Source organism: Aurantiacibacter sediminis (assembly GCF_016019885.1).
GTDB classification, from domain to species: Bacteria; Pseudomonadota; Alphaproteobacteria; order Sphingomonadales; family Sphingomonadaceae; genus Alteraurantiacibacter; species Alteraurantiacibacter sediminis.
Window position 1 is genome coordinate 1 of record NZ_JAEANY010000001.1, and the last position, 55,115, is coordinate 55,115.

A 55,115-nucleotide genomic window follows, 5' to 3' on the forward strand; every position below is an offset into this window, starting at 1 on the left:
TGCGGATCTTGTCTTCAGCAAAGAAGTGCCGGCGGGTCTTGCGGCGGATGTCCTTTACCACCTGCTCGGCAGGCTTTTTGGAGCTTGAGGATTTGGGCCTCATCTTCGTTTCTTCGTCACTACGACGAAGCCCAAATCCTCCTTAAATCACAACCTCAAATCTGTGCCATAGGTGCTGACGGGGGACACACCGGTCGGCCAAGGTTCTCGCAGCGCCCGTTCACTGGCCCGGTCTTTCAACTCGGCTGATGGATTCGACCAGTGGCTTCGATCTATCCGCGTTCAATCATCTGGTAAGTGCGCCGATCGCTATCCGCACGAACGAGCCGCTCGAAATGACTAGCGAGGCAATCGAGACCCTCGATTTCGACTTCGACCGTTCCGATGGAGTGCCTCCCCGCAAGGTGCAATTCGAGGTAACTTCCAAAGGCGGCCCGATAAATGGCGTCCTTCAGTGGATGCGTATTTCACTCGACGGGGACTCAACTTACGACGTGCTGGAGGAGAATAAGGGAAAAGGCGCGTGGACTCCCCAATTCTTTCCCTGCAGCCCGCAGCTTTTCAGCGATCCAGGTGACATTGTGCAAATTTACTCGCTGCATGACGGCTTGAGGGTAAGCAGCTGGGCTCTGAGCGACACGTCGGCTTCCCGTTTATAAGTCGGGAGGCGTGCAAATTCTCCCGACCAATGCATGCGCCGTCGTGGGACTTTGTGCCCAGGGCGATGCCGAGCGCTTCCGCCTCAGCGATCACGCTACAAAGTTGGTAACAGAAGGACCCGGTTGGAAACGCTGGCGCAATTTCCGAAAGCGACCGATTTAAGGCACTTTGGCTCGATCAAAATTCGAGCCTAAGGAAAGTCGAAATCTGGATTTTGTTTGGGTTGTGCCATTTCTACGTTCGCAGGAGCGCACGAATTTCTGGGACATGCTTCTGTCTCGCCCCTCCCGTGGTAGGATCTCGTAGCGATGCGGTCACATGTTCTAGCTATGTAAGCGGCACCACTGCTTTTTTGCACAGCTGGTTCGCCTTCACCCCATCCGCACCGTTTTGCTCGCAAGCCTTGCGACATCGCGTTCGGAATGGCTGACAAGCATCATGGGTATCTCCAGCCTGTCCCTAAGCCGCTCAATAAGGGTTGAGAGCCGTTCAGCGCGCTCTGGATCCAGCGCGGCTAAAGGCTCGTCAAGCAAGAGAAAGTCGGGCGCGCTCAGCAGGGCGCGGGCGATGGCGACGCGCCGGACTTCGCCGCCTGAAAGCGTATCGGGCCAGCGAACCAGAAGGCCGTCGATATCGAGCAAACGGACCACTTCGGCCCGCGCAATGATCGGCTTTCGGCCTTTTGCCAATTTCTCCGCATAGTCGAGATTGGCGGCGACCCGGCGATGCGGAAACAGCCGGGCATCCTGAAAGGCATATCCCGCGTGCCGCTTTTCCGGCGGGATATCGATACCGCGCTCCGCATCGAACAAGACGCGTCCTGCAACGGAAATACTCCCGGATATCGGTCTTAGCAGGCCGGCGATGGCGTTGAGCACACTAGTTTTGCCGATGCCCGAGGCGCCCACGAGAGCAGTCAGTCTCGCGTCCGAGCTGATCCTACCGCTGATCTCGCGCTCACCCGGCTGCACGGTGATCTCGACCTCAAAGGACATGCGCGCGCCCTCCCTGTGCACGCCTGACCAGCCATTCCGATAGCACCAGCGCGCCGAGCGAGAGGATGATCGAAATGATCGCGAGCCGGGTGACGGCGTCCTCCCCACCCGGTGTTTGCAGGCCTGTATAGATGGCGAGCGGGAGGGTGCGCGTCTCACCAGCGATATTGGCCGCAAAAGTAATCGTCGCCCCGAATTCTCCCAGCGAGCGCGCGAAGCCAAGCATTGCGCCAGCGGCGATCCCAGGGATCGAGAGCGGCAAGGTAACTGTCAGAAATGCTTTCCACGACGAAGCGCCGAGCGTGCGGGCAGCGCCAACGAGCCGCCTGTCCACCGCCTCGATCGAAAGCCGCATCGCTCTCACCATCAATGGCAGCGCCATGACAGCTGCCGCCAATGCTGCGCCGGTCCAATTGAATACCAAGGTAATGCCAAAGTTCTCATATAGCCACGCGCCAATCTCTCCGCCGCGGCCGAACGCGATGAGCAGGAGCCAACCTGTTACGACCGGGGGCAGTACAAGCGGCAGATGGACGAGCGCATCGAGAACGATCATGCCGGGGAAGCGGCGCCGCGCGAGCAGCCATGCGAGCGCATATGCAATCGGCAGGCTCACCAGAACGGCCACAAAGCTCACCCGCAAGGACAGCATCACGATGGCCCATTCCGCGCTCGTCACGATGATGGCCCGTTCACGGGATCGCTAAACCCATAAGCCACGAGAATCGCAGCTGCCTCAGGCGATCGCAGGAAGTCAGAAAATCGCTTTGCGTCCGGATGGCTCGAGATCGCGGTCCGCGCGATAGGATAGGTGATCGGCAAATCCGGCGATGCCGGCCAAGTCGAAATGATTACGGCATCGGTCTTCCCCTCGCGCAAATCGCTGCCATAGACGAAAGCGAATTCGACTTCGCCGCGCTCCACCAATGCGAGCGCCGCGCGCACATTCTCTGTCGGCACGATGCGCGGCGCGATCTCGGCCCATTCGCCGGACCGGACCAGCACGGTGCGCGCATAGCGACCGGCAGGCACGCTTTCGGGATCGCCCAGCGCGATACGCGCATCCGGATCGTCCAGCGTGAGCTGCTGTGCCTCGCGTGTCGATGCGACAAGGACCAGACTATTCGACACCAGATCGGCGCGCGTCTGCGCTTGCAGCACATCGCGTTGTTCAAGCCAGTCCATCCATTGCGCATCGGCGGTAATCACGATGTCAGCCGGAGCGCCTTCTACCAGTTGGCGCGCGAGCGCGGGAGTGCCTGCGATGTTCAGCACGGGGCGAGAATTACCCTGTGCTTCCCAGCGAACCACAATGGCTGTCATCGCGTCCTGCATGCTGGCCGGTGCAAACACGACCGGGCCCGTCGCTTTAGAGGGCCCGCAGGCAGACAGCAGCGCCAACAGGCAGCACAGCGCCATAGCAGCGATGATGGGTGAACGCGTCATCAACCCTGCTGTAAGAGGAGGCTGATAAAGCGTCTAGCTGCCGCAAGACTTCAGGTGAGTTTCGTCGCTGCCTCGCGCTGGGCACGCATCTGGAATTCGCTTCGCGTGCGGATCGGAATGGTCAGCAAGCAGCGCACACCTGCCTCTTCGAAATCGAGTTGCACGGGATGGCGCAGCTCATGCGCGACGATCCGCTCGATCAGATCGGTGCCGAAGCCGCGCTTGCGCTTCATCTTTACCGGCGGTCCGCCGCGCTCGAGCCATTCGATCTCAAGCCGCTCTTCCGACACACGCTCCCAGTGGACCGAAACATTGCCGCCCGGCTGGCTCAGCGCGCCATATTTTGCGGCATTGGTTGCAAGCTCATGAACGGCCAAACCGAGAGACAACGCATCATTGGGAGCAAGCTCCACATCCGGCCCCTGCAGATCGACTTGGTGATCTGCGCTATGCGCGTAAGGCAACAATTCGGCATCGATTACGGCGCGCACTGGCGTTGCGCCCCAATCGGATTGGGTGAGCAAATCGTGCGTCGCTGAAAGCGCCCTAATCCGCCCGTCGAGCGCATCGGCAAAATCCTCGACATTATCCGCGCGGCGACGCGTCAGGGTGATGATGGAAAGAACATTGGCGAGCGTGTTCTTAACCCGATGATTGAGCTCACGCGTCAAGGAATTGCGAATACTCGCTTGTTCTTCAAACCAGCGCAGCGAAGCCTCATCCTCTTGCGCCTGCTGCGTCAAGATCCGCATCACCAGCAAGAGTAATCCACCGACAAGCAGCCCAAAAATCATTGTTGCCATGGAAAGCCCTGACAGCACCGGGCGCTGCCTCTCGCTGACGACAAGTGCGAAGGAGTTTTCGGCTATCGAAACATCCTGTTGCACGGTTCGCGCACGCGGCATTTCGCCTTCGAAAGTGCTCGCCATAAGAGAGCCTGAATGGGCATCGGGATCGTCCGAGTAAAGCTGGACTCCGTATACGCCTGCATCCTCCAGCTCGAGCGCGCTTTGCAGGAAATCCTGCGCGCTGAACGGGCTGTAGATAAACCCTTTCAGCCGGCGGCCGGATGGACCTGCCTCGAACACTGGCATGTAAATGAGAAATCCGGGCGCCTCTCCATTGCCCTCCTGTCGCAACACGACTTTTTCGGTCGCCACCGGCCGCGCACTTGCTTCGGCCTCTTGCATGGCGGCGCGGCGGTTCGGCTCTGAATACATGTCGAAGCCCAGCGCGCGGCGATTTCGCTCGGTATCGGGCTGCAGAAACGTCACCGGGACAGCAATCGATTGTGCGCCGTCAAAGACGGGATAAAGCTGCGTCGCGCCAAGTCCCTGTCCTGCCAAAAGAGCGTTGAAAGCTTCGACTTCGTCGGGTCTGACTGCCTGCGCCCAACCGATTCCTTCAGCCCCGCGATAGCCTGAATCCAGGCGCAATTCCGAAACGAAACGGCTGAATTCATCGGCCGGGACCTCATCCATGGTCGAAAGCAAAGCGGCGCCCGCGCGCAGATATGCACTGCTGGCATTGGAGCGGCGTTCCAATGCAGAGGAGATGGCCGTTGCGCGTGCATTGAGCTGCGCAGCGGCGCCCTCGGCCTCACCTCTTTCGATTGCGAACACGCTAAGAACCGTAATTGCAGCGATCAGGCCGAAAATGGCGAGCGGGAGCGCGCGCGGATAGCTTAAAAGCCACCGCTTCGTTCTGCTCCGCTTTTCAACCGTTTGCTGCACAAATATCCCTCAGGTGGTCGCCCCGTTCTGACCGGGCCGAGAAGAAACGTCCTGACCGGGGAACCAGAGGCGGGGCATTCCGTTCCATTTGCACGCAATATCGCTTGATGCGGGGTCACACGGACATTGGCAGTTCTGCCAGGTTGAAAATCAAGCGTCACACTACGGGAAGTAACGCAAACCTCATGGCACCACCCAAAGACGAAAAGAAGCTTGCTTCGTCGTCCGAAAAAGATGATGCTTCCAAGCAAATGGATCCGGAATGGACGTCCGGGCTCAAACGCTTTTATGACAGCGTTCTCGATGAACCGCTGCCGGATAGCTTCAATGATCTTCTCTCCAAGCTGGATGAGAATGACAACGGATGAGCGATAAGAAAAAAAAGCGCGAGCTGCCGAAACGCAGCGCGGACGATAAACGCGCGTTCAAACGCGAGCTGACCGAAGTGGTCCCGCACCTGCGTGCCTTTGCGCGCGGCCTGTGCGGCCGTGCGGATATGGCCGACGATCTCGTTCAGGAAGCCCTGCTCAAGGCTTGGGCTGCGCAAGAGCGTTTCGAGCCCGGCACATCCATGCGCGCATGGACATTCGTCATCCTTCGCAATGCCTATCTGACCGACATGCGCCGCAATCGTTTCCGCGGCGAATATGATGAAGGGGTGGCCGAGCGAATCCTGACTGCGCCTGCCGGCCAGGAAGAGCCGATCCATTTGTCCGATCTCCACCGCGCCTTGCTTACCCTGCCGCCCGAGCGGCGCGAGGCTCTGCTGCTGGTTGGTGCTGGCGGATTTTCTTACGAGGAAGCGGCCAATATCTGCGGCTGCGCTGTCGGCACGATCAAGAGCCGGGTTGGCCGCGCACGTGCTGCACTGTCGAGCATGATCCAGGATGGCGACATCCCCGATCGTTCGCTCGATGATCCAGGCGCGCATCGCGCCATTCTGGAAGAATTGGACGAAGTTGCTGCCGGTCGCGGGGAAACGGCTGCCATTACAAAATAGGTCGCACAGCCAAACCGCTGCGTATGCAAGGGATATCGAAGAAACCGATGGATGCCGAGGGGGATAGCAACGACACGGCGGACATAGGCGCGGCACGGCGGCGCACGCTGGCCTTTGCAGCGCAGGAACTGCGCCTGATTTCCGCGCTTGTCGTCCTTCTAGCCATTGGCCTGTTTTGCGCCCTGCCCTTCGTTTTGTCGATTGGTTCGGTGGTCTTCCTGCCGCTGGTAGCGGCTCTCATCCTCACAATCATCCTCTCTCCCCTTGCGGACAAGCTGGCGAGCTGGGGCATTCCCAATGTGTTGTCTTCGCTGCTGGCGTTGCTTGCATTCTTCGCCATTCTTGCGCTGGCACTCAGCGCCGTCTTCACGCCTGCCATTTCTTTATACGATCAAGTGCCGGCCATGTTCGATCAGGTTGAGGAGCATTTCAGCCAGTTGCGGATCACCTTTGCCTGGATCGGGCAATTGAATGATGAACTCGCTGCGCTGACAGGCGAAGAGGGCTCCCAAGTCGTCCTAGCCAGCCCCACCATGCTCGAACAGGCGGCGCTGGCTACACCTACGGTCCTCCTCGAAACGCTGCTGACTTTCCTTCTCGCTTTTTTCATGATTGAAGCGCGCGTCCGCATGCGTCGCCGCCTTTTGCTGGAGCGCCAGCATGTGGGCGCGAGCCTCAAAGCAGCACGGGCCATGCGCGAAGTGCAAGACAGGGTTGCGGCCTATATCCTGACGGTCGGCCTTATCAATTTCGGCCTCGGCGTGATCGTCGCGCTGGGCGCATGGGCTATCGGATTGGAAGCGCCGATCATGTGGGGCGGGCTTGCCGCGCTCCTCAATTTCGTTCCTTATATCGGTCCGCTGATCATGGTCGTCTTGCTGAGCCTGTTCGGCATCGGTTCGGCTGAATCGCTGTGGGTGGGCATGATCCCGGCCGCCGCCTATCTCGCGGTCAATACCATCGAGGCCAATATCGTTACCCCAAGCGTTCTGGGCGCACGCTTTACGATCAATCCGGTCGCAATCCTTCTGGCGCTTTCCTATTTCGGCTGGATCTGGGGCGTTGCCGGTGCGCTGCTTTCAGTGCCCATCCTGCTGACTTTGACGGCGCTAGTGGATCATTTGGGCAGGCCCAATTTTATCGGCTTCATTTTCGGCGAACCATTGTTCGCCACTAATGTCCTCGACATGCAGCCGGACGATTAACGAAAAAGGCGCGCTCCAGCCGGAACGCGCCTCATCAATTCTTTGTCTTACTGCGCCTGATTAGGATTCAGGATAAGACCATGTGGATCCGCGAGCGAGGTTTTCGGCTGCAAAATCCCAATTCAGGTGATTGTCCACCACCGCATCGAGATAGCTTGGACGCGCGTTCTGGTGATCGAGGTAGTAGGCGTGCTCCCACAAATCGATCACAAGCAGCGGATTATAGTCGCTGTCGACCAGCGTATCGGCATCATGCGTATCTACGACTTCGAGCTTGCCGTCCTTTTCTGCGAGCCATGCCCAGCCGCTGGCAAAGTGGCCGGCGCCCTTGCTTTTCAGCTTGTCCTTCAGATCATTGAGCGAGCCGAAGCTTTCATCGATCTTGTCGGCAAGATCTCCGGACGGTCCGGACGTACTCGGCGTCAGCGAGTGCCAGTAGAAGCCGTGGTTCCAGACCTGCGCTGAATTGTTGAAGAGTCCCTGATCGGAATTGCGCGAGGTGGAAATGATTTCCGCCAGCGACTTGTCGGCGTGGGCCGTGCCTTCGATCGCATCGTTGGTCTTGCTCACATAGGCGTTGTGGTGCTTGCCATGGTGGTAGCTGAAGGTTTCAGCAGAGATCGCAGGCGAAATTGCTTCGCTGTCATAGGGAAGCGGCATGAGGGTGAAAGCCATATTGGTCGATCCTTCTTGGTTTCGTGGAATTGTCGGTTGCCTTTGCAACGCATGAAAGCCTTGCGAGTTGCATAAAGGCCGAGAATTCTCGAACCGCCGCCAATGCGCCGCTTCGCGCGTGACATTCCATGAGCAAATCGGCATTGCTCTTCGCAAGCAAAGACAAGGCAATTCAAGGGTTACGCATGGGACGCACTTTTTTCGGCACCGACGGCATCCGCGGCCGCGCCAATGGCAAAAAACTGAATGCCAGCATCGCGATGAAAGTCGGGCAAGCCGCAGGTCGCCACTTCCAGCGGGGCGATCACAAGCACAGGGTGGTGATCGGGAAGGATACGCGCCTTTCCGGCTATATGATGGAAAACGCGCTGGTCGCAGGCTTCACCAGCGTCGGCATGGATGTGATCATGACCGGGCCCTTGCCGACCCCGGCGGTCGCCATGCTGACCCGCGAAATGCGCGCCGATCTGGGTGTGATGATCAGCGCCAGCCACAACGCTTATCCCGACAACGGCATCAAACTGTTCGGCCCCGATGGCTTCAAGCTTTCGGACGATGATGAGGAAGCGATCGAAGCGGCGATGTCGGCTGAGCCGGTGCTGGCAGAAGGCGATGCGATCGGCCGCGCAAGGCGGATCGAGGACGCGCGCGGTCGCTACATCCACGCGGTGAAGCGCGCCCTGCCTGCTGACCTGCGACTGGACGGGCTCAAGATCGTGGTCGATTGCGCGCATGGTGCGGCGTACAATGTCGCGCCGACGGCTATCTGGGAACTCGGCGCAGAAGTCATTGCCATGGGCGTCACCCCCAATGGCACCAACATAAATGATGGCGTGGGCTCCACTCATCTCGATGCTATCAAAGCGAAAGTCGTTGAGGAAGGCGCGGATATCGGGATTGCTCTCGATGGCGATGCGGACCGGCTGATCGTGATCGACGAGAAGGGTGAGAAGGTCGACGGCGACCAGATCATGGGCCTGATCGGCAGTCGCTGGAAGCTGAAAGGCTTACTTAAAGGAGATGGGATCGTCGCCACCGTCATGTCGAATCTCGGCCTTGAGCGTTTTCTCAATAGCCAGGGGTTGGAGCTTGTGCGTGCCAAGGTTGGCGATCGCTACGTGCTCGAAGAGATGAAGAAGCGCGGCTTCAACGTCGGCGGTGAGCAATCAGGGCATATGATCCTGCTCGACCATGCGACCACCGGCGATGGCACGATTGCTGCAATGCAGGTGCTCGCGGCGATGATCCGCACCGGCAAGCCTGCAAGCGAGTTGTTGCACCAGTTCGATCCCGTTCCGCAACTGCTGACCAATGTGGAATATGAGAACGACAACCCGCTGGATGATGCCAGCGTCAAACAGGCGATTGCCGATGGCGAGGCCGACCTTGGCGAAAGCGGCCGGGTAGTCATTCGCGCATCGGGCACCGAGCCGCTGATCCGCGTCATGGCCGAAGGCGATGACGAAGAGCAGGTGCACCGCGTGGTCGGCAGCATTTGCGATGCGGTGAAAAAGGCCGTCTAGTCCATGCCAGAGATGCGCCCTGACTGCGAACGCTGCGGCACTGATACACCCGCCGATTTGCCCGGTGCCTTCATCTGCAGCTTTGAATGCACCTTTTGTGCAGATTGCGCCGATGCGCTCGACGATGCCTGCCCAAATTGCGGTGGCGAGTTGACGGACCGCCCGACCCGCCATGGGGAAGCGCTGGCGAAACATCCGGCGAGCACCGAGCGCAGGTTCAAAGGCTAACCTGACATGGCCACTCGCCCTCCCCGCATTCTCGCCATTGCCGGATCGGACAGTTCGGGCGGCGCGGGAATTCAGGCGGACATCAAAACCATCACTATGCTCGGCGGTTATGCAATGACCGCGATCACTGCACTGACTGCTCAGAACAGTCGCGGGGTGCGGGCGGTGGAGTCTTGCGATCCCGATTTCGTCGCCGCGCAGATGGATGCGTGTATGGAGGATATCGGCGTCGATGCGGTGAAGATCGGCATGCTCGGCAGTGCGGATATTGCGGAGGTTGTGGCAGACCGGCTGGAGGACCTGCCCTGCCCGATTGTCTTCGATCCGGTGATGGTCGCCACCAGCGGCAGCGTGCTGGCTGACGAGGCGACGGTGGAAGTCTTCGAATGGCTGATGGATCTGGCGACACTGACCACGCCCAACGTGCCCGAACTCGAAGCGCTCGGCGGCGCGGCGGGCATGGCGAAACGCGGTGTCACCTATCTCGCCACGGGTGGCGATGCCGATGGACCGATGGTCGAAGACCGTCTCGTGCGGCCCGACACGGACGATGTGGTGTGGAGCGAGGCGCGCATCGTTACCAAGCACACCCACGGCACTGGTTGCACTCTTTCGAGCGCAATTGCGACCAATCTCGCCAAAGGCCTGCCGCTAGAGGAAGCAGTCGCGCAAAGCCGCCGCTTCGTGCGCGAGGCTCTGATGAATGCGCCGGGTTTCGGCCAGGGGAATGGCCCGCTGGGACATCAGGCGGTTCGGTAGACTTATGTTTGCTGGAATAATTGGCCGTGGAGGTGCACCGGTGCCTGCGCAAAAAGCCTTGGAGCAGACTTTACTCGCCAGACTCCAGCCCCGCCGACCGGCTGATTTAAGCTGGACCTGGCGCAATCAAGGCGCCTTGCTGGTCCAGGCACTGCACCGCAATCTGCCTAATGATCCAAAAGGCAATCGACCTTTCAAATGCCCCGATAGTGGCAGAGTTATTATCGGTTGGATTCGACTGGATAATGGATGTGAACTGCGGACGCGTCTGAATTGCCGCGAAGATCTCCCAGACGCGGAAATTGTCTTGATGGCCTTCGGTGAATGGGGCGATCGCGCATGCGCTTTTTTGCGCGGCGATTTCGCATTCCTCATTTACGATCCGGAGACGAGGATGGCGTTGTGCGCGCGCGACCCATTTGGCGTGCGGCCATTCTATTGGTATGCTGACCAGAACCGCGTTGTCGTATCGAGCACTGCAGCGATCTTTCCCTCGCTCGATCTTAACAACGTGGGTCCGGACGACCGATGGATCGGCGAGTTTTTGATCGGCTATCAGGCGGATGTTCGCAGGAGCGCCTTTACCAATGTTCACAGGCTCGCGCCCGGGCATATGCTCAGCCTCAATGGGGACGGGGAAATTCGAGAGACGCGGTCTCAAAGATTTGAAGACAACGCACCGTTCTCAAAACGACCAAGTAAAGAGGCGGTTGATCGTTACCGCGCAGAATTTACAAATGCCGTCGCGATGCGATGTCGTAGCGCGTATGACATTGGCTCTGAAAATTCAGGGGGTCTCGATTCATCAACGATCACTGCCAGCGCAATATCCGCGCTGAGCAAAAGCGAGCGCGAAGTGTGTGGATTTGGCTTTGCAATCGCGGAGCATGAAAAGCGATTGATCGACGAAAATACACGGCATTGCGGTCTGCAACACAGCATCGTCTACGATGCCATGGCGGATCATACCGATGAACTGTCTAGACTGACAATCGAGTGCCTTGGCTACCCATCGGAGCATGCCAATGCTCAGATGCATTGGGACTTTTATCGAGAATGCGAACGGCGGGAGATACGCACGCTTCTCTCCGGGTTTGGTGGCGATGAGATTGTCACTTCACAAGCATTCCGATTAAACCGTGAATTATGGTCGAAACGCGCATTTATCCCGCTCCTTCGCAACATCAGCTCGCCGCGAGCTGATATCCTCCCTCAGCTTCGCGAACTGACGAGATGGCTGCGAGGGTCGGAGCCGATCGCGCCGCAACTACAACGACTGTTTGAATGGCGGTGGAGTCATTCGGTCCTCGCCAGACACTGGCGAGAGGATGCTGCGCTCAGGGAGTTGAATGAAAGCAGAGCACATTCGGATGTGAGCGATACGGTGAATGGCCAAATCCTCAATTATGGAATGAGGCCCTATGTTCAAAGCCGCCTGGAAGGGTGCAGTCTTATCGCTCAGGCATTTGGCGTCGAGTATCGGTGGCCGCTCCTGGATCAGCAACTGGTGCAGACTTACCTCGACACACCATCGATCGAAAAAAGCACTGGCCTCACCGGACGCTGGCTGCATCGCAGAGCGACAAAGGGACTAGTTCCGGATTCGATCAACCAGCAACGCAGCAAGTCGATGGGATCTGTGCCCTTGCAAGCCATTCCAAGCTATGGGCGCTCCCTTGGTGCATTCATGGAAAAACTAAACCCTGCGACCTTCGACCATGTCGATCGAACCCGGCTGGTCAATCTGGAAAGAGCGCGCTCCTCGGCTCCGCAAAATCAGGAAAGAAGGTTTACGCGCTTTTACATCGACACCCTCAATCGCGTCGCACAGCTCTCACACTGGCTTGACTTCAATCAGAATTAAGACGAGCCTTCGCAGTATGTTTCCAGCCGGGGCGAGAAACCCAAAAAAGACAAGGATCCGACAGTGAAGAACAAGAATAACAACACAGTCGCGGGTGTGAAAAAGACGTACGTAACGCCTTCAATCAAAGATCTGGACAACGCAAAGATCGAAACCGGCCCAGTTTCTTTCACGCAAGAGATCGGGATTTACTATACTAGGTCATCCTGACGCCCTGATAGGCGCGGTTCATCGCTCCAAATCGTAAAACGACGCGATCGCGTCCCAGCCTTCGTCTGCGGTTTCGCACCAGGTGATGAGGTCGAGATCTTTCTTCGAGATCGTGCCCTCTTCGGCGATCGCTTCAAAATTGACGACGCGGGTCCAGAAGTCCTTGCCGAACAGCAAGATCGGGATCGGCTTCATCTTCCCGGTTTGCACCAGCGTCAGCAGCTCGAAGAATTCATCGAATGTGCCAAAGCCGCCGGGGAACACGGCCACCGCCCGCGCGCGCATCAAAAAATGCATTTTGCGCAGCGCGAAGTAGTGGAAATTGAGCGAAAGATAGGGCGTCACATAGGTGTTGGGCGCTTGTTCGTGCGGCAGGATGATATTGAGGCCGATGCTTTCCGCCCCCGCCTCGCTCGCACCGCGATTGGCCGCTTCCATAATTGACGGGCCGCCGCCGGAGCACACAACGAATTGGCGCTTGCCGTCCTCGATGATCGCTTTCTCGCCCGATATCTTCGCAAGATCATGGGCGACCTGATAATATTTCGCTTTCTCCGCTAGCCGTTGCGCGACGGTTTGTTCAAATTCGCTGCTATCCTTCGCCGCCTCGATCTTGGCCTCCGCCTCTTCAGGCGATGGAATGCGCGCCGAGCCGTACATGACCAGCGTGGAGCCTACGCCTGCCTCTTCAAGCAGCATTTCGGGTTTCAGCAATTCCAGCTGGAAGCGCACCGGACGTAGCTCTTCGCGCAGCAGGAAATCCGTATCGCGGAAAGCAAGTTTGTAAGCCGGATGCCGCGTTTGCGGCGTCGATTGCGGGATAGAGTCGGCAAATCCGGCTTCACTATCCGCGTGGTAAAATTTGTGATCTTTCAAGTCGCGCGACTTCTTTTCGTCATCCTTGCTCACGCAATACTCCTTTTCGGACAGAGCTCTGCCCTAGTGACGGCTATCCGAGTTGGAAAGTCTCGAGATGGGAAGATCCGCAGCGAAGCATTGGCCCTAGCAAAGGACGTTTCTCCGATAAGGCCTGATTGCCAGAATTGTCAGGAAGCTGGATGCCCCGCAAGGATTCGAACCTTGATTGACGGAGTCAGAGTCCGCTCTCTTACCGTTAGAGGACGGGGCAACGCTTAGAGCGCGGGCCTCTAGAACGCGCGCCGGATTCGGTCAAGCCTCGGCGATTAACCCGCAGGCGTCCAAGTGACTTCACGGCAGAACAGCGTCACGCAACCTTCGACACGCAGTGTGCCATTGCTGCCTGGACGGACGACCGCACGGTACGTGCCGCCGTCTTCCGGGTTGTAGACCTGCCCGCGCCACGCACCGTCATCCCAGCGCAAATTCTGCAGCACTTCGATGCCAAGGATGGGGCGATCGCGCAGGGCTGGATTGTCATTATGCACATCGCGATTGGGCTCACCCGGCTTGCGGCGCACTATCCGGGTGATTTCCCCGCAGCGCGCGTTGCCGCACGGGCCGACTGTGATTTGGACATAGCCGCCCTGGTCGAGATACACGCCGTCAATACTGCGCTGAGCAGAAGCGGTGCTCGGCATGACCGCGATAGCGGCGGCGGCAGAGATGGCAGTGGCGATGGCTGATTTGATCATGGTAGGACTACGCTTAGCGACTGCGAAAGTGCCCTAGGATGAACAGCTTGCCCCGCCGAGCACGCAAAAGCGTGCGCAGTGCGGGTGATTGAGCGGGACATCGCGGTGGGCTTCTTCCACGGTAGTGCCAAGATCAAATTCGCTATCATATGGCAACAGCGTGCAGGCGACGACGCGCGCTTCCGGCTCACCCTTGCGGTGGACGACCATGCGCTGGCTGGCGCACATTATATCGTCCGGGCTCTTGCCCAAGATGCTCCAGCAATCGGTGGTAATCTCCGGCACGTCGGCACTGGCATCCATTTCCGGAAACAGGACCAGCCGCGCCGGATCGGCGGTGTTCACGGTGATCCCTTCACGCTCGAACAGCAGGCGATAGGCATTGCGCGCCTGTTCCTGCGTTTCACCCGCCAGACTGCGCCCGGCAGCCGCGACGGAAAAGCAGTTGCCAGAGAGCCATTTGAGCCCGTCGATCATCGGCTGCCAGCTGCGGGGGCCACGCTCCGCCTCATGCACCTTTTGCGTATGATGATCGATCGAAACGCGAATGGTCATTTTGTCGCCATAGGCCTCGCGCAGGCGCAGCAGTTCGGCCTCATGCCGACGCATCGGCTTCATCGCATTGGAGAGGACCAGCACGTCATGCCCACGGCTGAGCGCATCCTCCGCCATGGCGATGATTTCAGGATTCATGAACGGCTCGCCGCCCGTAAAGCCGATTTCGCGGACGCCGCGCGGCGCGATTTCATCAAGGAATCGCGCAACTTCCTCAGCGGTGAGATAGACCAACGCATCATTGGTCGGGCTGCTTTCGATGTAGCAATTGGCGCAGGCGAGATTGCACAGCGTGCCTGTGGCAAACCAAAGCGTATCGAGCTGGTTGAGCCTTACAGAAGCGCGCGCCTCACCTTTTGCAGTCCAATGCGGATCACTGAATTTCTCGCGCGAAATTGCCTCCGCGCGGACGGCGAAGGGCGATGCGCCAGCTGGGACGCTGCGGGTTTTTGCGCGACTTGCCATCAGAACATCCGGCGGATTTTGGCGAGGAAAGCAACCCAGCGTTTGGGCCATGCGCCGAATACCGTCGGCTCCCAAGCGGCAAAGGTGGCGGCTTTCGTGATTTCGGACCGTGTGGGGTAGGAAATGATCGCCCCGCCCATATCGAATGTGCCGGATTTGCCGGTGATCATCTGAGTGAAGGGAAGCAGCAGCTCGCCTGCGTTCACGCCGCAAATGCTCGCGCCGACGACTTTCTTGCCTTTCAGCATGACTTTGAGATGCCCTTTGGTCAGGCCCTCGGCAATCGCGCGCTCATTGTGGTCGAAGCCTTCGGTGACGACTGTCAGCTTGTCTCCCAGCTTCTCACGTGCCTCCTGTTCGGTCATGCCGATCTGCGCGACTTCGGGCTCGGTATAGGTGCACCAGGGCAGCGCTTTGAAATCGGCTTTGGCGGGCAGGCCAAGCGCGATTTCGAGCACGACGTTGGAACCTTCGTAGCCCGACACATGCGTTAGCCGTGGCCCCTCGCGGCAATCGCCGATGGCATAGATATGCTTGAGGTTTGTCCGACGACGCTGGTCCACCTTGATGCCGTTCTTGCCGAGTGCGATGCCCAGCTCTTCCAGCCCGTAGCCTTCAGTGCGCGCCTTGCGTCCCACCGCGATCAGCAAATGGCTGCCGCTCACGTCCTCGCCGCCATCGGTGGTGACAGTGATGGCGCCCTCGCCGCTCGTGACCTTCGCCGCCTTCCCTTGCACGAAACGGACGCCTTCGTCCTCCATCACCGATTTGACGATGGCCGCGCTGTCGCGATCATCGCGTCCGAGCACATTGCCTGGCTCGATCACGGTAACCTCGCTGCCCAGACGGCGGAAACTTTGCGCCATTTCCATGCCGATCACCCCTCCGCCGATAATGACGAGATGGTCCGGCTGCGCGGTCAGATCGAACAGATTTTCATTGGTGAGATAGGGCACGCCATCCAGCCCCGGAATCGGCGGAACCAGCGGCCCGCTGCCCGTGGCGATAACGATGCGCGGCGCGGTAAGCTTGCGCCCGCCGACAGTGACCTCTTTCGGGCCGGTGATCTTGGCCCAATCCTGAATGACTTCGCAGCCCATTTCCTCGAACCGTTCTACGCTGTCATGCGGCTCGATATGGGCGATGGCATCGTGGACGTGCTTGTGGACGCCGGACCAATCGACCACCGGCGCAGCGAGTTGCACGCCGGCGCGCTTTTCCTCTCGCGCCTCGGCAGCGCGGCGGGCCGAGGCGATCAGTGCCTTTGATGGCACACAGCCATTGTTCAGGCATTCGCCGCCCATCTTGTGGCCTTCTATCAGCGCGGCCTTTAGGCCGAATAGCGCGCAGCCGCCTGCTGCGGTAAGCCCCGCAGCACCGCCGCCGATCACGATAACATCATGTGTGTAATTCATATGCCCCCTTGGGTAACGCAAACAGGCTGGGAAACGAAACGCTTCCTGCTATGGCCCTTCATTCGCTGACACGAGGCAAAGAGTTTCATGAATCTGGAAAATTCGCAGGATTATTACGGCAAGGTTCTGGGCGGATCATCCGATCTGCGCACCGATGCATGCTGCACTTTCGAAATGCCGTCAGACGCAGTGCAGCGTGCGCTCAAAAATGTGCATGAAGAGGTGAAGGCGCGCTATTACGGCTGCGGCCTCGTCGTCCCGCAAGCGCTGGATGGTTGCCGCGTTCTGGACCTGGGATCGGGCAGCGGACAGGACGCTTATCTGCTCGCGCAATTGGTGGGCGAGAATGGCCACGTGACAGGTGTCGATGCGACACCTGAACAGCTTGCCGTCGCGCGCGAATACCAGAATTGGCACGCACTCGAATTCGGTTATGACAATGTCGACTTCATCGAAGGCGATATCGAGAAGCTGGGCGAGCTGGGCCTCGAAGAAGGTAGCTTCGATGTCATCGTGTCCAATTGCGTGATCAACCTCGTTGCCGACAAGGAAGCGGTATTCCTCGCCGCGCATCGCCTGCTGAAGCCGGGCGGTGAGTTGTATTTTTCCGACGTTTACGCAGACCGCCGCGTACCCCAGCACCTGCTCAGCGACCCCGTGTTACATGGCGAGTGCCTGTCCGGCGCGCTGTATTGGGGTGATTTTGACAGGCTCGCCAAAGCAGCCGGTTTCGCCGATCCGCGCCTCGTCACTGATCGCCCGCTCGGCATCAATGACCGCGAAGTGAAAGCCAAGCTCGACGGGATCAATTTCGTTTCCGCCACCTATCGCCTGTTCAAGCTCGATGGGCTGGAGCCGCAATGCGAGGATTACGGACAGGCCGTACGCTACAAGGGCTCGCTCGAAGGCCATCCGCGCGTCTTCGAACTGGATGCACACCATGCCATCGAAGCGGGCCGGACTTTTCCGATCTGCGGGAATAGCTGGCTGATGCTGGCCGACACGCGTTTTGCCGAGCATTTCGAATTCATCGGCGACTTCTCTCGGCATTATGGCGTCTTCCCCGGCTGCGGCACCGATGCGCCGTTTGGCCAAACCTCATCTGACGCTGCCGCTGCTGGCGCTGCCTGTTGCTGAAAATTCTCGTCACTGGTGCCGCCGGCCTGATCGGTGGTGAAGTCTGCGCGCGTCTTGTCGAGAAGGGCCACGCAGTCACCGGCATGGTGCGCCGCAATCCCGAAATTCGCGGCAATGATGGCGCGCTGGTGGAAGGGATCGAAACCGTCAGCGGCGATGTGACCTTACCAATGATGGGTCTCGATCCCGCTCGCCATGATGTCGTCATACACTGCGCTGCCAGCCTCGAATTCGATGCGCCGGAGGAGGAACTTCGCGCGATCAATATCGAGGGTACGAAGAACGCGCTCGCCTATGCGAAGGCGGCAGGCGCGGCTTTCCTGCATGTCAGCACCGCCTATGTCTGCGGGCAGCAGGGCGGTGTGATCACGGAAGGCCGGGTGCCCGAGGGCCGCACATTCACCAATCGCTACGAAGCGAGCAAAGCGGCAGCAGAAGCGGTCGTCGCGGAGAGCAGCCTGCCCTTCGCGGTGGCGCGCCCCTCCATCGTGCTGGGCCATAGCGAGACAGGCATAATCCGCGACTTCCCGTCACTCTGCAATGTCTTCCGCCTGATGGCGCGCGGCAAGGTCACGCAGTTTCCCTGTGTGCAGGGATCCACGTTGGACCTCGTCCCGATCGACCATGTGGCCGAAGGTATTGCGCGTATTGCCGAGCGGATGGAGCAGGCCGACGGTGGCTATTTTCACCTCGTAGCCGAGAGCCCTCTTCTGGCGGCAGAATTGGCGCATGGTGTTGCGCGGGTGGACCATTTCCCGGATCCTGAAGTCGTCGCGCCCGAAGATTACGACCCCACGCAATTGCGCCCTGCCGAGCAGATGCTTGCGGGCCGGATGATCGGCACCTTCGGCCCCTATTTCACCCGCGATCCGCAATTTGACGACACAGAATTTCGCGCGCTGACCGGGCTGGAGTGCGGAGTGACGGATGCTGCGTGGCTGGACCGGCTTATCGCTTACGGGATTGAGGCTGGTTACCTGCCAGCGGCTTAGCGGACATCGGGATAATACCGCTCCAGCCGCTTCTTCGCGCCGAGCCCCCATAAAAAGCCGACTTTCAGGTAAATCCAGTTCGCTTTGAATGAGCCCCATTCGGCGATGCGGCGGTCTGACGTTTCAACGCGGTCTGCAATCATTTTGACCCGGCCAAAGCGCGTCATGCGGATGCACAAATCGGCCTCTTCCATCACTTTCGCCTCCGGATCGCAGCCGCCGCAGTCGAGAAATTGCGCGCGGCGGAAAAACATGGCGTGATCGCCGAACAGCAGGCGGCATCCGCGCACGAAAAGATGCGGGCGGAACAGGAGCGGCGCGTACCAGGTCTTCGCCCAATTGTGCAGCGTGGTGCCCCAGCGGGTCTTGTCCGGCCCGCGCAGGATCGGTCTGAAGCCCGCGAGGCTGATGCGTTCATCTGCCAGGGTCTCTTCAATTGCGGCGATGAAATGCATCGGGGGCACGGTATCGGCGTGCAGCACGACGACATACTCGCCCGCCGCTGCCTCGACGCCGGCATTGATCTGTCGACCCCGCCCTGCTTCCGTTTCGATCACCCGCCAGCCCTGTGCCTGCGCCAGCTCGACTGATCGATCCGTGCTGCCACCGTCCACCGCGACCACTTCCATCGGTTGCGGATCGAGTTTTGCCAGATGCTCTGCCAGCCGTGGCAGGGCGCGCTCTTCATTGAGCATGGGGATGACGATTGTCGTCCGGCTCACGCAGTCAATTCCGGCCATGCGGCAAGGTCTTCGGGCCGATCACAATCGTCGAGTTCGGTAAGCTTCGCGTAAGCGATGTTATGAGCAACCAATCGCGCCTCGGTCTCTGCGAGCACGGCGTCAGTCCCCCACGCCATGTCCTGCCACAGGAATGGGAGTTTCCGCTGAAAGCCGAGCAAATAATAACCGCCATCGCTCGCCGGACCGATCACTGCGTCATTGGTTTCCAAAGCCGCCACCGCATCGCAAAGATGCTGCGCGGTGAGGCCCGGAATATCCGCGCCAAGCAGGATCGCAGGGGCGGGCACACGGGAGAGCCGAGCACCCAGATCGCCCTCGCCCTGCTCGACGAGCGTCACATCATCGCCCAGCCAATCCGCAAAATCGCGGCCCATTGCGCCGGTGGTCCAGACGGCGAACGGCAGGCCGCTTTCCCTGATCGTAGCCAGCGTCCGCTCGACCAGCCGCCGATGAAGCGCCGCCGCGCCGTCCTCTCCCAGAGCCGGGATCAGCCGCGTCTTCGCCCTCCCCGCATGCGGGTATTTCGCGAACAGGGCGATGGTAGGAAGCGCGTCAGCCATAGTCTCCCCTACCGCCTCTCGACTGCGCTGGCGAGCCGCCCTGTGCCCCAACTTGGCAAGAGGCCCCGCTTCGTCTAGCCTGTGATCAGGTTCCGCTCAGATGTGGCGGGTATTGGAATTTGGAAAGTACGTATCTCATGGCGGATTATACTCCGCCGGATGGACGCGAGAAGGCCCCGAACGAGGCGAAAAACCAAAAAGGTTATCGCCCAAAAGCACAAAAAGGCCCGCAGCGCGCTCCCGGCGATAAAAAAGCTAAGAGCCAGCCGAACACAGGCAACGGGTCACCGCAATGGCGGCGTCCTCCCCACAAATCCTACAAGCAGGCCTATGCCGCGATCGACCTCGGCACCAACAATTGTCGCCTGCTGATTGCGCGCCCTTCGGATGAAAATTTCGTCGTGATCGACGCGTTCAGCCGCGTCGTCCGGCTGGGTGAGGGATTGGCGCAGACCGGGCGGCTATCCGATCACGCCATGGACCGCGCATTGGGTGCTCTGAAAATCTGCGCCGACAAATTGCGCAAACGCAATGTCCACCTCGCTCGCTCGGTCGCTACCGAAGCCTGCCGCCGGGCAAGCAATGGCGAAGCATTTATCGAGCGCGTGCGGCGCGAGACAGGCATCGTGCTGGATATCATCAGCGCGCAGGAAGAAGCGCGGCTGGCGGTGCTGGGCTGCCATATCCTGCTGGAAGACGGTGTCGGGCCGGCGATCATTTTCGATATCGGCGGCGGATCGACCGAGCTGGTGCTGATCGAGCCGGGCGCGCCGGTCCCCCGCATTCTGGACTGGCAAAGCGTGCCGTGGGGCGTTGTCTCGCTCACCGAAACAGTCGGCCATGAAAGCGGTTCTCGTGAAGATCGGCTGGCCCGCTATGCCAAGATGAAGCAGCTGGTGACCGATAGCTTTGCCGAGTTCTCGGAGCGGATTAGGCAGCATAGCGCGCCGGACCAGCGCCTGCTCGGAACCAGCGGCACGGTGACAACGCTGGCGAGCGTGCATCTGGGCCTGCCACATTATGACCGCAGCCAGGTCGACGGGCTGATCGTGCCGACCGACAGTATGCGCGATATCTCTCAGGATCTCGCTGCCATGTCTCCCGGCGAGCGATCCGAACTGGATTGCATCGGCCATGAGCGAGCGGAACTCGTGGTGGCGGGATGCGCAATTCTCGAAGCAATTCTCGACATTTGGCCAGCCCCGCGCCTTGGCGTTGCAGACCGCGGCATTCGCGAAGGCATCTTGCGCAGCTTGATGACGGCGGACGCGGAAGGGCAACAGACTCAAGCCGCCATGCGGCGCGACAAATCTGCAGGAGCAAACGGCTGATGGCGCGCGCAGGACAGGATTCGCAGCGGCGGCTGAAAACCGCAAAGAAGCGCAAGGCTAGTAGCCAGCGCTGGCTCGAGCGGCAATTGAATGACCCTTATGTCAAAAAGGCCAAGGACGAGGGCTGGCGCAGCCGCGCGGCTTTCAAGCTGATCGAGCTCGATGACCGCTTTGGCCTTGTCAAAGGCGCGACCCGCGTGATCGATCTCGGCATTGCACCGGGCGGCTGGAGCCAGGTCGTGCGAAAGCGCGCGCCCAAAGCGGCGGTGGTTGGCATTGACTATCTCGAGACCGAGCCGATCGACGGTGTGACCATCCTGCAGATGGATTTTATGGACGATAAAGCGCCCGCCGCGCTAGAAGAGGCGCTGGGCGGCCCGGCTGACCTCGTGCTGTCAGACATGGCAGCCAATACCGTCGGCCACAAGCAGACAGATCACCTTCGCACCATGGCGCTGGTCGAAGCCGCCGCATGGTTTGCGGTCGAGAACCTTGTCGAAGGTGGCGCTTTCGTGGCCAAAGGCTTTGCCGGCGGAACGGACAAGGAATTGCTCGACTTGCTGAAAAAGCATTTCAAGACGGTCAAACATGCCAAGCCGCCTGCCAGCCGCAAGGGTTCGAGCGAATGGTATGTGGTGGCGCAGGGCTTCAAGAAGACCGGGTAACCGCGTCTGCGGCGCAAACAAAAAGCCCCGGCGCTTGGCCGGGGCTTTTGCGTTTCACTGGAAGTGAAAGAATTACTCGGCTGCAGCCTCTTCAGGAGCCGCGTCCCCAGCAGCAGCGTCTTCAGCGCCGTCTTCTGCCGGTGCTTCTTCGCCCTCAGCGCCTTCTTCACCCTCGGGTGCCTCTTCTTCCGGCACGAATTCGGGCAGAGCCGGGCCGCCGCCATTATCACGCAGATAAAGAATCACGTCCGCGCGTTCCTGCGCATCGTTCAAGCCTGCGAACGTCATCTTGGTGCCAGCGGCAAAAGCAGCCGGGTTGGCAAGCCATGCGTCCATCTGCTCGTAAGTCCACGCGCCGCCAACGCCGAGCAGGGCATCAGAATAGGCAAATCCCGGTGCGTGCTCGCCAATGGTCGCGCCCATCACGCCATACAGGTTCGGGCCGATGCCGGTCGCGCCGCCCTGCTCGATCGTGTGACAGGCAGAGCACTTCGCGTAAACGGCAGCTCCAGATTCCGCAGAGCCAATCGAAAGACGCTCGGCCAGCGAGGCTTCCGTCACCGCGCCAGCGGCGGTTTCTTCCGGTGCGTCAATGTAATAGCCCCAGGCGAATTCCTCGCCTTCTTCCGGCAAATCACTCTGGAAATACATGTCGGAGACAATGGCTCCGCCTAGTGCGACGATGCCAGCACCCAGGATCCAGCCAAAAGCGGTATTCATACGATCATTCATGACAAGTCATTTCTAACGTGCGTTGAGATATGGGTGGCGACTTAGTGGGGTGAGGGCGCGCGCGCAAGGGGGCACGAAGGTCTAATCGCTTGTCGCTAAGGCGTCGCCGGGTTAGTCGCTCGGGTTCTATGCAGAGTTTCCCCGCCCCAGCCCTCGCCATGGTCGAAAAAATGCGCGCCGCCGCTACTGCGGAACCGGATCGGGCGATCGCCTTTCAGGGCTCGCCCGGAGCCAATTCGCATCGTGCCGTCAGCGAGTGGGACCCGGCTGCGCTGCCCCTGCCCTGCTTCAGCTTTGCCGCCGCGATTGATGCAGTGAAACGGGGCGAAGCATCCTGCGCAATGATCCCCATCGACAATTCTCAAGCAGGCCGGGTGGCCGATATACATTTCCTGCTTCCCGAAAGCGGTCTCTCCATCGTAGGCGAGCATTTCATGGCGATCCACCATGCGCTGATGGCGCTGGATGATGAAGGCCCGTTCGAGGCCGCCTACAGCCACCCTCACGCATTGAGCCAAAGCCGTCATTACCTGCGCGAACGCGGCATCGTGCCGCTCAGCCATGCGGACACGGCGGGCGCTGCAGCCTATATTGCGGACAAGGGCGATCGCAAAGTCGCAGCCATTGCGCCTGCGCTCGCCGCCGATCTTTATGGGCTGAAAATCGTCGAGGAGAATGTCGAGGATAGCGCCGACAATACCACGCGCTTCGTCGTCCTCGCGCGCGAAGCGCTAGATCCCGCCGTGCTCGAAGGGCAGGAAGCGATGACGACGTTCATTTTCGAAGTGAAGAACATTCCCGCCGCGCTGTACAAAGCGATGGGCGGCTTTGCGACCAATGGTGTGAATATGACGAAGCTGGAGAGCTATCAAAAGGGCACCAGCTTTGCCGCCAGCATGTTCTATGCCGACATCATCGGTGCGCCGGGGGATCCAGCTGTTGATCGGGCCTTGGAAGAGCTGGCTTTTCATTGCAAGGAACTGCGCTTGCTCGGCAGCTATCCCATGGCGCGCGAACGCGGTTGAGCGCAGAGGATTGTGGTGCCTGCCTTTATTGCCGAGCAGACCCGTCTGACTCAATCGAGACTTTCTGGCCCAAAAGCCGCACCAATTCATTGCTTCGCAACAGATGCCATGCCAATTTGCGCAGCGTGACGATTTCATCGGGGACAGATGCGCTGCCACAGGTCGCGCAAAGGCAGCGGGGGGAGCTGGCACCACAGGGCGATTTCGATCAGACCTATGCCGATTTGCGCGCCGATGAGAGCATCCAGTTTGCCGAAGTCGAATTCCCTGCGCAGGAGCCGCCGCCCGATTGGCTCACCAATTTGCTCGAATGGCTTTCCGAAGTGCTCGCCCCGCTAGGCAGGTTCTTCGTCGCGATCTGGCCGGTGCTCCAATGGGTGCTGATTATTGCCGGGATTGCGCTGCTGGTGCTCCTGATCGTCCGCATGATCGAGCCTGATTTCCTTCGCCGGAAGAAACGCAGCGCAGCCAAGGACGAAGATTCTTGGGCTCCTGACGAAGGCGAGGCGCTCGCCCTGCTGGAAGAAGCCGACCGTCTTGCGAATGAAGGCCGCTATGATGAAGCAACACATTTGCTGCTCAAACGATCGGTAGGGCAGATTGCCCAGGCGCGGCCGGATCTGGTCGAGCCATCGAGCACGGCGCGCGAGCTTTCGGCGGAGAGCCGCCTGCCGCAGGGCGCACGCGATGCCTTTGGGATCATTGCTGCGCGCGTAGAGCGGAGCTTGTTTGCGCTCAGCCCGCTGCATCAGGATGATTGGCAGGCGGCCCGCGCTGCCTATGCCGATTTCGCCCTCCAGCAAAAGGCGCTGGCGGCATGACACAGGTGAGTTCAAGTCGCGCCAATCCATTTCGCCCCGGCGTGGTGCTGGCGGTGCTAGCGATTGGCGCGAGTGCCTTCCTGCTGATGCTCTATGCCCTTGGCCAGGGCTGGACTGGCCAGCAAGACCGCGATGGCGGGACCCATGCAGCATCGAACGGCCTCACCGGTTTTGCAGGTCTGGTGCAGGTGGCGGAAGGCAGCGGCTATTCGGTCGAGCTTTCGCGCAATCGCGCGAGGACGAATGATTACGGCCTCGTGGTGCTGACCCCGCAGCTTTACGGCGATATCGCAGAATTGTCGGAGCTGGTGGAGGAACGGCAGAATCTGGACTCCGGGCCGACTCTTATCATCATGCCGAAATGGGCCGCCTATCCGATCCCGGCGCAGAACGAGGTCGAGACCGAAGAAGGCTGGGTCATGCTCGTCGATGCCCGGGCGCCGGGCTGGGTGAATGAGCTGGCGCTGACCGAAGGGGCGGAACTGTCGCTCGGCCAGACGAATGGCTGGAACGGCTTTGGCCGCAATGGCGATCTGCCCGATGAAACGCGGGTGCAGGCGCTGACCGGGCAGCCCGACCAACCTTTCAAGCCACTGGTCGTCGATAGCGAAGGCGATGTGCTGGTCGGCGCGCTTGAGCAGGAAACCAATGGCTACGATTACGAGCCGTGGCCGGTGATCGTGGTGTTCGAGCCCGATTTGATGAACAATTACGGTATGGCTGACAGGGAGCGGGCGCGGACTGCAATGTCCATCATCTCCGCCGCGACGCTTGGCGACGACATGCCGGTCAAATTCGATCTGACGCTGGCGGGCCTTGGCACATCGGAAAACCTGCTGACGCTGGCATTCAGCCCGCCGTTCCTCGCCGCGACGCTTTGCCTCATCCTCGCCTCCATCGTGATCGCATGGCGCGCGTTCCGCCGTTTTGGCCCGCCGGCGGTGGAAGGCCCCGCCATCGCGCGCGGTAAACGCCAGCTCGCGCGCAATGGCGCAGCGCTGGTGGCGCAGCTGAAGCGCTTCCATTTGCTGAAAGAGCCCTACGAGGCGCTGATCGGCAAACGCGTCGCCAATCATCTTGGCCTGCGCATCGCTGATAATGATGCGCGCGAAATAGCCATTGATCGCAAACTGCAAGCGCGCGGGCACACCGGCCCCCGCTTCGTCGATCTTGCCGGAGATCTGCGCGAAGCAGAGCGCCCCGGAGACATTATTCGCGCCGCACGCGCGCTGAGACAATTTGAAAGGAATCTGACGCAATGAGCATGACGCTGGAGGGCACTACGCAGCTCGCGGGTACGATCCGCAATGAAGTGAGCAAGGCGATCGTCGGCATGGACGACACGATCGAGCATCTGCTCATCGCTCTGGTGGCCAAGGGGCATGTGCTGATGGAAGGCCCGCCGGGAACGGCCAAGACGTTCCTCGCCAATTGCTTTGCTGCGGCAACGGGCCTAGATTTCGGACGCATCCAGTTCACGCCGGATCTGCTGCCGGGCGATATCCTCGGCTCCAACCTTTTTAACTTTCAAACCAGCCAGTTCACGCTGACGCGCGGGCCAATTTTCTGTGAGCTGCTGCTTGCCGATGAAATCAATCGTACGCCGCCCAAGACGCAGGCCGCGCTGCTCGAAGCCATGCAGGAACGCAAGGTGACGCTGGATGGCGAGACGCACATGCTGTCCGAGCAGTTCATGGTCGTTGCTACGCAAAACCCGATCGAGAACCAGGGCGTCTACCCGCTTCCCGAAGCACAGCTCGATCGCTTCGCGTTCAAGCTGCTTGTGCCCTACCCCAGCGCCGAGGAAGAGGCGCGCATCGTCCACCGCTTTGGTGAGCGTAGCGGGCCGCAAAGGCCAGCCGATTTCGGGATTGCGCAAGTGGCCTCGCCGCAGGATATCGCCGGTGCGCAGGAAGCGGTGAAAAGCGTCACTTTGGCGCAGGATGTGATCGATTACGCGGTTTCACTGGTGCGCGCGACGCGTGACAATCCCGATCTTGCTAGCGGCGCATCGCCGCGCGCCGCTGTGCTGCTCGCCAATGCCGCGCGCGCCCGTGCCGCGCTGCAGGGCCGCAATTACGTGATCCCCGATGATGTGAAGGCGCTCGCCACCTCAACACTTCGCCACCGCCTGCTGCTATCCCCTGCCGCCGAGATCGAGGGCAAGGAAGTCGAAACTCTGGTCGAACAGATGATCGAGCAGACAGAGGCGCCGCGGTGATCCTACTATTTACTGTCACCTTCCCCCTCGATGGGGGAAGGAGGTGCTGAGGTGATTCAACGCCTCCAGGCCCTCACGTCGCGGATCAATATCCCGGCCGTACCCATCGTGCCGACTGGCCGCACGCTGGTGATGCTTGGACTGCTCGCGCCGATTGCAGTCGTCATTGCCGCGACTGCGCCTGCCGCATGGATCGTCGCGCCAGCGGCTGCGGCGGCGCTGATTCTGGTCGCGCTGATCGATGGCTGGCTGGCTGGCGCAATGTCACATTTCGAATATGTCGTGCCGAGCGATGCCGAAGTCGGCCAGCCTGCGATGATCCGCGTGAATGCGGAGATCGAACGTGATGGCGATGCTACTCTGCCAGAAGCGGCCATTGGCTATGATCCCAGGCTAGGCGCAGACGGGGCGAGCCATTTCCGCCTCCAGCCCACGGGCAAGCCGGGGCAATTTTCCGGTGTGGGTGAAGCAGTGCCAGTGCGGCGCGGGACGGGTGAATTCCACGATCTCTGGCTCCGCTGGCCCGGGCCGCTGGGCCTCGCCGTGCGACAGACGCATGTTGAACTCGATGCGCGCATGCGCGTGTGGCCGGACCTCTCGCCGGTGCGCTCCCCTGTCTTGCAGGCCTTTATGCGGGACTCGCAATTCGGCCTCGTCGCGCGGCGCATTCGCGGAGAAGGCACGCAATTCGAAGCCTTGTCCGAATACGAACCCGGTATGGATCGCCGGCGCATCGACTGGAAAGCCAGTGCGCGGCACACAGCTCTCTACGCCCGCGAAAATGAAAGCGAGCGGGACAACCAGCTCGTCTTCGCTTTCGATTGCGGGCAGAGCATGTGCGAGCCGGTCGATGGCTTGCCGCGTATCGACAGGGCCGTCTCAGCGGCTCTCACCGCAGCCTATGTGGCGCTGAAAGGCGGCGACCGGGTGAGCCTGTTCGGCTTTGCCGATCACCCTCAGCTGATGACGCCATTCGTCAGCGATACGCGCGCTTTCCACCGTTTGCAGAGCGCCGCGGCAGAGCTCGATTATATCCCGCGCGAGCCCAACTTCACTCTCGCTCTCGCCACGCTGACATCGCGGCTGAAACGCCGCAGCCTGATCGTGCTGTTTTCCGATTTTACCGATCCGACGTCGGCGGAAATGATGGTCGAAAGCGTTGAGCGGCTGGTGCGCCATCACCTGGTGATTTTCGTCACCATGGTGGATACCGAATTGGAGGAGCTCGCGATCGAGGAGCCGGACAGCATGGGCGATATCGCCTCCGCCGTCAGCGCCGATGCCCTTGCCACTCAGCGCGCCATCGTACTGCAGAAACTGCGCCGCATGGGCGTGAATGTGATCGAGGCGCCGCATGACAAGATCGGCTACCAGCTGATCGACAGCTATCTCGCGACCAAGCGGGCGGAGGCAATCGGCTGATGGCGCTTTCCCTGTTCCGCAAGAATGAAATCGAACCGCCCGCCGATATTGAAGCGGCGAGCCTTCGCTCGGACAAATTCCGACTGGAGCGTGAAGTCGACTGGCAACGGCTCGATCAGATCGTCACCGCGCTCGAGAAGGGACGGCCCAAGCGCATCAGTGATGACGATCTGCTCAATTTGCCAGTGCTGTATCGCAAGACCGCGTCCAGCCTTGCGGTGGCGCGGGAGACATCGCTCGATGCCTCCACGCTCGATTATCTTGAGGCGTTGGTGCGCCGCGCGTGGTTCCAGATCTACGGCCCGCGGGTTGGCTTTTTCGGCTGGCTGAAGCGCTTTTTCCTCGGTGGATGGAGCGGAGCGATCCGAGCGATCTGGCTCGACATCTGTATCGCCTTTGCGGTGATGGTCGCGGGAACGATAGTCGGCTGGCTGCTCGTCGCGCGCGATCAGGAATGGTTCTATGCGCTGGTCCCTGGCGGCATGGCAGGCGGCCGTGTGCCCGGTGCTCCGCGTGAAGTGCTGGAAGAAACGCTGGGCCATCAGGGCGGCGCGGATGGGCTAGGCGTCTTTGCCGCATCGCTGTTCTCCAACAATACGGGCGTGGCGATCATGGCCTTTGCATTAGGCTTTGCTTTCGGGATCCCGACGCTGCTGCTGCTCGTGTACAATATGGCGCTGCTGGGCGCGATGCTGTGGGTGTTCGATGATGCAGGCCTCGGCACAGAATTTGCCGCTTGGCTGAGCGTGCACGGCACGACGGAGCTGGGCGCGATCATGTTGGCAGGCGCTGCAGGCATGCATGTCGGCCGCACCATGGCGTTTCCGGGCGATCGCTCGATCCTTTCCGCCATGCAGAGCGCTGGCGTACGCGCCGCGCAAGTCATGGCAGGCTGCACGATCATGCTGATCGTCGCCGGACTGCTGGAAGGCTATGCGCGCCAATTGGTCGATGGCACCGGCGCGCGCTTTGCCATTGGCGGCACAATGCTGGTGCTTTGGACACTTTATTTCCTTGCCGTGCGCAGCCCGAAGGAGCGTGAGGCATGAGCGCGGCGATGAATTTCATGCGCGGCGAGCCGGACAAGCGCGACCGTATGTTGGTAACGCCCGAAGGCCTTGCCCTGCCGCTGACTGTCGGCAGCAGGGGCGCGCGTGCAGGTGCACTGATGCTCGACATAATTTTCATCGTGCTGGGCATCATCGTGTTCTTCATCGTGATGGGACTGCTGGGATTCAGCCTGATCGATGTCGGCGAATCCGGAGGAGCGGGGCCGATCGCCGAGTTCCTCATCATCCTGGTGATTCTGTTCCTCTTCTTGGCCCGATACGGCTATTTCCTCTGGTTCGAGCTGGGCCCGCGTGGCGCCACGCCGGGAAAGAGATTGCTGGGCTTACGCGTTGCAGCGCGCGATGGTGGGCAGCTGACAGCCGAAATGGTGATTGCCCGCAATCTGGTGCGCGATGTGGAGGTGTTCCTGCCGCTGTTCTTCCTGCTTGGCGGCGGAGAGGATCAGGGTGTCGCTGGCCTTGCCGCTTTCATCTGGCTCGCGATCTTCGTCCTCTTTCCCTTCTTCAACAAGGATGCGTTGCGCGCAGGCGACGTGGTTGCGGGAACATGGGTGGTCGAAGCAAAGGCCGCCAAGCTGAAGGAAGCAATGTCACTCGCGCCCGATCGCAGCCGTGACTACCAGTTCGGAGAGGCCGAGCTTTCCGTCTATGGCGAGCACGAATTGCAGGTCCTCGAAACCGTTTTGCGGCAGGACCAGCCAGAAGCGCTTCGCGATGTGGCAGAGGCGATCACCGGCAAGATCGGATGGCGGCTTGGCCAAGGCGATGAGCGTGAATTCCTCGAAGCCTTCTACGCAGCTCTGCGCGCCCATCTTGAAAGCGGCATGCGCTTTGGCAAGCGCAAGCGCGATAAATTCTCGTAGGAGCGATAAGTCATATGATCCTGCGCCCGGCAAAGCCTCAAGATGCCAAAGCTCTTGCTACGTTGGGCCGCGAAAGTTTCTGCGCGAAGTTCGCACATCTTTACGATCCGGCTGACCTCAACGCCTTCCTTAAGGAAGTGTATTCGGTCGAAGCAGTATCAGGAGAGCTCGCCGATCCGCAGCTGACGCACCGCTTGGCCGTTGATGACGAGGACACGCTCATCGGCTTTATCAAGCTGAAGGACCCTAGCGGATATGGCAAATATTCGGACGCGACAAAACCTATCGGGCTGCAGCAGCTCTACTGCGCGCCGGACAGGACGGGCGAAGGCATCGGTGCCGCGCTGACGGATTGGGCACTCGCCGAAGCCCGGGCACGCGGCTGCGATGCCATCCAACTTTCGGTCTATTCGGATAATGACGGGGCGCAGCGTTTCTACCAGCGATACGGCTTTGCCAAGATCGCCGATATTTATTTCATGGTCGGCAATCACCGTGACGATGAATATCTTTACGAGCTGCGGCTTTAGCGCCGGAAAACTCTCATCAAACGCGGTTAAGCAGGCTTTAGGGCTTTTTCGCCATACCGGCGAGCAATGGAACATGTTGCAATCAAGCTGCCCGACTTCGAGGCCCCTGTTGCGCCGCTTCCCGGCGAGCTGGTGCACAATGAAGCGATCGAACGCATTCTCGACAGCGTACGCGGTCACCTAGGTGTCGAGATCGCCTTCGTCTCGCGCTATATCGAAGGCGAACAGCGCGAGCTGACGCATGTCAGTTCGGACCTTGACCTGCCCATGGGCCCGGGTTTTCGCGAGCCGCGCGAAGAAAGCTATTGCTGGCATATCCTCAACGGTCGGCTGCCAGAGCTTATTCAGGACCCCGCCGATTTTCCGGCCACGAAAAAGCTCGCAATTACCGATTTCCTGCCGGTCGGAGCCCATGTGAATACACCCCTGCGCCTGTCCGACGGAACCGTCTGGGGCAGCTTCTGCGCCCTTGGCCGAGAGCCCGATCGTACGCTGACGGAACGTGACCTCAATATCCTCAAAAGCTTTGCCGGCCTCGCCGCCGAACGTATCGAGAGCTCTCTCGAACACGACATTCTGTCCATGCAAGCGCGCGAACGCGTCGAGTCGATGCTGGACGGACACGGAGTTTCGACTTTCCAGCAGCCCATCATTTCGCTCGAGACGGGTAAGCCGGTGGGCGTCGAGTGCCTGTCCCGCTTTCCCGACCTGACGAAGCGCGGCCCCGATGCGTGGTTCGAGGATGCCGAACTGGTCGGCCTCGGCAAGGAGCTGGAAATGACAGCAGTGCGCTGCGCGCTGGAATCGCTGTCTTATATCCCGGACGGTCTCTACGCGACGGTAAACGTGTCGCCGCGAACGGTGGCTTCAGGCGCGGTGCGCGAATTGCTTGAAGAGGCAGGCACATCGAATGTCGTTGTCGAGATTACCGAGCATTGCCAAGTCGACGATTTCGAAGAGCTATCGCGCGAGATTTCCGCGCTGAAGGCGCATGCCAAAATCGCGATTGACGATGTCGGCACAGGCTATGCTGGCCTTCGCCATATCGTTGATCTGCAACCCGACATCCTCAAGATGGATATGGTCCTGACACGCGGCATCGAGGCCGATCCGGCGCGCAAAGCCATGACGGCTGCGCTGGTTCAGCTTGCAAGAGAAATCGGCTGCACATTGGTAGCAGAAGGCGTGGAGACCGAGGCGGAAGCACGCACGATGAAAAAACTCGGCGTGGATTGCGGCCAAGGCTATTTGTATTCCCGGCCGCTACCCGTAGTTGCCGCCCAGCAATTCCTAATGGAAGCGGGCAAAGAACAGTAAAGGGTCAGGACGCGCCTTCGGGCTCGCCATCCGTTCCGGCATCTATTGCCCGCTGCTGCTTGCGTGTCATTTCCCGCGCAGCATAAATATCGCCAGCCTCGATTTGCACGTCCATACGTTCGGAATCGAATTTGCGATATTTGGCCTCGGCGCGGCTGATTTCGGTTTCACTCACGCCGACACTTTCCAGCGCGAGCATGGCCATGCGAATGGCGGATTCAAACACTTCGCGCACCACGCTCCGCGCCGGATTGCCTGCCAATTCGATGACCGACCGGCGATCATAAGCACGAACGTAGATCTGCGCTTTCGGGAAGGTTTCATGGACTGAGCGAATGAGGGCAGGGTCGGGCGTATCGTCGATGCAGAACATGATGAGCTGCGCATCCGCGCCGCCTGCCTGACGCAGCAAATCCATCCGCGTGCCATCGCCATAATAGACCTTGCTGCCGAACTCCTCGGCAATGTCGATCTGCGAGGCTTTGCGATCGATCGCCGTCACGGAAAGGCCCGCGGATCTAAGCATTTGCGAAACGCTCTGCCCGAAGCGTCCATAGCCCACCACGACGGCGCTCGCCCCCAGATTGCTCGGGGTCTCGCGTTCTTCTTCCTCGCCTTTCGGCTCTTCGCGAATGCGGCGGGTGGCGATCATCAGGAACGGCGTTGCAGCCATGCTGAGCGTAACAATCGCGCCGAAAATACTGGCGCTCTCAGGCGCGATCAGCAGCGCGGCCTGCGCCTGCGAATAAAGCACGAAGGCAAATTCACCACCTTGGCTCAGCAGCAGACCAAGCGCCAGCGCGCCTCGCCACGTCATGCCGACGAGCTTGCCGAGACCAAATATGATCGCGGCCTTCACGGCGATCAGGAGAATGGCAAAGCCGACGACGAAGAAGGGCCGTTCCGCGACAGCGCCGAGATCGAGCATCATGCCGACGGAAACGAAAAACAGGCCCAGCAGGATTGAGCGGAACGGCTCGATATCCGCCTCAAGCTCATGCCGGTAAGGCGTATCGGCCAGCATCACGCCAGCGATGAATGCCCCTAACGCGGCTGACAGGCCCAGCGACTGCATTACGAACGCGCTGGCGATGACGGTGAAGAGAGCGGCGACGATAAACAATTCGCGCTCTCCAAGACCGCCGATCAGGCGGAACAGCGGCCGAATGACCAATCGCCCGGCCAATATCAGACCGACTATCGCGATCACGGCATAAAGTGCGAGCTGCCATCCGGCAGGGCCTTCCTGCGCAGATGGATTGCGGCTCATGGCGGCGACCAAAGTGATCAGCGGGATGATCGAAAGGTCCTGAAACAGCAAGATCGAAAATGCCCGCTCACCAAATGGGGTTCGCAAACGCCCGGCGGATTGCAGCATTGGCAGCACCTGCGCGGTGGAGCTGAGGCCCAGCGGCAGGCCAATCGCCAGCGCCGCTTCCATCGTATAGCCGGTCAAGGCGAGGATCGTGGCGGTTACCGCCAGGCCACAGGCGGCAACCTGCGCAAAACCAAGGCCGAAAATGGCCGACTTCATCCGCCACAGCCGAGCAGGACTAAGCTCTAGGCCGACCACGAACAGCAGCATCACGATGCCGAGCTCTGCGACCACGGCCATTTCTTCCGCGCCCGAGACCAGGGCGAAAACCTGCGGTCCGAGCAGCGCGCCGGCCACCAGATAGCCGAGCGTTGCCCCAAGGCCAGCGCGGCGGAACGCCAGCACTGCCACCAACGCAAAGCCGAGGATCAGCAGCGCGTTCTGCAGGTCCAATCCGTGAGCACCGTGTTCCATATCGTCCCCTAAATTGACCCTCGCGGCCTCACAACCATTTCCATTTCCAGAACAGCAGCAATTGCACAATCAGGATCGCACCGCACAGGCCGACAACCACCCAAAATGCATTGCCATCATCCATTCCCGGCACCCCGCCCACATTGATCCCGAGCAGACCGGTGATGAACCCGAGCGGCAGGAAAATGCCCGCGACAATCGTCAGCAGGTAAGTCGCCTGCTCACTGCGAGCGATCGAGCTGGCGCGAATATCGTCCATCATGACAACCGCGCTTTCTTTGCTGATATCGAGATCTTCCAGATAGCGCCGCAGCCTGTCGATACTCTCGGCAATCTCACGCCGGTCATGGTCTTCAAACCACGGCGGCGCATATCGAGAGATGGATTCGAGCGCCTCATGCATGGGCCCCATATGGCGTTTCAGGCCAAGGCAATTGCGGCGGATGATGGCGATCTCGTCCAGCATCTGCTCCGCATTGCCGTCATCCTCCATATGCTCCAGCCTGTCGAGATGCTGGTTCATATCGACGATGGAACGGTTCATGCGATTGATCATCGCTTCAGTCAGTTCGGTGATCAGGGCGCCCGCGTCGGTGGGGCCGGCCTCACGCCTGTCGATCATTTTCAGCACCTGCCGCGGGGTCTGCAGCGGATTACGGCGCAGGGTCACCAGTCGCTTGCCGTCGCACCACATTTGCATGGACAGCATGTCTTCAGGCTCAGCGCCGGGATTGAAATTGATGCCGCGCAATGTCGCTACCAGCGTATTGCCTTCGCGAAAGGCGCGCGGACGCGTCTTGTCGCTCACCATCAATTCGCGGGTAGGTTCGGGAATGCCGAGTTCGACCAGCCATGGATCGACTTGTGGCTCTTCGCGGGCGAGGTGGACCCACAGCACTTCCGGCGTGCGCGAAGGCTTCCAGGATTTTGCCTCTTCCCAGCTGAGCTCGCGACCGGCACCCTCCCCGTCAAGCACGCGCGCAAACAGCAGCGGAGTTCCGGGGATCGGATCGCCGGATGGATTATCTAGTGTGCCAGTCACTGGCTCAGCCGGAATCGGTTCGTCCATCGCGCATCCATGCAGCAAATCGGGCGGGCTGTCATTGCCCCGTCATCCTGCCTCGCCTATATGGCTTGCCATGTCATCAATAAGACCTTGGCGCGACATCGCACGTCGCCAGTGCCGACAGATCATGGTGGGCGATGTCCCGGTGGGGGGCGATGCCCCTATCACCGTGCAGACCATGACCAATACGCCGACCGAAGATGTCGGCGCGACAATCGACCAGATCCGCCGGTGTGAGGATGTGGGTGCGGATATCATTCGCGTCTCCTGCCCCACCAAGGAAGCAACCGACCGCTTCGACGAGATCACCAAGGCCGCAAACGTCCCCATCGTTGCGGACATCCACTTTCACTACAAGCGCGCGCTGGAAGCCGCCGATAAAGGCGCTGCCTGCCTGCGGATCAATCCAGGCAATATCGGCTCGTCAGACAGAGTGGCCGAAGTCGTCCGCGCGGCAAAAGCCAATGGCTGCGCGATCCGCATCGGTGTGAACGCCGGCAGCCTCGAGAAGGATCTGCTCGAAAAATACGGTGAGCCTTGCCCCGAAGCGCTGATTGAAAGCGCGCTCGATCATATCAAGCTGCTGCAGGATCACGACTTCCATGAATACAAGGTGGCGGTGAAAGCCAGCGACGTATTCCTGGCGGTTGCAGCTTACCACGGCCTTGCGGAAACGGTCGATTGCCCGCTGCACCTCGGCATTACTGAGGCGGGTGGATTGATTGGCGGCACGGTAAAAAGCTCCATCGGCATCGGCTCGCTGCTGTGGGCAGGCATCGGCGACACGATCCGTGTTTCGCTTTCGGCTGAGCCGGAGCAGGAAGTTAAAGTCGGCTTCGAAATGCTGAAAGCGCTGGGCCTGCGCACCCGCGGTGTTCGTGTGGTCTCCTGTCCCAGCTGTTCACGTCAGGGGTTCGATGTGATCCGCACCGTGGAAGCATTGGAAGCGCGGCTTGAGCACATAAAAACGCCGATGAGCCTTTCGGTGCTTGGCTGCGTGGTTAATGGCCCCGGCGAAGCGCGCGAAACCGATATCGGAATTACCGGTGGCGGTGCAGGCAAGCATATGGTGTATCTGTCCGGCGTGACCGATCACCACGTGGAGTCCGAAGACATGCTCGACCATATTGTCGCTCTGGTCGAGCAGAAGGCGGCGGAGATCGAGGCGGGCACCGCCACGGCCTTCGATCCGCATGCTGAAGCGGCAGAATGATTGGGGGGAACACCAATGAGTGAAGAAAAGAAAGTTACCAAGCTGTCACCTGAAGAGGAAAAGCGCATCATCCAGGAAAAGATGCAGAAATCCGGCGGTGGCGGTGACAAGGATGTGAAGCACAAGAAATGATGACGCAGGCGGGCGGCAAAATTCGCGCGGGGCTCACCCGCATGGCAATTACGCCGCTCGCCGCATTACTCGCGCTGCCCGGTTGTGTTGCGATTAACGTGTCCGATAACGGCCCTGCGGCAAGCGCCGACGCACCTGAGCATCACGATTATCCGGAAGCGACGCCCTACGATGTGACAGTCGATCCCATGGTGGAAGTCGATGCCGCTCTCGCACGCGCAGCAGAGCGGGACACGCGACTGCTGCTCGTAATGGGCGGCAACTGGTGTCATGACAGCCGCGCGCTCGCCGGATGGCTTGAGACAGAGCGTTTTGCCAATCTGATCGAAGAGCATTACGAGCTTGTCTTCGTGAATATCGGCCTGCCGCAGACAGGCGATGGGCACAATCTCCATATTGCCGAGCGCTTCGGCGTAGTCGATATCGAAGGCACACCCAATGTTCTGGTCGTCACGCCCGATGGCCTGCTCGTCAATCGCGGTACCGCCAAAAGCTGGCGTAACGCCGCCAGCCGCAGCGAGGACGCGATTTACGACGAGCTTGTGGAGTTGGCGGATCGACCCGCAGGCATCCAACCGGTTGAAGGGATCGAAATCGCACAATGATCGGTCAGGCCGATATCGGCAGCATCCCTGCGCGCGATGACAATGGCCTGCTCCAGGCCTTCATTGAATGCCCAAGCGGCAGCCGACACAAGGTCGATCTCGACAAGAAACTTGGCGTGATGCGCTGGGCGCTCGAATTGCCCGCAGGCGTGACTTTCCCTGCAAATTTCGGATTTGTCCCGTCTACCCTGGCTGATGATGGCGATGCACTGGACGTGATTGTGCTGGCGGGCGGTCCTCTGCCAAGCGGCTCTATCGTCGCGGTGCGCCCGGTCGCCGTGCTTGCCATGTCGCAAACAGAGAATGGCGAAATGGTGCGCAATGACCGTATCGTATGTGTGCCGCCGCTTTGCCGAAGCTATGGCGAAATGCAGGATCTCGGCGATCTGCGCACCGGATTGATGTGGGAACTGGGCGACTTCTTCCGCAGTTACAACCACATGATCGACCGCGACATTGAAGTGCATGACGCCGAAGATCGCGAAGCGGCGGAGCAGGCAGTAGAAAAAGCCATCACCGCATACGAACACGCGCAATAGAGGCGACTACGCGGCTTGCTTCACGTCGTCCATCACGCAGATTACATGGCTCCCCGCCCGAAGCGCGGGACGTTCAAATTCGACAAATATTATCTCGTCATGGAAGCGCTTCGGCAGAGCGGGTATGCGCTGACCGAGCATTCGCCTGAGCCTTCCCCGCGCGAATGGCTGGAGGCAGTGCATTGCCCCGATTATGTCGAGCAGGTCTTCACTGCCAGCGTTCCGCGAGAGAAGGAACGGCGGATAGGCTTTCCCGTCACCCCCCATATTGCCAGCCGCGTGCGTCACACAAATGGCGGCACATGGCTCGCCGCCATGCTCGCCAAACAGCATGGCTATGCTGCCAATTCGGCTGCTGGCAGCCATCACGCGCTGCATGATTCGGGCGCTGGCTATTGCGTGTTCAACGATCTCGCCGTCACCGCCAATCGCTTGCTGGCGACGGGCGAGGCGAGCCGCGTTCTGATCGTCGATCTCGATGTGCATCAGGGCGATGGCACGGCTAGCCTGCTGGCAGGGCGCGACAACGTGTTCACCCTGTCCTTCCATGCGGAGAAGAATTTTCCTGTCCGCAAAGCGCGCTCGACACTCGATATCGGCCTTCCGGATAAGATTGGCGACGATGATTATTTGGCCGAACTCGACTGCCATCTGCCATCGGTGATGCAGCAATTCGCGCCGGATTTCGTGCTCTATCAGGCGGGCGTCGATCCGCATCGCGATGACAAGCTTGGCCGTTTGGCGCTGAGCGATGAGGGTCTGATACGACGCGATCGTTATGTGCTGGAGCAAGCACGATTGCGCGCCCTGCCTGTCGCCAGCGCGCTGGGCGGCGGATATGGGGTAAACCAGCGCGAAGTCGCTGCGCGGCACGCCCGGTCTATGCTCGCGCTCGCCTTTCCGCAGGCGGATGCCAGCGACCTGATCGACGCGACTTCGATCTTTACCGGGGTTTAAGGCCCGCATCCTAAAGTCGGCGCATGGATATCCGTGTTCCCTTTGCCTGCGTGTTGATTGCCGGCGGCGTGGTGGCATTCATGATGCCTGTGGCGGACGATGCTGCTAACGGTGCAAATGCTTCTGCGCTCGCCGAGACGGCGGCAGATACAGGCGATGCGCAATTGGCTTCGCTGGAGATGGATACGCCTGCGACATGGAACGATCAGGTCCGGCTCGATCGTGAAGGCGATGGCCATTTCTACGCCGAGGTCTTCGTCGATGGCACACCGTCTCGCATGATGGTCGATACCGGCGCCAGCGTTATCGCGCTGACGGGCGATGATGCGGCGGCGATGGGCCTCTATTGGGACGAAAGCGAAGTCGGCCCCGTCGCTCAGGGCGCGAGCGGCGTTGTCTACGGGGTGCACACGCAGCTGAGCACTGTGCGCCTCGGCAATTTCGAAGCGCGCGATGTGCAGGCGATGATCATTCCCGAAGGCCTTGGCATTTCGCTGCTCGGCCAATCTTTTCTCTCCACCATCAATTCGGTCGAAATCGCCGATGATCGCATGCTGCTCGAAAGCGAGCGGCCATGAACATGAATTCGCTCCTGCCGCGCCGATGGCGCGCGAAGAAGGAAGCTGCGGCGCACGCTGAGGCCATTTCCGCGATTCTCGACACGCCCCCCATCGTGCCCAAGCAGGATGGCGTTGTGCTGTTCTCCATGATCGGCACGGCGGTGCTCCTGCCCTACCTCGTCGCGGTGAAGAGCCTGTGGCACAATCTCCAGCGCGGGCGGGTCGCGATCCTCGATGACGGCACGCTGACCGCTCAGGACAAGGCCATCCTCGCCCACCACTGCGGCGATCCGGAAATCACGCGCATTTCCGATGTCGTGCTGAAAGAATTCCCGGCGGGCGGCACGTGGGAGCGTCTGCTCACCATCCTCGACCGGCGCGAAAGCGAGTATTGGATCCAGCTCGACAGCGACACGGTGACGATTGGCGAGGTGCCCGAAATCGCCGAGGCGATCGCGCGCAATCGCAGTTTCGTTTTTCTCGGCGGAGAAGATGCTTCGGTCGGCCCGCTTCCACTCAAGGAATTCCGCGAGCGCTTTTACCCCGATGGTCCGGCAGAGGGCCATGTGCAGTCGCGCATCGAGTCTCGCCTCGACACGGTAGATGCTGAGCGCGGCTGGAAATATGTGCGCGGCTGCTCGGGATTTGCCGGCTTCTCAGCCATGGGCGCAGGCCGCCCGCTCGCTTCAGCGTTTCTCACTGAGATGAAGCAACTGATCGGCGAGGACGATGTGACGATCTGGGGCACCGAGCAGGTCACGTCCAACTTCCACCTCGCCAATGAGCGCGAACCAGTGGTTCTGCCTTACGATCGTTTCATGAATTACTGGGCGGAAGATTGGGGCGATGACACCGCCTTCGTCCATTTCGTCGGCACGCACCGGCATGACGATGGCGCCTACATTCGCGCGAGCCTGCAGGCGATCGAGGCGATCAAGCAAGGCTGAGGCGGGAGGCGTATGGACAAGGTTCATCCGCCATGTGACATATGCGGGGCCATGAATCGCCGCCAGCTAATCACCGCTACCCTATCCGCCGGCGCCGCGCTTTCCGCCCCCGCTCGGGTGTTTGCACAGGCAGCGCCAGACCCGCGCACGCGCCGCTTGCTCGAAATCGCTCAGCGCGAAGTCGAGCGGGTTGGTACTACGTTATGGCAGCGCGATGTCGTGGGCATTGCCGATTTTGGCTTGCATTCTGCACAGCCGCGCTTTCACTTCGTCGATCTGCTGAATGGCCGCGTGAACAGCGCGCTGGTGACGCATGGCAGCGGCTCCGATCCCGAGCATGATGGCTGGCTAAACGACTTTTCCAACCTTCACGATAGCTGGGCGACCAGCCGCGGCGCTTATATCACCTGGGAGTGGTATGAAGGGCGCTATGGCACATCCGTGCGGCTTGGCGGGCTGGATGAAAGCAATTCCAATGCGCTGGACCGTGCGATTGTTCTGCATTCAGCGGGTTATGCGACGCCCGGGCATGTGTCGGAATGGGGGCGGCTCGGCCGCTCGAACGGCTGCCCCGCTTTCGGCACGGAGACTTTTCCTGAGGTGCTCGCTCGTCTCTCAGGCGGACGACTGATTCTCGCTGATACGCTGGGTATTGGCGCAAATGGCGAGGATATCGCCATGCCGCCGCAGGATCCGGTGGATTTCGAAGCGGCGATTGCCGAGCGCCGTGCGCGCAACATACCGGAGCCAGAGGCTAGCGAAAGTGAGCTGGAGCGGATTTACCGCGAGGCCAATCCGACGCTGCGCGAAAGCTGATCGCGATCAGCTTGCGGTGGTGCGGGCGTCCTCGACAATCTCGATCACCTCCTCGCTCGTCGCGCGGTTGCGATTGCCCTGACGCGGTGCGTCGAGCGATGCGAGCACGGGTGCATCGCGATTGTAGATGTCATCAAAGCTGCGCAGATTGCCTTCTGCATCCAGCCCCATAGTGAAATAGGTGATGTAGACCGGCATGGTCCGCTCCACCGGCACGCGGGTGTAGTCGCCGCTCGCCGAGATCGCGACCGCCTCGTCCCGAGTTGCGCCGCGACCGAGGATAGCCACGGTCATCGCCAGTTCCAGCGCGCGTTCCACACGGATGCAGCCGTGGCTGCGTGCGCGATTGTCGCTGTCGAACAGATGGCGCTGCGGCGTGTCGTGCAAAAAGATCGCATGCGGATTGGGCATGTCGAGTTTCATCATGCCGAGCGAATTGCTTGGCCCCGGCTGCTGCACCACGGTGATCCAACCGTTGGCACCACGCGTGGCCGTATAGCCATTGCGCCGCGCCCATTGCGGATTATTGAGCACGCGGTTGCCCAGCCCTTCGCCGCGCACGATGCTCTGCGGCACTGTCCATGTCGGGTTGAATACCACGCCTTCCACAGTCTCCATCAGCTGCGGCGTAGCGGTGCGCCCCGGCGCGCCGACGATAGTGCGATAGGTGCTGATGATGCGATCATTCACCATCAGGCGCAGCTGATATTCCGGAACGTTTGTGATTAGATATTGCCCGCCGAGATCGCGCGGCAGCCAGCGCCAGCGGTCCATATTAGCGCGTATGATTTGGCGGCGGCGCGTATCGCTTTCGGGCGTTTCTGCAAGCGCATCACGGAGCGCTGCGTAATCGGCATGCGCAGGATTGAGCGAAGACAGCACGCCTGCAATGTCGCCCGTTTCCATCGCCTCTGCGAGCAAAGGACCGACAGGCAGCAGGTCGGGATCGGGATCGACGACAAACCATTGCCGGCGCGATTCCATCGGTGTGCGGCCATCGCGCAGATCCTCGACAAGCCAGGCGAACACGCCGCTCGCGCGGGTGTTGAGCGCTTCGCTTTCCCCATTGGCGATTTCGGCACTCAGCAGATCCGGGCGATAGTCCCCGGGCACCAGACCCTCCGCATCGACGCTTTCGACGTAGGCCAGAAGTGCATTCGCTTGATCGAGCGACCATTGCTGGACGGCGGGGAAGGGATCGCTCTGGACGATCTCATTGCTTTGGAGGCCGGGCGTTGCCGTGACTTCGGCAGCGTCTTCCTGCTCCAGAATATCCTGAGCAAACAGCACCTGCGCCGTGCCCGGAGCGGCAATAACCGCCAGGCTCGCAAGCGCGCCGCTCCACCCTAGGAAACGCATCAGAATCGAGTCCCTGTTAACCATAATCATCGGCAGATAGTGCCGATTTGCGTCTCCGCTATCAAGCATGGCTGCTTTCGCGGTCCTGAACCGCGATAAAGAGAGATGACGAAACGTACCTCGCCGCCTAGAGCGCGTGACACGTCATGGAACACAAACAGCGCCTTCTCCTGCCCTTTCTGGCAGCCTTTATCGGAGTCGGTCTCCTATCCCTGATGGATGCGTTGATGAAAGGCGCGTCGCTGGCGACCGGAGTTTATACCGCCTCGCTTCTACGCTCGCTGCTGGCCGCCGCCATGCTCGCGCCGATCTGGCTCACGACCGGCTTTGTCTGGCCGAAGCGTGCAGTCCTGAAGCTGCATATCGAGCGCGGCGTTGTGTCAGCCGTGATGGCACTCACCTTCTTCTATGCGCTCACCAAACTTCCGATTGCCGAGGCCATCGCGATCAGTTTCATCGCCCCGCTGATCGCCCTCTATTTTGCGCGGATTTTCTTGGGTGAGACAATCAGCCGCCAGGCAATTGTCGCCTCGCTGATCGGATTTGCCGGGACAATCGTGATTGTCAGCGGCAGGCTTGGGCGCAGCGATTTTGACGAAGGCGTGGCGCTTGGTCTTGCCTCGCTGAGCATTTCCGCCCTGCTCTATGCCTATAATTTCGTCGTCATTCGCCGCCAGTCGCAAGTGGCCAAACCACTCGAATGCGCGACCTTCCATTCGGGTGTCGGCGGATTGGTTCAGGCGCTGGCGGCGCCCTTCTTCTTCCTCCTGCCCGATACCGAGACGCTTGGCATGATCGGCATTGCTGCCGCACTTACAGCGATTGCCTCCATGCTAATCGCGTGGACTTACGCGCGGGCTGAAGCGCAAGTGCTGGTGCCTGTCGAATATACCGGATTTTTGTGGGCCGCGCTGTTTGGCTGGCTGTTTTTCCGGGAAGACGTCACTCTCACCACCATACTGGGCGTATCGCTGATCGTCGCGGGATGCTGGCTCGCGATACCGCGCACCAAAGCCTCGGCGGACGCAGCCAAGCCAATTGCTAGCCCCAAGGCGGACTAGCCGGCACTGCCCTCACGGACCAGCACTTCTTCTTCGGGCTCATCTTCTGCCCAATCGGAGCTCTGCCACACTAAACCTGCTGCCGCTCCGAACACCGCAGAAAGGACCAGCGCGAGAAGCATGATGGGAACGCCTAGCGGAGCCTTGCGCCGGGAGGGCTTACTAAGGGCCATTCAGTTCACTTTCCTTGCACCATCACGAAACAATCTTCGTGAAACAGCGTTAAGACATAAGGCTACTTGACGAGTCCGCGACAAACGCGCAACTCGCCCCCCAAAACACGGCCACTTTTCGCATTGGTAAGGCCGTTTTCGCAACACTTTAACAGGATCACTCATTCATGACCCAGGTCGGCTCCAACACTCTCGGAACACGCAAGACAATGGATGTGGGCGGCAAAACATACGCCTATTATTCGCTGAAAGCCGCGAGCGAGAAGTTTGGAGACGTCTCCCGCCTGCCGCATTCGATGAAAGTCCTGCTCGAAAACATGCTGCGGTTCGAGGATGAAGGTTTCACGGTCGGCGAAGAGCATGTGAAGGCGATTGTCGACTGGCAGAACGATCCGAAGACCGGCAGCGAGATCCAGTACCGCCCGGCGCGCGTGCTGCTGCAGGATTTCACCGGCGTGCCATGCGTTGTCGACCTTGCTGCCATGCGCGATGCGATCGGCAAACTTGGTGGCGACACCGCGAAAATCAATCCGCAGGTGCCGGTTAATCTCGTGATCGACCACTCGGTAATGGTCGACGAATTCGGCCACCCGCAGGCGTTCGAAATGAACATGGATCTCGAATACAAGCGCAATGCCGAGCGCTACGACTTCCTCAAGTGGGGTGCAAAGAGCCTCAAGAATTTCTCCGCCGTTCCTCCGGGCACCGGCATTTGCCACCAGGTGAACCTGGAACACATCGGCAAGGGCGTGTGGTCCTCCGAAGACCAGAACGGCGAAATGGTTGCCTATCCCGATACCTGCGTGGGTACCGACAGCCACACCACCATGATCAATGGCCTTGGCGTGCTAGGCTGGGGCGTTGGCGGTATCGAGGCCGAGGCCGCGATGCTTGGCCAGCCGATCTCCATGCTGATCCCCGAAGTCGTCGGCTTCAAGCTGGACGGCAAGCTCGCTGAAGGCGTCACTGCCACCGACCTCGTGCTCACCTGCGTGCAAATGCTTCGCGAGCATGGCGTGGTTGGCCGCTTTGTCGAATTCTACGGCGAAGGCGTTGCAAACCTCAGCCTCGCCGACCGCGCGACGATCGCCAACATGGCACCCGAATACGGCGCGACCTGCGGCTTCTTCGGCATTGACGACAAGACGCTCGAATATTTGCGCCTCACTGGCCGCAGCGAAGAGAGCATTGCGCTGGTCGAAGCTTACGCCAAGGAACAGGGCATGTGGTTCACGCCGGATGCAGAGCCTGTTTTCTCCAGCACGCTGTCGCTCGACATGTCTTCGGTCGTCCCCAGCCTCGCTGGCCCGAAACGCCCGCAGGACAAGGTTGCGCTCCCCGAAGTGGACGAGCTGTTCAATGGCGAGCTCAAGAGCGTGTACAAGAAGGACGCAGCGGTGCGCGTGGATGTCGATGGCAAGGACCACGATGTCGGCGACGGTGACGTTGTAATCGCGGCCATCACTAGCTGCACCAACACTTCCAACCCGGACGTTCTGATCGCCGCCGGCCTCGTCGCCAAAAAGGCGCGTGAGAAGGGCCTTGCGCCTAAGCCTTGGGTGAAGACTTCGCTCGCACCCGGTTCGCAGGTGGTGACCGACTATCTCGAAAAGAGCGGCCTGCAGGATGATCTCGACGCCATCGGCTTCGACCTTGTCGGCTATGGCTGCACAACCTGCATCGGGAACTCCGGCCCGCTCGCCCCGCCGATCAGCAATGCGATCAACAATAACGATATCGTTGCGGCCTCGGTGCTTTCGGGCAACCGCAACTTCGAAGGTCGTGTCTCGCCCGATGTGCGCGCCAACTTCCTCGCTTCGCCTCCACTGGTGGTCGCTTACGCGCTGAAGGGTACGGTCACCCAAGACATCACCGAAACGCCGATTGGACAGGACCAGGACGGCAATGACGTGATGCTCGCCGACCTGTGGCCCACCAATCAGGAAATCTACGACCACCGCGTCGCCAATATCGACCGCGAGATGTTCGAGAAGCGCTATGCCGACGTCTATAAGGGCGATGAGCACTGGCAGGCGATCAAGGTCGAAGCCAGCGACACCTACAATTGGAACCCATCGAGCACCTATGTCGCCAACCCGCCGTATTTCGACGGGATGAGCATGGAGCCGGAGGCCATCACAGATATCGAGGGCGCAAAGCCGCTCGCGATCCTCGGCGACTCGGTCACGACGGACCACATTTCTCCCGCCGGCTCGATCAAGGAAGACAGCCCCGCCGGCTCCTACCTCGTCAGCCACCAGGTGCCGAAGAAGGACTTCAATTCCTACGGCTCGCGCCGCGGCAATCACGAAGTGATGATGCGCGGCACTTTCGCCAACATCCGCATCAAGAACGAGATGGTACCGGGCGTTGAAGGCGGTGAAACCGTCTACAATGGCGAGCAGATGCCGATCTACGATGCGGCGATGAAGCACAAGGAAGATGGCACGCCTTTGGTCGTCATCGGCGGCAAGGAATACGGCACGGGTTCGAGCCGTGACTGGGCCGCGAAGGGCACTATCCTGCTCGGCGTCCGCGCAGTGATCGTGGAAAGCTACGAGCGTATCCACCGCTCGAACCTGATCGGCATGGGCGTGCTCCCGCTGCAGTTCAAGGAAGGCGATGACCGCAATTCGCTTGGCCTCGATGGCGATTGCACCTTCAGCATCAAGGGCCTCGCCGATCTGACGCCAGGCCAGGATGTCGAAGTCGAAGTCACCAAGGCTGACGGCTCGACTTTCACCTTCACCGCGCTGTGCCGGATCGATACCGCCAACGAGCTTGAGTATTACAAGAACGGCGGCATCCTGCATTACGTGCTGCGCAAGCTCGCGGCGTAATCATGCGGCTCGGAGCGGCATTGATCACAGTCCCTGCATTTGCACTGGCTCTATCCTCCTGCGCCACCACACCGGCGGCGCAGGAAGAGATAGCCTCGGAGCAGGCTTCGGTCGAAACGCTGCCCGCTTCCGAGCTGATGGCACTGATCGCAGCGGGCGAAGTCGTGCTGGTCGACGTGCGCACGCCGGAAGAATTTGCCGCAGGTCGCCTGCCCGGTGCGCTCAATGCTCCTCTGCAGACTTTCATGCCGGCAAGTATCCCGATCGAAGCCGAGCGCGAAACGATCCTCTACTGCGGCAGCAGTCGTCGTTCGGGCATCGCGGCAGAGCAGCTCTCCAGCTACCTCGGCACGCGCGTGCGCCATCTGGAAGGCGGCATTCAGGCGTGGGATGCTGCTGGCGGCGAGGTGATTACGTTACCCGAAAGCTGATCGGCACACGCACCATTTAAAAGAATATTGACCGGAATCTGCCATACCCCCGGCCCATGGGGAATGAAGCCTCTCTGGTCAGCTCCAAGACGAGCAAAGGTAGCGATTCCGACCGCGAAAAGCTGGCTGCGATCGGCCATCAGGTGCGCAACTCACTCGCGCAAGTTAAAGAGGCCGTGCGCCTGCCGACAAGGCTCGCGGAAGTGTATCAGATCGACCGATTTCTCACCGGGCCTGACTGCAAGCATATCGTTCGCGAGATCAACGCAAATGCGGTTCCCTCCACCCTCGCAGGTGAGAATGAGGTGACGATCCGCACCAGCAACACGCACCATTTCGAACCCGGAAATCCGCATACGAGCGAGCTGGAACGTTATATCTGCGAGATAGCAGGGCTCGATATCCTGCATGCCGAACGCATGCAGGGGCAACGTTACCAGAAGGGCCAGCAGTACACGCATCACTTCGATTTCTTCCACACGGGCGAGCGCTATTGGCAACATGAAGCGACCCACGGCGGCCAGCGCACCTGGACAGCGATGCTGACTCTCAACCAGCCGCGCGAGGGCGGAGAGACCGATTTCCCGCATCTGGATCTGCGCATTCGTCCAGAGCCGGGCCGGTTGCTGCTCTGGAACAACATGCTGCCCGACGGACGCCCGAATATGAAAACGCTGCATGCGGGCATGCCCGTGACGCGCGGCATCAAGCACATCGTAACACTGTGGTTCCGCGAGAACCCCTGGCGGCTGATCAACGGGTACGTCTGATCGCCGCCAAGAGAAAAGGGCGGCCTGTTGAGACCGCCCTTCCGCTTTCAGCTGTTGTCAGAGACTTAGGCGGTCTCGAGTTCGCCTTCCTCAGCTTCGCTGCCATCCTTGCGGCGGCGGCGCAGGAATACCGCGCCTGCACCCGCGCCGAAGAGCAGCATCATGCCCGGCGCCGGGACCGGCGTTCCGGTTGTGCCCGAAGTACCGCTGGTGCCGGATGTGCCACTGGTTCCCGAAGTGCCGCTCGACGTGCTTGTCGACGAGGACGTGCTCGTCGAGGTCGAGGTGCTGGTCGATGTCGAGCTCGATCCACTGGTGGAGCTCGACACATTGCCCGAAGAGGAGCTGGTGCTGCTCACCTGACCGGTGGTGCTCGTCACCGTTCCGCTCGTGCTGCTGATGCTGCCCGAACTGGTGGTCGTGGTGCTCGTCACACCGCCGGTGCTCGTACTGCCACCGCTCGCGCCAGGAGTACCGCTCGATCCACCGGTGGAGGTGGTCGTCGAGGTGATACCGCCGCTTGTGCTGACATTGCCGCTCGTGCTGGTCACGCCGCCCGATGTGGTCGAGGTGGTGTTTCCGCCGGTTGTAGTGCTGGACGTCACATTCCCGCTTGTCGTGCTCGTGCTGCTGCCCGAGGACGAGGACGTGGTCGAGCCACCCGAGCTGGTGATCCCGCCCGTGGTCGTGGTGCCGGACGTCGTCATGCCGCCCGAGGTTGTGCCCGGATGACCGGTCGTGCCGCTCGTTCCCGAAGTACCGGATGTGCCACTCGTACCGCTGCTGGTCGAAGTGCTCGATCCGCTGCCGCCCGACGTGCTTGAGGAGGTCGAGGACGAACTCGATCCGCTGGTCGAGGAGGACACGTTGCCGGACGACGAGCCCGTGCTCGACACCTGGCCAGATGTGCTGGTCACCGTCCCGCTCGTACTGGTGATGCTGCCGGACGAACTGGTCGTCGTGCTCGTTACGCCGCCGGTCGAGGAGGAGGTCGTGCTCGAGAATTCACCGGTCGAGCTTGTGCTCGTCACATTGCCCGAAGAGCTGCTGACATCGCCGGAACTCGAACTGGAGACAGCGCCCGATGTAGACGTAGAGCCGCCCGAGCTTGATGTCGAAGTCGACGAGCCGGTTGAGCTGTTGTCGATATCGATGATGATGCTGATACCGCCCGAGCTTTCGCCACCTGAAGTGGTCGTGCTTGTCGGCGGAGAGCCGGGATCGCCTGTCGAAGAAGGCGGCGGTGCCCCGGGATCGCCGGTAGACGAAGGCGGCTGCGGTTCGCCGCCAGTTGTCGTGGTGGTCGTGGTGCTCATATCGACGACTGCGCTGGCGTCTCCGCCGCCACCGCCGCCACCGAAGAAGCCGCCGAAGAAACCACCGCCGAAGCCGCCTCCAAAACCGCCCGAGCCGCCGATCACGACAGGCTGGCCACCACCGCCGCCGCGCACGGGTGCCGCGGGCAAGGGTGGAAGCGGGAGAGGAACTCCTGCGAGGGCATACTCTTCCTGAGGCTCTTCTACAGGTCGCTCAATCACACGGCGCAGGCGCCGCTGCGGGCGCGCCGGGATTTCGCGGCGCGCCGTGGTTTCCGGCTTCACACTGCGAAGCTGCGGCTCTCCTGCACTATCCTCATCCGATTTGTACCGGACATGCGAGGTCTGTGGCTCAGCCACGTGAACGGCGCCCCCACCGATGATTGCTCCGCCTGCTGCTGCGGCGCTGAGCTTTGCAATGGCCATGCGTACTGACATGCGCTTGGTCTCTCTTCCTTCATCGGAAGCAGCCTGCAGCTCCCTTAGTGGAGCCGACGGCCTTTTCCGCTTCGTGCCAGAGAGACCTGCAAAAGCGCTTTGGGCAATCCCCTAAGACGCGATTCAAGCCTGCGTTAACCAGGAAAGTGGCGGTTTTTTGCGGCGCAGCACAGGTCTGTCCCACAATGGAACCGAAACTAGCCCGAATCCGAACGGTTTGACTGCGACCTGCGTCACTTTCCGCTGTCGAAAAGGCCACTCTGTGGTGCAGACGGCGGGGTGATTCCCAAATGCGTCCACCCACCATCGTTGAGGCAGCGCCCGCGCGCGGTGCGCGCGATGAGGCCCAACTGGATGAGGTATGGCTCGACCACTTCCTCCACCGTATCGCGCGGCTCAGCGAGGCCAGCGGCCAGCGTTTCGACTCCCACAGGGCCACCTTTATAGGTCTCGGCAATCATGGTGAGGTAGCGCCTGTCCATTGCATCGAGGCCGAGCGAATCGATCTCCAGCCGGGTGAGCGCTTCATCGGCGATATCGGCAGTGACTTGGCCGCTGCCCTTCACCTGAGCAAAGTCTCGCACCCGGCGTAGCAGGCGCCCCGCCACACGCGGAGTTCCGCGGGCGCGCCGGGCAATTTCGCGCGCGCCTGCATCCGCCATCGCGACATCAAGCAGCCGCGCCCCGCGCCGCACGACTTCGGACAGTTCACCCTCTGTATAGAACTGCAGGCGCACCGGTATGCCGAAGCGATCACGCAAAGGCGTGGTCAGCAGCCCCTGCCGCGTCGTCGCGCCCACCAGCGTGAATGCCGGCAAATCAATCCGCACACTGCGTGCCGACGGACCTTCCCCTATTATGATGTCGAGCGCGCGGTCTTCCATCGCCGGATAGAGCACCTCCTCAACCACGGGATTGAGCCGGTGGATCTCGTCGATGAACAGCACGTCATGCGGTTCGAGATTGGTGAGGATCGCTGCAAGGTCACCCGCCTTGGCGATTACCGGTCCGGATGTGGCGCGAAATCCCACGCCCAATTCCTTGGCGATGATCTGCGCAAGCGTCGTCTTGCCGAGCCCTGGCGGACCGAAGAACAGCGTATGATCCATCGCCTCGCCGCGCGACTTCGCGGCCTCGATAAAGACGCGAAGGTTATCGCGCGCCGCCTCCTGCCCGATGAACTCGGTGAGCGACTTCGGCCGCAGCGCCGCGTCAGGATCGTCCGGCTGACGATCGGGAGTATGGATGGGTTGGTCGGTCAAAACGGGTTCACCGTGTAGCCCTGCTGTTGCAGCAGCGCGTGGGCGGTCATCGCGGAGAGCGCCATTTCAACGCCGGGGATCAATTCGTCGCGAGACACACCCTGCGCGGTCGCGCTTTGGCCGCAGACGATGAAGCGGACGCCGCCGCCTATCATCGCGCGCACCATGTCGCCGCTCGGATTGACTTCAGGTTCGCCCTCGCGCGTGGCGAGCGCTTCGTCGGTCAGCAGGTCGAGTACAGCGCTGCCATGCACCACCACGACTGCCGTGATCCGTTCGGCATTGACTCCGTTGGCGGCATGCATGTTCACGAAGCGCGCCGCGCTCTCGAAACCGCGATTGCGACGATCCAGTGACTGGGAAGCGACATCGAAGCTGTGCCGCAGCTCGGTGTGCGCGGGGAGTGCCTCCACGTCCTCGACCGAAGCATGCGGACCGAAATCCTCAAACACCGGGCCGTTGGCGAAGCCTTCGGGCATGGACTGCGCAAAGGCAGGACTATAGGAAACCAGCATCGAAGCGACACAGGCGGCGAGCAATCGCATCATACGTTCTCCTCTGAAACCGCGAACTTCCTGCGCAGCAGGAATGCGGCGACCAACCAATTGATCGCACCTCCCAGCAGATATGCGAACACGTCCATGACGTCAGGCACTGATGTGCTGTCCAGAAGCGGCACAAGGACTTCCCACGAAAAGGCTGCCGCGCCGGTGACGATGAGAGTGCCAAACAAGCTTCGCAGCGAAAGCTCGAACCATTTGCGGATCCCCGGCCATGCGGCCAAAACCGAGGGAATGATCGCCCCCGCAATCACATCGGTGAATTGACCTGCCATAAAGCCGGTCATTTCTGACCGGATATAGAGCTGGTATGGCGCGTAGATACCGATCCCCACGATGACAATCAGCAGGTTGGCAACCCTTGAGAGACGCGCCGCGCCTGCTTCTTTGACAGCTTTGGTGAAGCTCATCCCGCCGCCTTCTTCAGTGCCACGCGGATGAGGTCGCCCTCGCCCGCGCCTTCGCCCAGTTCCTCTTGCGCGCGGGCCACGGCCTGTGCGGCCACGGCGGGTTTGAAGCCGAGGTTCTGCAGGGCGCTCACGGCATCGGCGCTCGCACCGCCTGCTGGGGAGACCGCTGCGGTGCCAGCCACGCCGCCGCCGGGCAGAGCGCCGGCTTTGTCCTTCAGCTCATTCACGATGCGTCCGGCAAGCTTGGGCCCGACACCCTGCGCGCGTGCCACGGTCGCCGCGTCCTGTGCGGCGCAGGCATCGCGCAGTTCTCCGGTTGAAAGCGCGGAGAGGATGGCCAGGGCGACCTTGCTGCCCACACCCTGCACCTGCGTGAGCAGGCGGAACCAGTCGCGCTCGCCCGCTTCGGCAAAGCCTAGCAGGCGCATGTCGTTCTCGCTCACCTGCAAGTCGGTGTGGACGGTGCACGCCTCGCCCACTTCTCCGAGCGCTGCCAGCGTCTTGGTCGAGCAGTGGACGAGGTAGCCCACGCCCTGCACATCCACGATGGCCCAATCCTCGCCGGTTTCGTCCAGTCTGCCACTCAGTTTCGCGATCATGGTCTGTTCCTGCCGCAGAGCGACGCATTTGGCCAGTCTCTTACCGCCCTTGTCCGCGATTCGGCGAGAGGGGGGGTGTGACAGGTGTGACAGGTGTGACAGTGTCCTAAGGCAAAAATTCTGCTGCCCTCGCGGGGCGCAGAATTCTGCGGTTCTTGCGCCAAAATGGATCGTGACGATGGCCATGCTGAAACGCTGCAACAGGCCCTATGCTGTAGGAAAGTTTCCCTGCGCTCGACAGGCCTGCAATTTTCGCTCTAGGACGTGGCCCATGAGCTGGAACACATTCGGACGCGTATTTCGCTTTACCACCTGGGGAGAAAGCCACGGGCCTGCGCTGGGCGTGGTGGTGGACGGCTGCCCGCCAGGGATTGCGCTCTCCGAAGAACATATCCAGCCGTTCCTCGATGCGCGGAAACCCGGGCAGAACCGCTTCACCACCCAACGGCGCGAGGCGGATGAAGTGCGCATCCTGTCAGGCGTGTTCGACGGGCGCACCACTGGCACGCCGATCAGCCTGATGATCGAGAATACGGACCAGCGCAGCAAGGATTACAGCGAGGTCGCCAAGGCATACCGCCCCGGTCACGCCGACTACACCTATGACGCGAAATACGGATTTCGCGATTACCGCGGCGGCGGCAGATCAAGTGCGCGTGAGACTGCAGCGCGGGTGGCGGCAGGTGCGATTGCGCGGCTTGTCATTCCGGAAGTCACCATCACCGGCTGGACCGAGGCCATCGGCCCGCATTCCATAGACTATGCCAATTTCGATGCAGAGCAGACCCGCTCCAACCCGTTCTTCTGCCCCGATGCGGAAGCCGCAAGGGCATGGGAAGGCGTGATCGATGCGACGCGCAAGGCCGGGTCGTCGCTCGGGGCGACAGTCGCTTGCGAAGCACGCGGCGTGCCCGCCGGTTGGGGCGCACCGATCTATGCCAAGCTCGACAGCGAACTCGCCGCTGCGATGATGACGATCAATGCCACCAAAGGCGTCGAAATCGGCGACGGTTTTGCTGCGGCGAGACTCTCAGGCGAAGAGAATGCCGACACGATGCAACCGGGCGAGAATGGCGAGATTGCCTTTGGTGCGAACCATTCCGGGGGTACGGCGGGGGGCATCTCCACCGGCCAACCGGTGCTCACCCGCGTGGCGTTCAAGCCCACCAGTTCCATCCTGACGCCGGTCGATACGATCACGAAGGAAGGCGAAGCGACCCAAATCCAGACCAAAGGCCGGCACGATCCCTGCGTCGGCATCCGCGGCGTTCCGGTGGTCGAAGCAATGATGGCGCTAGTACTCGCGGATCAGAAGCTGCTGCACCGCGCTCAAATGGGTGAGCGATAACTCGCGTCTATACCTTTTGGATTGGCGCGAAAGGCCAGTCTCTTTTCGGAACTGCACTGCGCTGGCCCGCGTTTCATGCGCAAATCCACCGAGGTGAGTGAGGGCTGAGGCAACAGGGTGACGGCGTGATTGATCCCAAGGATATTGTTTATCTGGCGATTGGCCTCGCGCTGTTTGGCCTGTCATCCATACCGCTGGCATGCGGGAAGCGCTTTATCAGCGTTCCGACCATGTATGTCGCAGCAGGCGCGCTGCTGGCGTTGACGCCGTTTGCGGTGCCTATGCCCGATCCGCTCGATGGCTATCTCTCGCTGCGCGTGGTCGAACATGCGACCGAGCTCATCGTGATCATCGCGCTTGCAGCTGCCGGGCTGGCCGTGGACCGGCAGGCAGGGGGCGCAGAATGGCAGCATAGCTGGGCGTTGCTAGGCCTCACCATGCCGCTCACCATCATTGGTATTTATGTGCTTGGCACATGGACCGGGCTGAGCGTGGGCGCGGCCCTGCTGCTGGCCGCATCGCTTGCACCGACTGATCCGGTGCTGGCGCGGTCGGTCGCAGTCGAAGGGCCGAATGAAGGGGATGAAGACGATGTGCGCGTCTCCCTCACCACAGAGGCAGGCCTAAACGATGGTCTCGCCTTCCCCTTTGTGTGGCTGGCCATCGGCGTGGCGGAGTTTGCTGGTGACGGCCTGTTCGATAGCCTTGCAGGCGTGGCGCAGGATTGGCTGCTGATGGATGTGCTGTGGCGGATCGCGGCAGCCGTCGGGATCGGCTGGTGCATCGGGCTGCTGTCAGGCAAATTCGTCACCAGCAAATATGGCGATATGGAGAACGATGGTGAGAACGCGGGCCTCGTGTTTCTCGGCACGACCTTCCTCGCTTACGGTGTAACCGAAGCTGCAGAGGGTTATGGCTTCCTGGCCGTCTTCATTGCCGCGCGCGCGGGCCGGGCGAACACGCGCGGGACGGAGAATGACGATTACGTTCGCAAGCCGCATGTCTTCGGCGATCAGGCGGAAAAGGTTCTGCTCGGCATATTGCTTGTCTGGCTCGGCACCTTCGCCGCATCCGGCGTGCTCGAAGGGCTGACCTGGCGCGAAGTCGCGCTGGCGCTGGCCGTCGTGTTCATGCTGCGACCGGTGGCGGGATATTTGTCGCTGCTCTGCACGCGCGGGACGCATTTCCAGCGCCTCGCCATCGCGTTTTTCGGCATTCGCGGCATGGGCAGCTTCTTCTATGTCGCATTCGGATTGGCCACAGCGGAAAGCGGCGCGTTCGGCGATCCGGAGCCGATCTGGCGCATCACCGTCATCACCGTGCTCATTTCCATCGTGGTTCACGGGGCACTGGCGCCGCTAGCAATGGCGCGTGTCGATCGGGAGCGCGCATCGCAGAAAACTCCCGCTACGTCGTGACAGTTCGACTGTGAAATTTTATTTCGTCGGCGCATTTGCAGATGCAATAATGGCAGTGCACCTTTATCCGGACTGCCCATTAGCTGCGTACGCGAAGCTACCGCGTAAATGATCGAAAAATCCGATGTTAGCAATCGCACAAAATCGCTGTTGTGCGGCGCAACCAAACCCATATTCCAAACGTTGAGAGTTTAATCGCTGCGTCCGGTCACGGTCGCAGTCGCACCCAGACATACAGGAGAATTCACTTGGGTATTATCGGAAGCCAGATCAAACCGTTCAAAGCCACCGCTTTCCAGGCTGGCAAGGACTTTTTCGACATCACTGACGAAGACGTGAAAGGGAAGTGGGCCGTGTTTTTCTTCTACCCGGCGGACTTCACCTTCGTGTGCCCGACCGAGCTGGAAGACATGGGCGAAAAATACGAAATGCTCCAGAAAATGGGCGTCGAAGTCTATGGCGTGTCGACCGATACCCACTTCAGCCACAAGGCATGGCACGACACCAGCGAGAAGATCGGCAAGCTGCAGTTCCCGTTCCTGGGTGACCAGAACCACATCCTCGCGCGCAATTTCGATGTGCTGCGTGAAGAAATGGGCCTTGCCGACCGTGCGACTTTCGTCGTCGATCCCGATGGCGTGATCCAGATCATGGAGCAAACCTGTGAAGGCGTTGGCCGCAACGCCAACGAACTGACGCGCAAGATCAAGGCCGCTCAGTATGTCCGCGAA

59 protein-coding genes and 1 tRNA gene (1 of these 60 running past the window's edge) are annotated in these 55,115 nt (G+C 60.6%); 38 read left to right on the plus strand and 22 right to left on the minus strand.

Annotation, left to right across the window (positions count from 1 at the left end; all coding sequences use genetic code 11):
- Positions 1-248 precede the first annotated feature (248 nt).
- Positions 249-659, plus strand: coding sequence for a hypothetical protein (locus I5L03_RS00005; RefSeq protein WP_197919612.1), 411 nt, complete (start codon positions 249-251; stop codon positions 657-659).
- A gap of 372 nt (positions 660-1,031) precedes the next feature.
- Here I5L03_RS00005 and I5L03_RS00010 read toward each other — a convergent pair whose 3' ends face one another.
- The 4 genes from I5L03_RS00010 to I5L03_RS00025 are packed head-to-tail and all read right to left on the minus strand — an operon-like array spanning position 1,032 to position 4,723.
- Positions 1,032-1,655 (minus strand): ATP-binding cassette domain-containing protein, encoded by a 624-nt coding sequence (locus tag I5L03_RS00010; protein WP_197919613.1) that lies wholly within the window; start codon positions 1,653-1,655, stop codon positions 1,032-1,034.
- Positions 1,645-2,307: a molybdate ABC transporter permease subunit gene (gene modB / locus I5L03_RS00015; RefSeq protein WP_199803183.1), complete on the minus strand. Its 663-nt coding sequence runs from the start codon at positions 2,305-2,307 to the stop codon at positions 1,645-1,647. The genes I5L03_RS00010 and modB overlap by 11 nt, the downstream gene beginning before the upstream one ends.
- A gap of 23 nt (positions 2,308-2,330) precedes the next feature.
- A complete protein-coding gene (modA, locus tag I5L03_RS00020) occupies positions 2,331-3,101 on the minus strand; it encodes a molybdate ABC transporter substrate-binding protein (protein WP_197919614.1) in 771 nt (256 codons plus the stop codon).
- A 50-nt stretch (positions 3,102-3,151) separates the two neighbouring features.
- On the minus strand, positions 3,152-4,723 hold the full coding sequence (locus I5L03_RS00025) for a CHASE domain-containing protein (RefSeq protein WP_325099990.1): 1,572 nt from the start codon (positions 4,721-4,723) through the stop codon (positions 3,152-3,154).
- Between the two features lie 296 nt (positions 4,724-5,019).
- On the opposite strand from I5L03_RS00025, the gene I5L03_RS00030 reads away from it, so the two are divergent.
- Genes I5L03_RS00030 through I5L03_RS00040 form a run of 3 tightly spaced genes read left to right on the plus strand, consistent with a single transcriptional unit; the run spans position 5,020 to position 7,039 of the window.
- Positions 5,020-5,202 (plus strand): NepR family anti-sigma factor, encoded by a 183-nt coding sequence (locus I5L03_RS00030; protein WP_197919616.1) that lies wholly within the window; start codon positions 5,020-5,022, stop codon positions 5,200-5,202.
- Positions 5,199-5,834 carry a sigma-70 family RNA polymerase sigma factor gene (locus I5L03_RS00035; protein ID WP_197919617.1) on the plus strand — a complete coding sequence of 212 codons (636 nt, stop codon included), beginning with the start codon at positions 5,199-5,201 and terminating at the stop codon, positions 5,832-5,834. The genes I5L03_RS00030 and I5L03_RS00035 overlap by 4 nt, the downstream gene beginning before the upstream one ends.
- Before the next feature lie 23 nt (positions 5,835-5,857).
- The gene (locus tag I5L03_RS00040) at positions 5,858-7,039 is read left to right on the plus strand and encodes an AI-2E family transporter (protein ID WP_234034964.1); all 1,182 of its coding nucleotides are present in this window, start codon (positions 5,858-5,860) and stop codon (positions 7,037-7,039) included.
- Positions 7,040-7,099: 60 nt separating this feature from the next.
- On the opposite strand, the gene I5L03_RS00045 is transcribed toward I5L03_RS00040, so the two are convergent.
- Positions 7,100-7,714, minus strand: a complete 615-nt coding sequence (locus I5L03_RS00045) for a superoxide dismutase (protein ID WP_197919618.1) — start codon at positions 7,712-7,714, stop codon at positions 7,100-7,102.
- A gap of 185 nt (positions 7,715-7,899) precedes the next feature.
- Here I5L03_RS00045 and glmM point away from each other — a divergent pair, with 185 nt between their 5' ends.
- Genes glmM through I5L03_RS00065 form a run of 4 tightly spaced genes read left to right on the plus strand, consistent with a single transcriptional unit; the run spans position 7,900 to position 12,088 of the window.
- The gene (glmM, locus tag I5L03_RS00050; protein ID WP_197919619.1) at positions 7,900-9,237 is read left to right on the plus strand and encodes a phosphoglucosamine mutase; all 1,338 of its coding nucleotides are present in this window, start codon (positions 7,900-7,902) and stop codon (positions 9,235-9,237) included.
- Between the two features lie 3 nt (positions 9,238-9,240).
- A complete protein-coding gene (locus tag I5L03_RS00055; RefSeq protein ID WP_197919620.1) occupies positions 9,241-9,465 on the plus strand; it encodes a DUF1272 domain-containing protein in 225 nt (74 codons plus the stop codon).
- 6 nt (positions 9,466-9,471) lie between these two features.
- Positions 9,472-10,224, plus strand: a complete 753-nt coding sequence (thiD, locus tag I5L03_RS00060; protein WP_197919621.1) for a bifunctional hydroxymethylpyrimidine kinase/phosphomethylpyrimidine kinase — start codon at positions 9,472-9,474, stop codon at positions 10,222-10,224.
- Entirely contained in the window at positions 10,193-12,088 is a 1,896-nt protein-coding gene (locus I5L03_RS00065) for an asparagine synthetase B family protein (protein WP_234034965.1), read from the plus strand. The genes thiD and I5L03_RS00065 overlap by 32 nt, the downstream gene beginning before the upstream one ends.
- A 228-nt stretch (positions 12,089-12,316) precedes the next feature.
- Here the strand turns inward: I5L03_RS00065 and I5L03_RS00070 are convergent, their stop codons facing one another.
- From I5L03_RS00070 to I5L03_RS00090, 5 genes are all read right to left on the minus strand, one after another.
- Entirely contained in the window at positions 12,317-13,207 is an 891-nt protein-coding gene (locus I5L03_RS00070) for an LOG family protein (protein ID WP_197919623.1), read from the minus strand.
- 146 nt (positions 13,208-13,353) lie between these two features.
- Positions 13,354-13,427, minus strand: a tRNA-Gln gene (locus I5L03_RS00075).
- A 55-nt stretch (positions 13,428-13,482) separates the two neighbouring features.
- Positions 13,483-13,911, minus strand: coding sequence for a DUF2147 domain-containing protein (locus tag I5L03_RS00080; RefSeq protein ID WP_197919624.1), 429 nt, complete (start codon positions 13,909-13,911; stop codon positions 13,483-13,485).
- 33 nt (positions 13,912-13,944) lie between these two features.
- Positions 13,945-14,931, minus strand: a complete 987-nt coding sequence (locus I5L03_RS00085) for a radical SAM protein (RefSeq protein ID WP_197919625.1) — start codon at positions 14,929-14,931, stop codon at positions 13,945-13,947.
- Complete coding sequence (locus I5L03_RS00090) at positions 14,931-16,346, minus strand: dihydrolipoyl dehydrogenase family protein (protein WP_197919626.1); 1,416 nt, start codon at positions 16,344-16,346, stop codon at positions 14,931-14,933. Before I5L03_RS00090 ends, I5L03_RS00085 begins: the two co-directional genes overlap by 1 nt.
- A gap of 87 nt (positions 16,347-16,433) precedes the next feature.
- Between I5L03_RS00090 and I5L03_RS00095 the strand changes: the two genes are divergently transcribed.
- Complete coding sequence (locus I5L03_RS00095) at positions 16,434-17,483, plus strand: methyltransferase domain-containing protein (protein WP_197919627.1); 1,050 nt, start codon at positions 16,434-16,436, stop codon at positions 17,481-17,483.
- On the plus strand, positions 17,477-18,475 hold the full coding sequence (locus I5L03_RS00100) for an SDR family oxidoreductase (protein WP_197919628.1): 999 nt from the start codon (positions 17,477-17,479) through the stop codon (positions 18,473-18,475). Before I5L03_RS00095 ends, I5L03_RS00100 begins: the two co-directional genes overlap by 7 nt.
- Here I5L03_RS00100 and I5L03_RS00105 read toward each other — a convergent pair.
- Positions 18,472-19,197: a glycosyltransferase gene (locus I5L03_RS00105; protein WP_325099991.1), complete on the minus strand. Its 726-nt coding sequence runs from the start codon at positions 19,195-19,197 to the stop codon at positions 18,472-18,474. The genes I5L03_RS00100 and I5L03_RS00105 overlap by 4 nt on opposite strands.
- Positions 19,194-19,778: a TIGR04282 family arsenosugar biosynthesis glycosyltransferase gene (locus tag I5L03_RS00110; protein WP_197919630.1), complete on the minus strand. Its 585-nt coding sequence runs from the start codon at positions 19,776-19,778 to the stop codon at positions 19,194-19,196. The genes I5L03_RS00105 and I5L03_RS00110 overlap by 4 nt, the downstream gene beginning before the upstream one ends.
- Positions 19,779-19,915: 137 nt before the next feature.
- Here I5L03_RS00110 and I5L03_RS00115 point away from each other — a divergent pair, with 137 nt between their 5' ends.
- Together I5L03_RS00115 and I5L03_RS00120 are read left to right on the plus strand one after the other, a co-directional pair.
- Entirely contained in the window at positions 19,916-21,109 is a 1,194-nt protein-coding gene (locus I5L03_RS00115) for a Ppx/GppA phosphatase family protein (RefSeq protein ID WP_197919631.1), read from the plus strand.
- Positions 21,109-21,774: an RlmE family RNA methyltransferase gene (locus I5L03_RS00120; RefSeq protein ID WP_197919632.1), complete on the plus strand. Its 666-nt coding sequence runs from the start codon at positions 21,109-21,111 to the stop codon at positions 21,772-21,774. The genes I5L03_RS00115 and I5L03_RS00120 overlap by 1 nt, the downstream gene beginning before the upstream one ends.
- 72 nt (positions 21,775-21,846) lie before the next feature.
- On the opposite strand, the gene I5L03_RS00125 is transcribed toward I5L03_RS00120, so the two are convergent.
- A complete protein-coding gene (locus tag I5L03_RS00125; protein ID WP_197919633.1) occupies positions 21,847-22,506 on the minus strand; it encodes a c-type cytochrome in 660 nt (219 codons plus the stop codon).
- A 128-nt stretch (positions 22,507-22,634) separates the two neighbouring features.
- Between I5L03_RS00125 and I5L03_RS00130 the strand changes: the two genes are divergently transcribed.
- From I5L03_RS00130 to I5L03_RS00170, 9 genes are all read left to right on the plus strand, one after another.
- A complete protein-coding gene (locus tag I5L03_RS00130) occupies positions 22,635-23,531 on the plus strand; it encodes a prephenate dehydratase (protein WP_197919634.1) in 897 nt (298 codons plus the stop codon).
- A gap of 125 nt (positions 23,532-23,656) precedes the next feature.
- Positions 23,657-24,352 (plus strand): hypothetical protein, encoded by a 696-nt coding sequence (locus I5L03_RS00135; protein WP_325099992.1) that lies wholly within the window; start codon positions 23,657-23,659, stop codon positions 24,350-24,352.
- Positions 24,349-25,614 carry a DUF4350 domain-containing protein gene (locus tag I5L03_RS00140; protein ID WP_197919635.1) on the plus strand — a complete coding sequence of 422 codons (1,266 nt, stop codon included), beginning with the start codon at positions 24,349-24,351 and terminating at the stop codon, positions 25,612-25,614. Before I5L03_RS00135 ends, I5L03_RS00140 begins: the two co-directional genes overlap by 4 nt.
- Positions 25,611-26,573 (plus strand): AAA family ATPase, encoded by a 963-nt coding sequence (locus I5L03_RS00145; protein ID WP_197919636.1) that lies wholly within the window; start codon positions 25,611-25,613, stop codon positions 26,571-26,573. Before I5L03_RS00140 ends, I5L03_RS00145 begins: the two co-directional genes overlap by 4 nt.
- A 132-nt stretch (positions 26,574-26,705) precedes the next feature.
- Positions 26,706-27,995: a DUF58 domain-containing protein gene (locus tag I5L03_RS00150; RefSeq protein WP_234035032.1), complete on the plus strand. Its 1,290-nt coding sequence runs from the start codon at positions 26,706-26,708 to the stop codon at positions 27,993-27,995.
- Positions 27,995-29,044 carry a stage II sporulation protein M gene (locus I5L03_RS00155; RefSeq protein WP_197919638.1) on the plus strand — a complete coding sequence of 350 codons (1,050 nt, stop codon included), beginning with the start codon at positions 27,995-27,997 and terminating at the stop codon, positions 29,042-29,044. The genes I5L03_RS00150 and I5L03_RS00155 overlap by 1 nt, the downstream gene beginning before the upstream one ends.
- On the plus strand, positions 29,041-29,928 hold the full coding sequence (locus I5L03_RS00160) for an RDD family protein (protein ID WP_197919639.1): 888 nt from the start codon (positions 29,041-29,043) through the stop codon (positions 29,926-29,928). Before I5L03_RS00155 ends, I5L03_RS00160 begins: the two co-directional genes overlap by 4 nt.
- Positions 29,929-29,942: 14 nt before the next feature.
- Positions 29,943-30,458, plus strand: coding sequence for a GNAT family N-acetyltransferase (locus I5L03_RS00165; protein WP_197919640.1), 516 nt, complete (start codon positions 29,943-29,945; stop codon positions 30,456-30,458).
- Positions 30,459-30,524: 66 nt separating this feature from the next.
- Positions 30,525-31,775, plus strand: coding sequence for a sensor domain-containing phosphodiesterase (locus I5L03_RS00170; RefSeq protein WP_197919641.1), 1,251 nt, complete (start codon positions 30,525-30,527; stop codon positions 31,773-31,775).
- A gap of 4 nt (positions 31,776-31,779) precedes the next feature.
- Here the strand turns inward: I5L03_RS00170 and I5L03_RS00175 are convergent, their stop codons facing one another.
- Positions 31,780-33,564, minus strand: a complete 1,785-nt coding sequence (locus I5L03_RS00175) for a cation:proton antiporter domain-containing protein (RefSeq protein ID WP_197919642.1) — start codon at positions 33,562-33,564, stop codon at positions 31,780-31,782.
- A gap of 28 nt (positions 33,565-33,592) precedes the next feature.
- Positions 33,593-34,633, minus strand: coding sequence for a CorA family divalent cation transporter (locus tag I5L03_RS00180; protein ID WP_197919643.1), 1,041 nt, complete (start codon positions 34,631-34,633; stop codon positions 33,593-33,595).
- A gap of 70 nt (positions 34,634-34,703) precedes the next feature.
- Here I5L03_RS00180 and ispG point away from each other — a divergent pair, with 70 nt between their 5' ends.
- From ispG to I5L03_RS00215, 7 genes are all read left to right on the plus strand, one after another.
- Positions 34,704-35,843: a flavodoxin-dependent (E)-4-hydroxy-3-methylbut-2-enyl-diphosphate synthase gene (gene ispG, locus I5L03_RS00185; RefSeq protein WP_197919644.1), complete on the plus strand. Its 1,140-nt coding sequence runs from the start codon at positions 34,704-34,706 to the stop codon at positions 35,841-35,843.
- A gap of 128 nt (positions 35,844-35,971) precedes the next feature.
- The gene (locus I5L03_RS00190) at positions 35,972-36,580 is read left to right on the plus strand and encodes a thioredoxin family protein (protein ID WP_234034966.1); all 609 of its coding nucleotides are present in this window, start codon (positions 35,972-35,974) and stop codon (positions 36,578-36,580) included.
- Entirely contained in the window at positions 36,577-37,119 is a 543-nt protein-coding gene (locus I5L03_RS00195) for an inorganic diphosphatase (RefSeq protein ID WP_197919645.1), read from the plus strand. The genes I5L03_RS00190 and I5L03_RS00195 overlap by 4 nt, the downstream gene beginning before the upstream one ends.
- Before the next feature lie 15 nt (positions 37,120-37,134).
- Positions 37,135-38,076 (plus strand): histone deacetylase family protein, encoded by a 942-nt coding sequence (locus tag I5L03_RS00200; protein WP_234034967.1) that lies wholly within the window; start codon positions 37,135-37,137, stop codon positions 38,074-38,076.
- Between the two features lie 23 nt (positions 38,077-38,099).
- Complete coding sequence (locus I5L03_RS00205; RefSeq protein ID WP_197919646.1) at positions 38,100-38,654, plus strand: retropepsin-like aspartic protease family protein; 555 nt, start codon at positions 38,100-38,102, stop codon at positions 38,652-38,654.
- The gene (locus I5L03_RS00210; protein ID WP_197919647.1) at positions 38,651-39,583 is read left to right on the plus strand and encodes a hypothetical protein; all 933 of its coding nucleotides are present in this window, start codon (positions 38,651-38,653) and stop codon (positions 39,581-39,583) included. Before I5L03_RS00205 ends, I5L03_RS00210 begins: the two co-directional genes overlap by 4 nt.
- Positions 39,584-39,634: 51 nt before the next feature.
- Positions 39,635-40,399 carry a murein L,D-transpeptidase catalytic domain-containing protein gene (locus tag I5L03_RS00215; RefSeq protein WP_197919648.1) on the plus strand — a complete coding sequence of 255 codons (765 nt, stop codon included), beginning with the start codon at positions 39,635-39,637 and terminating at the stop codon, positions 40,397-40,399.
- A gap of 6 nt (positions 40,400-40,405) precedes the next feature.
- On the opposite strand, the gene I5L03_RS00220 is transcribed toward I5L03_RS00215, so the two are convergent.
- Positions 40,406-41,758, minus strand: coding sequence for a L,D-transpeptidase family protein (locus tag I5L03_RS00220; RefSeq protein WP_234034968.1), 1,353 nt, complete (start codon positions 41,756-41,758; stop codon positions 40,406-40,408).
- Between the two features lie 146 nt (positions 41,759-41,904).
- On the opposite strand from I5L03_RS00220, the gene I5L03_RS00225 reads away from it, so the two are divergent.
- Complete coding sequence (locus I5L03_RS00225) at positions 41,905-42,819, plus strand: DMT family transporter (RefSeq protein ID WP_197919649.1); 915 nt, start codon at positions 41,905-41,907, stop codon at positions 42,817-42,819.
- Here I5L03_RS00225 and I5L03_RS00230 read toward each other — a convergent pair.
- Positions 42,816-42,992: a hypothetical protein gene (locus I5L03_RS00230; RefSeq protein WP_197919650.1), complete on the minus strand. Its 177-nt coding sequence runs from the start codon at positions 42,990-42,992 to the stop codon at positions 42,816-42,818. The two genes, I5L03_RS00225 and I5L03_RS00230, sit on opposite strands and share 4 nt — an antisense overlap.
- A gap of 167 nt (positions 42,993-43,159) precedes the next feature.
- Here I5L03_RS00230 and acnA point away from each other — a divergent pair, with 167 nt between their 5' ends.
- Genes acnA through I5L03_RS00245 form a run of 3 tightly spaced genes read left to right on the plus strand, consistent with a single transcriptional unit; the run spans position 43,160 to position 47,033 of the window.
- Positions 43,160-45,832 carry an aconitate hydratase AcnA gene (acnA, locus tag I5L03_RS00235; RefSeq protein WP_197919651.1) on the plus strand — a complete coding sequence of 891 codons (2,673 nt, stop codon included), beginning with the start codon at positions 43,160-43,162 and terminating at the stop codon, positions 45,830-45,832.
- A gap of 20 nt (positions 45,833-45,852) precedes the next feature.
- Positions 45,853-46,263 (plus strand): rhodanese-like domain-containing protein, encoded by a 411-nt coding sequence (locus I5L03_RS00240; RefSeq protein WP_197919652.1) that lies wholly within the window; start codon positions 45,853-45,855, stop codon positions 46,261-46,263.
- 56 nt (positions 46,264-46,319) lie between these two features.
- Positions 46,320-47,033, plus strand: coding sequence for a prolyl hydroxylase family protein (locus tag I5L03_RS00245; protein WP_197919653.1), 714 nt, complete (start codon positions 46,320-46,322; stop codon positions 47,031-47,033).
- 65 nt (positions 47,034-47,098) lie between these two features.
- Here the strand turns inward: I5L03_RS00245 and I5L03_RS13340 are convergent, their stop codons facing one another.
- Entirely contained in the window at positions 47,099-47,197 is a 99-nt protein-coding gene (locus I5L03_RS13340; protein ID WP_234034969.1) for a PEP-CTERM sorting domain-containing protein, read from the minus strand.
- On the opposite strand from I5L03_RS13340, the gene I5L03_RS13345 reads away from it, so the two are divergent.
- Genes I5L03_RS13345 through I5L03_RS00255 form a run of 3 tightly spaced genes read left to right on the plus strand, consistent with a single transcriptional unit; the run spans position 47,196 to position 48,545 of the window.
- Positions 47,196-47,396: a hypothetical protein gene (locus tag I5L03_RS13345; RefSeq protein ID WP_234034970.1), complete on the plus strand. Its 201-nt coding sequence runs from the start codon at positions 47,196-47,198 to the stop codon at positions 47,394-47,396. The two genes, I5L03_RS13340 and I5L03_RS13345, sit on opposite strands and share 2 nt — an antisense overlap.
- A gap of 3 nt (positions 47,397-47,399) precedes the next feature.
- Positions 47,400-47,765 (plus strand): hypothetical protein, encoded by a 366-nt coding sequence (locus I5L03_RS13350; protein WP_234034971.1) that lies wholly within the window; start codon positions 47,400-47,402, stop codon positions 47,763-47,765.
- A 6-nt stretch (positions 47,766-47,771) separates the two neighbouring features.
- On the plus strand, positions 47,772-48,545 hold the full coding sequence (locus I5L03_RS00255) for a hypothetical protein (protein WP_197919655.1): 774 nt from the start codon (positions 47,772-47,774) through the stop codon (positions 48,543-48,545).
- Between the two features lie 475 nt (positions 48,546-49,020).
- Here I5L03_RS00255 and ruvB read toward each other — a convergent pair whose 3' ends face one another.
- From ruvB to ruvA, 4 genes are read right to left on the minus strand one after another with little or no spacing between them, the layout of a single operon-like run.
- A complete protein-coding gene (gene ruvB, locus I5L03_RS00260) occupies positions 49,021-50,049 on the minus strand; it encodes a Holliday junction branch migration DNA helicase RuvB (protein ID WP_197919661.1) in 1,029 nt (342 codons plus the stop codon).
- A complete protein-coding gene (locus I5L03_RS00265) occupies positions 50,046-50,597 on the minus strand; it encodes a DsrE family protein (protein WP_197919662.1) in 552 nt (183 codons plus the stop codon). Before I5L03_RS00265 ends, ruvB begins: the two co-directional genes overlap by 4 nt.
- Entirely contained in the window at positions 50,594-51,019 is a 426-nt protein-coding gene (locus I5L03_RS00270) for a hypothetical protein (protein WP_197919663.1), read from the minus strand. Before I5L03_RS00270 ends, I5L03_RS00265 begins: the two co-directional genes overlap by 4 nt.
- Positions 51,016-51,618 (minus strand): Holliday junction branch migration protein RuvA, encoded by a 603-nt coding sequence (gene ruvA, locus I5L03_RS00275; protein ID WP_197919664.1) that lies wholly within the window; start codon positions 51,616-51,618, stop codon positions 51,016-51,018. Before ruvA ends, I5L03_RS00270 begins: the two co-directional genes overlap by 4 nt.
- Positions 51,619-51,889: 271 nt before the next feature.
- Here ruvA and aroC point away from each other — a divergent pair, with 271 nt between their 5' ends.
- From aroC to ahpC, 3 genes are all read left to right on the plus strand, one after another.
- Complete coding sequence (gene aroC, locus I5L03_RS00280; RefSeq protein WP_197919669.1) at positions 51,890-52,966, plus strand: chorismate synthase; 1,077 nt, start codon at positions 51,890-51,892, stop codon at positions 52,964-52,966.
- A gap of 125 nt (positions 52,967-53,091) precedes the next feature.
- The gene (locus I5L03_RS00285) at positions 53,092-54,384 is read left to right on the plus strand and encodes a cation:proton antiporter domain-containing protein (RefSeq protein ID WP_197919674.1); all 1,293 of its coding nucleotides are present in this window, start codon (positions 53,092-53,094) and stop codon (positions 54,382-54,384) included.
- Positions 54,385-54,632: 248 nt separating this feature from the next.
- Positions 54,633-55,115: the 5' portion of an alkyl hydroperoxide reductase subunit C gene (gene ahpC, locus I5L03_RS00290; RefSeq protein WP_197919675.1), read on the plus strand. 84 nt of this gene lie beyond the right edge of the window; 483 of the gene's 567 nt are visible here — the first part of the coding sequence; the start codon lies at positions 54,633-54,635; its stop codon lies off the right edge, out of view.

Excerpts from the sequence above, each read along its gene's own strand:
- I5L03_RS00005 (WP_197919612.1), top strand. The coding sequence starts at position 249 with ATGGATTCGACCAGTGGCTTCGATCTATCCGCGTTCAATCATCTGGTA.
- I5L03_RS00010 (WP_197919613.1), bottom strand. The coding sequence starts at position 1,655 with ATGTCCTTTGAGGTCGAGATCACCGTGCAGCCGGGTGAGCGCGAGATC.
- modB (WP_199803183.1), bottom strand. The coding sequence starts at position 2,307 with ATGCTGTCCTTGCGGGTGAGCTTTGTGGCCGTTCTGGTGAGCCTGCCG.
- modA (WP_197919614.1), bottom strand. The coding sequence starts at position 3,101 with ATGACGCGTTCACCCATCATCGCTGCTATGGCGCTGTGCTGCCTGTTG.
- I5L03_RS00030 (WP_197919616.1), top strand. The coding sequence starts at position 5,020 with ATGGCACCACCCAAAGACGAAAAGAAGCTTGCTTCGTCGTCCGAAAAA.
- I5L03_RS00035 (WP_197919617.1), top strand. The coding sequence starts at position 5,199 with ATGAGCGATAAGAAAAAAAAGCGCGAGCTGCCGAAACGCAGCGCGGAC.
- I5L03_RS00040 (WP_234034964.1), top strand. The coding sequence starts at position 5,858 with ATGCAAGGGATATCGAAGAAACCGATGGATGCCGAGGGGGATAGCAAC.
- I5L03_RS00045 (WP_197919618.1), bottom strand. The coding sequence starts at position 7,714 with ATGGCTTTCACCCTCATGCCGCTTCCCTATGACAGCGAAGCAATTTCG.
- glmM (WP_197919619.1), top strand. The coding sequence starts at position 7,900 with ATGGGACGCACTTTTTTCGGCACCGACGGCATCCGCGGCCGCGCCAAT.
- I5L03_RS00055 (WP_197919620.1), top strand. The coding sequence starts at position 9,241 with ATGCCAGAGATGCGCCCTGACTGCGAACGCTGCGGCACTGATACACCC.
- thiD (WP_197919621.1), top strand. The coding sequence starts at position 9,472 with ATGGCCACTCGCCCTCCCCGCATTCTCGCCATTGCCGGATCGGACAGT.
- I5L03_RS00065 (WP_234034965.1), top strand. The coding sequence starts at position 10,193 with ATGGCCCGCTGGGACATCAGGCGGTTCGGTAGACTTATGTTTGCTGGA.
- I5L03_RS00080 (WP_197919624.1), bottom strand. The coding sequence starts at position 13,911 with ATGATCAAATCAGCCATCGCCACTGCCATCTCTGCCGCCGCCGCTATC.
- I5L03_RS00085 (WP_197919625.1), bottom strand. The coding sequence starts at position 14,931 with ATGGCAAGTCGCGCAAAAACCCGCAGCGTCCCAGCTGGCGCATCGCCC.
- I5L03_RS00090 (WP_197919626.1), bottom strand. The coding sequence starts at position 16,346 with ATGAATTACACACATGATGTTATCGTGATCGGCGGCGGTGCTGCGGGG.
- I5L03_RS00095 (WP_197919627.1), top strand. The coding sequence starts at position 16,434 with ATGAATCTGGAAAATTCGCAGGATTATTACGGCAAGGTTCTGGGCGGA.
- I5L03_RS00110 (WP_197919630.1), bottom strand. The coding sequence starts at position 19,778 with ATGGCTGACGCGCTTCCTACCATCGCCCTGTTCGCGAAATACCCGCAT.
- I5L03_RS00115 (WP_197919631.1), top strand. The coding sequence starts at position 19,916 with ATGGCGGATTATACTCCGCCGGATGGACGCGAGAAGGCCCCGAACGAG.
- I5L03_RS00120 (WP_197919632.1), top strand. The coding sequence starts at position 21,109 with ATGGCGCGCGCAGGACAGGATTCGCAGCGGCGGCTGAAAACCGCAAAG.
- I5L03_RS00125 (WP_197919633.1), bottom strand. The coding sequence starts at position 22,506 with ATGAATGATCGTATGAATACCGCTTTTGGCTGGATCCTGGGTGCTGGC.
- I5L03_RS00130 (WP_197919634.1), top strand. The coding sequence starts at position 22,635 with ATGCAGAGTTTCCCCGCCCCAGCCCTCGCCATGGTCGAAAAAATGCGC.
- I5L03_RS00140 (WP_197919635.1), top strand. The coding sequence starts at position 24,349 with ATGACACAGGTGAGTTCAAGTCGCGCCAATCCATTTCGCCCCGGCGTG.
- I5L03_RS00145 (WP_197919636.1), top strand. The coding sequence starts at position 25,611 with ATGAGCATGACGCTGGAGGGCACTACGCAGCTCGCGGGTACGATCCGC.
- I5L03_RS00150 (WP_234035032.1), top strand. The coding sequence starts at position 26,706 with ATGCTTGGACTGCTCGCGCCGATTGCAGTCGTCATTGCCGCGACTGCG.
- I5L03_RS00155 (WP_197919638.1), top strand. The coding sequence starts at position 27,995 with ATGGCGCTTTCCCTGTTCCGCAAGAATGAAATCGAACCGCCCGCCGAT.
- I5L03_RS00160 (WP_197919639.1), top strand. The coding sequence starts at position 29,041 with ATGAGCGCGGCGATGAATTTCATGCGCGGCGAGCCGGACAAGCGCGAC.
- I5L03_RS00165 (WP_197919640.1), top strand. The coding sequence starts at position 29,943 with ATGATCCTGCGCCCGGCAAAGCCTCAAGATGCCAAAGCTCTTGCTACG.
- I5L03_RS00170 (WP_197919641.1), top strand. The coding sequence starts at position 30,525 with ATGGAACATGTTGCAATCAAGCTGCCCGACTTCGAGGCCCCTGTTGCG.
- I5L03_RS00175 (WP_197919642.1), bottom strand. The coding sequence starts at position 33,564 with ATGGAACACGGTGCTCACGGATTGGACCTGCAGAACGCGCTGCTGATC.
- I5L03_RS00180 (WP_197919643.1), bottom strand. The coding sequence starts at position 34,633 with ATGGACGAACCGATTCCGGCTGAGCCAGTGACTGGCACACTAGATAAT.
- ispG (WP_197919644.1), top strand. The coding sequence starts at position 34,704 with ATGTCATCAATAAGACCTTGGCGCGACATCGCACGTCGCCAGTGCCGA.
- I5L03_RS00190 (WP_234034966.1), top strand. The coding sequence starts at position 35,972 with ATGATGACGCAGGCGGGCGGCAAAATTCGCGCGGGGCTCACCCGCATG.
- I5L03_RS00195 (WP_197919645.1), top strand. The coding sequence starts at position 36,577 with ATGATCGGTCAGGCCGATATCGGCAGCATCCCTGCGCGCGATGACAAT.
- I5L03_RS00205 (WP_197919646.1), top strand. The coding sequence starts at position 38,100 with ATGGATATCCGTGTTCCCTTTGCCTGCGTGTTGATTGCCGGCGGCGTG.
- I5L03_RS00210 (WP_197919647.1), top strand. The coding sequence starts at position 38,651 with ATGAACATGAATTCGCTCCTGCCGCGCCGATGGCGCGCGAAGAAGGAA.
- I5L03_RS00215 (WP_197919648.1), top strand. The coding sequence starts at position 39,635 with ATGAATCGCCGCCAGCTAATCACCGCTACCCTATCCGCCGGCGCCGCG.
- I5L03_RS00220 (WP_234034968.1), bottom strand. The coding sequence starts at position 41,758 with ATGCGTTTCCTAGGGTGGAGCGGCGCGCTTGCGAGCCTGGCGGTTATT.
- I5L03_RS00225 (WP_197919649.1), top strand. The coding sequence starts at position 41,905 with ATGGAACACAAACAGCGCCTTCTCCTGCCCTTTCTGGCAGCCTTTATC.
- I5L03_RS00230 (WP_197919650.1), bottom strand. The coding sequence starts at position 42,992 with ATGGCCCTTAGTAAGCCCTCCCGGCGCAAGGCTCCGCTAGGCGTTCCC.
- acnA (WP_197919651.1), top strand. The coding sequence starts at position 43,160 with ATGACCCAGGTCGGCTCCAACACTCTCGGAACACGCAAGACAATGGAT.
- I5L03_RS00245 (WP_197919653.1), top strand. The coding sequence starts at position 46,320 with ATGGGGAATGAAGCCTCTCTGGTCAGCTCCAAGACGAGCAAAGGTAGC.
- I5L03_RS13345 (WP_234034970.1), top strand. The coding sequence starts at position 47,196 with ATGCCCGGCGCCGGGACCGGCGTTCCGGTTGTGCCCGAAGTACCGCTG.
- I5L03_RS13340 (WP_234034969.1), bottom strand. The coding sequence starts at position 47,197 with ATGATGCTGCTCTTCGGCGCGGGTGCAGGCGCGGTATTCCTGCGCCGC.
- I5L03_RS00265 (WP_197919662.1), bottom strand. The coding sequence starts at position 50,597 with ATGATGCGATTGCTCGCCGCCTGTGTCGCTTCGATGCTGGTTTCCTAT.
- I5L03_RS00270 (WP_197919663.1), bottom strand. The coding sequence starts at position 51,019 with ATGAGCTTCACCAAAGCTGTCAAAGAAGCAGGCGCGGCGCGTCTCTCA.
- ruvA (WP_197919664.1), bottom strand. The coding sequence starts at position 51,618 with ATGATCGCGAAACTGAGTGGCAGACTGGACGAAACCGGCGAGGATTGG.
- aroC (WP_197919669.1), top strand. The coding sequence starts at position 51,890 with ATGAGCTGGAACACATTCGGACGCGTATTTCGCTTTACCACCTGGGGA.